The sequence below is a fragment of the Pseudomonas farsensis genome (assembly GCF_014268805.2).
GTDB lineage: Bacteria > Pseudomonadota > Gammaproteobacteria > Pseudomonadales > Pseudomonadaceae > Aquipseudomonas > Aquipseudomonas farsensis.
In genome coordinates this window covers 1-56,255 of record NZ_JABWRF020000001.1, presented here as the reverse complement: position 1 = coordinate 56,255, position 56,255 = coordinate 1, and the positions used below count along the sequence as shown (strand labels likewise).

Below are 56,255 nucleotides of genomic sequence, written 5' to 3'. Positions count from 1 at the left end.
GAGCTGTACCATTACCCGCTCGACGACGCGGCCCACGAAAGCCTGCGTGCAAGCTTCAAGGCGCTGACGCCGGAGTGCACCGAAGCCGTCGAAAACGACGTGCTGATGATCGAGAACCGTGCCATCACGGCCCTGCGCACCTGCGACGACGTTGCCTGGTTCGACTTCCGTGCCTTGTGCGACGGGCCGCGCAGCCAGAACGACTACATCGAGCTGGGCAAGATTTTCCATGCAGTGTTGCTGAGCAATGTCGAGCAGATGGGTGTTGCCACCGACGATATCGCTCGCCGGTTCATCAACATGGTCGATGAGTTCTACGACCGTAACGTCAAGTTGATCATCTCGGCCGAAGTCGAGCTCAAGGACCTCTACACCGGTGGTCGCCTGAGCTTCGAGTTCCAGCGCACGCTCAGCCGTTTGCTCGAGATGCAGTCCCACGAGTTCCTCTCGCGGGCGCACAAACCCTAGCTTGCAGCTGCCCGCCAGGGCAGCTTTCAGGCCTCCTGCATGAACTGCTGGCGGTACTGGTTGGGCGATAGCTCAGTGTGCTGGCGGAACAGCCGGGCAAAGAAACTGGCATCGTCGTAACCCACCTCGTAACTGATGGTCTTGATGCTCTTGCGGCTGCTCGACAGCAGCCCTTTGGCCGTTTCTATGCGCAGGCGTTGCAGGTAGTGCAGGGGCTTGTCGCCGGTGGCGGTCTGGAAGCGGCGCATGAAGTTGCGGATGCTCATGCCGTGGTTGCGCGCCACATCCTCGAAACGGAACTTGTCGGCAAAGTGCTCTTCGAGCCAGTGCTGGATCTGCAGGATGATCAGGTCCTGGTGCAGCTTTTGCCCGCCAAAGCCCATGCGCCCCGGGGTGTAGTTGCGTTGCACTTCGTAGAGGATGTCGCGGGCCACGGCGCGGGCCACGTTGGCGCCGCAGAACCGCTCGATCAGGTAGATGTACAAGTCGCATGCCGAGGTGGTGCCACCTGCGCAGTACAGGTTGTCGGCATCGGTCAGGTGCTTGTCCTGGTTCAGCCGCACCTTGGGGAAGCGCTCCTCGAACTTTGCAAAGAACCGCCAGTAGGTGGTCGCCTCCTTGCCATCGAGCAGGCCCGATTCGGCCAGCCAGAACACACCGCTTGCCTCGGCGCACAATACCGCGCCACGGGCGTGTTGCTCGCGCAGCCAGGGGAGAACCTGCGGGTAGCGTTGCAGCATGGCGTCAAAGTCATCCCAGAATGCCGGGAGGATGATTACGTCGGCGTCGTTCAGGCTGCTGTCGACCGGCAACTGCACATTGCTGAAACTGTCCACAGGCAGGCCGTCGGGGCTCACCAAGGCGATTTCGAACATCGGTTGCAGGCCCAGGCCCAGCTGTTTGCTGTAGCGCAGGCTGGCCAGATGGAAGAAGTCCTTGGCCTGCATCAGTGTCGAAGCGAACACGTTATCAATGGCCAGGATGCAGACGCGCCGCAGCGACGCGGGGGGTTGGTTAAACATCATTGTCATTGTTCTTATAGGGTAGAGTGGTCAATCACCGGCTGGATCGTCTTATGTTTTTCGGTGAGCTGCAAGCTTCCAGCTGCAAGTGGCGAGAAAAAGCTGGCCTGCACGGGCTGACAGGGCCGCTTTGCGGCCCATCGCGGTGGTTCGGCATTCCGAGCAAGCCCGCTCCCACATTTCTATGCAAATCAGTTAGTTAGCGTTTGTCCTGTGGGGGCGGGCAGTGCAGTCATGGCGCCGGGTTCGGCTGCCCCTGGTGAATCGCCTCGATGGCTGCCAGCAGCTCGTCGCTCAGGTTCACGCCCTGGCTGTCGATATTGCTCTGCAACTGCTCAAGCGACGTCGCGCCAATGATGTTGCTGGTTACGAAGGGCTGGCGGGTCACGAACGCCAGGGCCATTTGCGCGGGGTCCAGCCCGTGCTCCCGAGCGAGCTGCACGTAGCGGCTGCACGCTGCCACCGTCTGCGGGTTGGAGTAGCGGGCAAAGCGACTGAACAGCGTCAGCCGGGCGTTTTCCGGGCGTGCTCCACTTTCGTACTTGCCAGACAGCATGCCGAACGCCAGCGGCGAATATGCCAGCAGGCCGCATTGTTCGCGAATGGCGACCTCTGCCAGGCCCACTTCAAAGCTGCGGTTGAGCAGGTTGTAGGGGTTCTGGATCGACACTGCCCGTGGCCAGCCGCGGCTTTCGGCCAGTTGCAAAAACTTCATGGTGCCCCACGGGGTTTCGTTGGACAGGCCGATATGGCGGATCTTGCCGGCGCGGACCTGCTCGTCGAGCACCTCAAGGGTTTCTTCAAGCGGCGTGAACAGGTCATGGGGCAGGTGCTGGTAGCCAAGTTTGCCGAAGAAGTTGGTGCTGCGCTCCGGCCAGTGCAGCTGGTACAGGTCGATACGGTCGGTTTGCAGGCGCTTGAGGCTTTCGTCCAGGGCCGCAACGATGTGCTGGCGGTTGTGCTTGAGCTGGCCATCACGGATGTGGCTGATGCCATTACCAGGCCCCGCCACCTTGCTGGCAAGGACCCACTGGTCGCGATCCCCATGCTCGCGGAACCAGTTGCCGATGATGCGCTCGGTGGCGGCGTAGGTTTCCGGGCGGGGCGGTACCGGGTACATTTCGGCGGTGTCGATGAAATTGATGCCGTGGGCCTTGGCCAGGGCAATCTGCTCGAAGGCCTGCGCCTGGGTGTTCTGTTCGCCCCAGGTCATGGTCCCCAGGCATAGTTCGCTTACGTCTAGATCGGTACGGCCGAGCTTGCGGTATTGCATCGGGAACACACTCCTTGGCAAAGATGCCCATAAAAGCAGGTTGATATTTCTTGTGCAATCTGGATAATTGCCCAGCTCTTCGCGTGGCGGAAGTGATGCACCATCACGGCGGAAGAACCTTTGTCGAACATTGGCGTGCCCGACCCGAGCCCCCAAAAGCGTCTGTGTTCGGCTGCGCGCTTGCCCTTGGCAAGCTGTGCACTATCCAGTAAGATTCGCCGTCTATTTTTCGCTGGGCGGCCTCTGAGGCTTTAGAGAATGAAAACTTTTACTGCTAAACCGGAAACAGTAAAGCGCGAGTGGTTCGTAGTCGACGCCGCTGGTCAGACCCTGGGTCGTCTGGCTACCGAAATCGCTAGCCGCCTGCGTGGCAAACACAAACCAGAATACACCCCTCACGTTGACACCGGCGACTACATCGTCGTCATCAACGCCGAGCAAATCCGTGTAACTGGCGCCAAGACCACCGACAAGATGTACTACTCCCACTCCGGCTTCCCGGGCGGCATCAAGGAAATCAACTTCGAGAAGTTGATCGCCAAGGCCCCTGAGCGTGTCATCGAAACCGCGGTCAAGGGCATGCTGCCTAAGAACCCGCTGGGTCGCGACATGTACCGCAAGCTGAAAGTGTACGCGGGTGCTGCTCACCCACACACTGCTCAGCAGCCTCAAGAACTGAAGATCTAACGGGATAGTTCATTATGTCGGCGACTCAAAATTACGGCACTGGCCGTCGCAAGACCGCAACCGCTCGCGTCTTCCTGCGTCCGGGCACCGGTAACATCTCCATCAACAACCGTTCTCTGGACGTGTTCTTCGGTCGTGAAACAGCGCGCATGGTAGTTCGCCAGCCGCTGGAACTGACCGAAACCGTCGAGAAGTTCGACATCTACATCACCGTTGCTGGTGGTGGTGTCAGCGGTCAAGCCGGTGCGATCCGTCACGGTATCACCCGCGCTCTGATGGAATACGACGAAACCCTGCGTGGCGCTCTGCGTCGTGCTGGCTTCGTAACCCGCGACGCTCGTGAAGTCGAGCGTAAGAAAGTGGGTCTGCGTAAAGCGCGTAAGCGTCCTCAGTACTCCAAGCGTTAATTCGCTTCGGCAGTCCGAAAAAAGCCCGGTTCCTTGGAACCGGGCTTTTTTTATGTCTTGAACTAACCTTGTCAGCAATCCGTGGCCGTGTGTCGCATAGACGCAGATCAAGCAATGCGCAGGTTGTAGCCCTTCAGGGGGGTAATCACCTTGTCACTGTGTGGATTTGTTCCTTACCATTGCGACCAAATTTTAGTGCCACCGATATACCTAAGTAGATGCCTGTTTCAACAGGCCAAGCAAGCTGATGGGAGAGGACTGAATGAGCAATGACGGCGTCAACGCAGGCCGGCGCCGCTTCCTCGTAGCCGCGACATCCGTGGTCGGGGCGGCGGGGGCAGTGGGGGCAGCGGTACCGTTCGTGGGGTCATGGTTTCCCAGTGCCAAGGCGAAAGCTGCCGGCGCACCGGTGAAGGTCAATATCGCCAAGGTCGAGCCAGGGCAGCAGATGGTCGCCGAATGGCGCGGCCAACCTGTATTTATCGTGCGGCGAACGGATGAGATCCTCGCCAATCTGAAAAAGATCGAAGGAGATCTTTCCGACCCGCAATCCAAGGCGTCCGAGCAGCCTGCCTATGTCGACCCTGAGGTGCGCTCGATCAAGCCGCAGATCCTCATTCTGGTTGGCCTGTGCACCCACCTGGGCTGCTCGCCGACCTTCCGCCCTGAAGTCGCGCCAGTGGACCTGGGGCCGAAGTGGGTGGGTGGCTACTTCTGCCCTTGCCACGGTTCGCACTATGACCTGGCCGGCCGCGTCTACAAGTCCCAGCCAGCGCCCTTGAATCTGCCAGTGCCACCGCACTCGTACGAGTCCGACGAAATCGTCGTCATTGGCGTCGACCAGGAGAAGGCATGATGAGCAAGTTCATGGAATGGATCGATGCGCGCTTCCCCGCCACAAAAATGTGGGAAGACCATCTGAGCAAGTATTACGCACCCAAGAACTTCAACTTCCTGTATTTCTTCGGCTCGTTGGCGCTGCTGGTGCTGGTCAACCAGATCGTCACCGGCGTGTGGCTGACCATGAGTTTCACCCCCTCGGCCGAAGAGGCGTTTGCCTCGGTCGAGTACATCATGCGCGACGTCGAATACGGCTGGATCCTGCGCTACCTGCACTCCACCGGCGCTTCGGCGTTCTTCATCGTGGTGTACCTGCACATGTTCCGCGGCCTGCTGTACGGCTCGTACCAGAAGCCGCGCGAGCTGGTCTGGCTGTTCGGCATGCTGATCTACCTGGCGCTGATGGCTGAAGCCTTCATGGGCTATCTGCTGCCGTGGGGCCAGATGTCGTACTGGGGGGCCCAGGTAATCATCTCGCTGTTCGGCGCCATTCCGGTGATCGGCAATGACCTCACCCAGTGGATCCGTGGTGACTACCTGATTTCGGGGATTACCCTGAACCGCTTCTTTGCCTTGCACGTGGTGGCACTGCCCATCGTGATTCTTGGCCTGGTGGTGCTGCACATCCTGGCACTGCACGAAGTCGGCTCGAACAACCCGGACGGCGTGGACATCAAGAAGCACAAGGACGAAAACGGTATTCCGCTGGATGGCATTCCGTTCCACCCGTACTACACCGTGAAAGATATCGTCGGTGTGGTGGTGTTCCTCTTCGTGTTCTGTGCGGTGGTGTTCTTCTTCCCAGAAATGGGCGGGTACTTCCTGGAAAAACCGAACTTCGAACAGGCCAACGCCTTCAAGACGCCCGAGCATATTGCCCCGGTGTGGTACTTCACCCCGTTCTACGCGATCTTGCGCGCGGTGCCTGACAAGTTGTTCGGCGTCATTGCCATGGGCGCTGCGATTGCCGTGCTGTTCGTCCTGCCTTGGCTGGACCGCAGCCCGGTGCGCTCGATGCGCTACAAGGGGTGGTTGAGCAAAGTGTGGCTGCTGGTGTTCTGCGTGTCCTTCGTCATTCTCGGTGTGCTCGGCGTACTGGCGCCAACCCCGGGGCGGACCTTGCTGTCGCAGGTGTGCACGGTGCTGTACTTCGCCTACTTCCTGCTGATGCCGTTCTACACAAGGCTTGAGAAGACCAAACCGGTTCCGGAAAGGGTGACTGGCTGATGAAAAAGTTGATTGCAGTATGTGTGCTGGCATTGATGCCCGCCTTTTCCTTCGCTGCCGAGCATGGCCTGGAGCTGGACAAGGTCGACGTCGACCTGACTGACAAAGCCGCCCTGCAAGATGGTGCGCGGACCTTCGCCAACTATTGCATGGGTTGCCATAGCGCCAAGTTCCAGCGCTATGAGCGGGTTGCCGATGACCTGGGTATCCCCCACGAAGTGATGCTGGAAAACCTGGTGTTCACCGGCGCCAAGATCGGCGACCACATGAAGATCGGCATGCAGCCCAACGACGCCAAGACCTGGTTCGGGGCGGCGCCGCCTGACCTGACCCTGGTTGCCCGTGTGCGCGGCAACGACTGGCTGTACAGCTACCTGCGCAGCTTCTACGAAGACAAGTCGCGCCCGTACGGGGTCAACAACAAGGTGTTCCCGAACGTGGGCATGCCTAACGTGCTGGTGGGGCTGCAGGGTAATCAGGTGATTGGCTGCAAACAGATACAGACCGTGGCCGATGGCAAGAAGCAATACGACCCGCTGACCGGTAGCCCGTTGACCCATGAAGCCTGCGACCAGCTGACCGTGGAGGAGAAATCCGGTACCCTGACCACCGAGCAGTTCGACGAGAAGGTCAAGAACCTGGTGACCTTCCTGGCCTATTCGGCCAACCCGGTCAAACTGGAGAGCCAGCGCATCGGTACCTACGTGTTGCTGTACCTGGCTTTCTTCTTCGTGTTCGCCTACTTGCTCAAGCGCGAATACTGGAAGGACGTGCACTGATCACGCAGTAATTTCTGGTAGTTGAACGCGCCCGCGGTGGCCTGACAACTTTGTCAGGTCACCCCGGGCGCGTTTTCATTTAGAGTTCTGAAGCATCCCGCACGAGGAGGCGCTACATGGGCGTAACCAACAGGTTAGCCTGCTATTCCGACCCCGCTGATCATTACTGCCACCGGGTGCGCCTGGTGCTCGCTGAAAAGGGCGTGGCGGTGCAGATCATCGATGTCGATGCCAGTCGCGTGCCGCCCAAGCTGGCGGAGGTCAACCCTTACGGCAGCGTGCCGACGCTGGTCGATCGTGACCTGGCGTTGTATGAGTCGAGTGTGGTCATGGAGTACCTCGATGAGCGTTACCCGCACCCGCCGCTGATGCCGGTATACCCGGTTGGTCGCGGTAACAGCCGCCTGCTGATGCACCGCATCCAGCGCGACTGGTGTGCGCTCGCCGATACACTGCTCGATACGCGCAGTACTGAAGCTGCACGGGCCAAGGCGCGCAAGGAGCTGCGCGAGAGCCTCACTGGCGTGGCCCCGCTGTTTGCCGAAATGTCCTGCTTCATGAGCGATGAGCAAAGCCTGGTCGATTGCTGTCTACTGCCCATACTCTGGCGTTTGCCGGTCATGGGTATCGAATTGCCGCGGCAAGCCAAGCCGCTGCTGGATTACATGGAGCGACAGTTCGCCCGCGAGCCATTCCAGGCGAGCCTGTCTGCTGTTGAACGTGAAATGCGCAAGGTTTAAGAGGATCTATTAATGAAGTCCAGTCGCCCTTATCTGGTTCGAGCACTGTACGAGTGGATCGTCGACAACGATTGCACGCCGCACATGCTGGTCAACGCTGAATACCCTGACGTACGCGTGCCTGCCGGTTTTGCCAGTGATGGCCAAATCGTTCTGAACGTTTCCCCCAGCGCCGTGCGCAACCTGCACATGGACAACGATGCGGTCAGTTTCGACGGCCGTTTTGGTGGGGTGTCGCACACGCTGTTCGTGCCAACAGCCGCCATCCTGGGCGTTTATGCCCGGGAAAATGGCCAGGGCATGGTCTTTGAGCTGGAACCTGGGGTCGAGTCTGAAGAAGAGCTGCTCGATGAAAGCATCGAGCCTGATGACGACGGCCCGCCGGAGGGCGGCCAGCCGCCGCGCCCAAGTGGGCGTCCAAGCCTGAAAGTGGTGAAGTAATAAAAAAGGCGATCCCTGCGGATCGCCTTTTTTGTGTCTGGCGCTGGCTGGTCAGTCAGTCGATGTACTCGAACAGACGAACGATTTTCTGCACGCCAGAGACGCTCTGCACCACGCTGGTGGCCGCGTTGCCTTCTTGTTGGGTTACCAGGCCCAGCAGGTAGACGATGCCGTTCTCGGTGATCACCTTGACCCGCGAACCCGGGACGTTGGCGTCGGCCAGCATCTGGGTCTTGATCTTGGTGGTCAGCCAGGCGTCGTTGTTGCGCGCCAGAATGGACGAAGGCTGCATGACCTGCAGTTCGTTGTGCACCTTCTTGACCCGCTGCACCTGGCTGGCGGTCTGCTCGGCGAGCGATTTAAGCTCGGCGCGCGGGGTTTGCCCGGCCAGCAGTACCACGCCGTTGTAGCTGCTCACGACAATGTGCGAGCCCTTGTCCAGGTCGGGGTTGGCCTTGGAAATGTTGACCGCTGCCTTGGTCTCGATCAGCGAGTCGTCGATCTTGCTGCCGATGGTGCGCGTGCCGCGGTCATCCTCGATTGGGGAGTCGCGGGCAGAGGTCAATACCGAACTGCAGCCGGAGATGCTGAGGCACAGAGTGACGGCTATCAGGCCGAGGCGCTTGGGGATCATTCTTCACTCCCGAACAGTTGGCTGTCGATCAGGTCGCACAGACAGTGGATCGCCAGCAGGTGGACTTCCTGGATGCGTGCAGTGACCGTGGATGGCACGCGAATCTCGACGTCTTCTGGCAGCAGCAGTGATGCCATGCCGCCACCGTCACGCCCGGTCAATGCTACGACAATCATTTCGCGGTCATGTGCGGCCTGGATCGCTTGAATGATGTTGGCCGAGTTGCCGCTGGTGGAGATCGCCAGCAGTACGTCGCCGGGCTGGCCCAGTGCACGGATCTGCTTGGAGAAAACTTCGTTGTAGCTGTAGTCGTTGGCGATCGAGGTGATCGTGGAGCTGTCGGTGGTCAAGGCAATGGCCGGCAGGCTCGGGCGTTCGCGCTCGAAGCGGTTGAGCAGCTCCGAGGAAAAGTGCTGGGCATCGCCCGCCGAGCCGCCGTTGCCACAGGCGAGCATCTTGCCGTCGCTGAGCAGGGCGTTGACCATGACCAGGCTGGCCTGCTCGATGTGAGGTGCCAGGATGTCCATTGCCTGTTGCTTGGTGTCGATGCTGGCCTGAAACAGCCGGCGAATTCGGGATTGCATGTCCATCTGGTGTGACCTTAAGAGGGGCGGTGGCTGGCGCTACGCGCAACAGTGACCAGCCCGCGAAACATAGAGCAAAAAATTCGGTGAGGGTTCAGCACTCGAAGGCGTTTTTAAGCCAAAGAAGCGGTTGCCCAGCGTGCCCTTGGCCCTGCAGGGCGACAACGTCGAAGCGGCAGGGGTGGGCGGCCCATTCGGGCGTCTGTTGCAGGAAAAGAGTCGCAGCCAGGGCCAGCCGTTTCTGCTTGCGCCCATCGATACTGCCGAGGGCGCCGCCGAAGGCCGCATGTAGCCGGTAGCGGACCTCGGCGAATACTACTGTATCGGCATCGAGCATGACCAGATCAAGCTCGCCGCCCTTGCATCGCCAGTTGCGTGCCAGCAGCCGCAGACCCTGCGCCTGGAGGTACTCCAAGGCTTGGCCTTCGGCTGCATTGCCCGCTTGGGTGGGCGATGCGGGTGGCATCAGCGCGGGGTATCTGGCAGGCGCTTGACCTGGCCGCCAGAGAACTCGGCCCATGGCAGTTGGCGCTCGATACGCTGGTTGGGGTTGACCGTCAGGCTGCCCGACAGGCCTTCGACGCGGTTGTCTGGCAGGGCCTTGAGCTGGCCCAGGCGTGGCGCCAGGCTGTAGGCATCGACGCCCATGGCGTACAGGCGGCCAAGGCTGCCGGCAGCCTGCGGCCACTGCTGCACCACCTGCTTGCGCAGGCTGTTGCTGTTGTCGAGCAGCCACGGGGTTTCGCAGAAGCGGATGCCGTTCATGTCGTTGTACTGGTTGACGTCACCGCTGGCGCTATACAGGTTGGAGGTGGCGTAAACCGGTACGTCGCCTGCGTACTGGAAGTTCAGGGTCGGCTTGATCTGCTGGGCCTGCTGTGGGGTCGAGGCGAGGAAGATGAAGTCGATGTCCTGGCGGCGCGATGGCTGTGCGGCGACGTTGCCACCCACCGCACTTTGCAGGCTCTTGGCCCGGCCTTCGCTCTGGCGCAGTTGGAACAGGTTGGCGATCTGCTGGGCAAGGCCGACCGGCGGGGCAATGCGCTCGGCGGCGAGCAAGGTGCCGCCATTGGCCTGCCAGTCCTGCCGGAAGGCCGCCAGAACACGGTCGCCCCATTCGCCGCTTGGCACCAGTGCCACGGCGCGGACCATGCCGTCGGCGCGGGCGCGGCGAGCCACTTCGCGGGCTTCATCTTCGGCAGCCAGGCCAAACTGGAACAGCTGCGCAGGCGCTTTTTGCCCGGCGTCGGCGTAGTTCAGCGCCAGGGTGGTAATAGGCAGTTGCGGGTAGGCGGCGAGCTTTTTCACCAGTGGCTTTTCCAGCGGGCCGATAACCAGCTGCACGCCTGCGGCCTGGGCCTGGCGGTAGAAGTCGTCGAGCGAGCTGATGCGGGAGCTGTCGAACACCTGCACGGCTGGAGGGTTCTGGCCGTCTTTCTGCGCCTGCAGGTGTGCGGCCATGAAACCGTCACGCAGCGCGCGGGCAACACCGGCCAGCGGGCCTTCTTGAGGCAGCAGCAGGGCGATCTTGGTCAGCGGCTGGCTGGCCAGCTCCTTGAGCTTCACCAGTGCGCTTGGCAGCTGTGCGGCAGCTGGGTGGCCGGCGTTCTGCTTGCTCCAGGTGTCGATGGCGGCCTGTTGCTGCTCCAGGGTGCCGGCGCTTTTCACGGCGAAGGCCAGGCTGGTCCAGCCGCCAAGGGTGGCATTGCTGGTGGGCTGCTGCAGTTGCTCGGCCGGCAGTGCGGCCACCAGTGCCCAGATGGCGTCGTTGTTGGCCTTGGCGGCATCACCGCTGAGCAGTGGGGCGAGCAGTACCCGTTGCTCGGCGGCGGCCAGGGCCTGACCGTCGGCTTCGAGGGCGGCGGCGTGCACGCTGTAGGTGCGCACCTGCTGCTCGGCCGGCAGTTCGCCAGTGCGCTGCAGGCTTGGGTGGGCGAGGGCGGTCAGCGCAGCCTTGGGCTGGTTGCGGCTCATGGCAAGCTCGGCTGCCAAGGTGCTGGCAAAGACCTGTTGGCCCGGCTTGAGCGAGTCCAGCGGGACCTGCTCGAGGATGCGCGCCGAACGCGGGAAGTCCTTTTGCTTGTAGGCCAGGTCGGCGGCGCTCAGGCGCAGCAGTGCTGCGTCCTCGGCGGACTTGCTGGAGGCTGCCTCGTCGAGCAGTTGCTCGATGCTGGCGTCCGGGGTGCGTGGCAGCTCGCCCAGGCTGGATGAGGGCGAGCTGACGCAGGCTGCCAGCAGGGCAGCGAGGCAGAGGGCTGAGAGCAGCCGCAGACAAGCGATCATGTAAAAGTCCTGTTACTCGATCAAGTTGGCCGGCGATTGTACCGAAGCGCCGGCCCCGAGGCGATCTTGCCGACGACGAACCTTCACTATAGGCGGCAACGGCGTGCCTGCCGGCGAACTTCTTTGCGCCCTGTTGCCGGCGCTCGGGCTACAATGGCCGCCTTTGATCGTGAATGCAGGTGCGCGCAGTGACTGATGTTGCAGGGGTTTCGAAAACGGGCAAGTTGTATGTCGTGGCCACGCCCATCGGCAACCTCGACGACATGAGTGCCAGGGCGCTCAAGGTGCTGGCCGATGTCAGCCTGATCGCCGCCGAAGACACCCGTCACTCGGTGCGCCTGCTGCAGCATTTCGGTATCGATACGCCGCTGGCGGCCTGCCATGAGCACAACGAGCGCGACGAAGGCGGGCGTTTCATTACCCGCCTGCTGGCCGGGGATGATGTGGCGTTGGTGTCCGATGCCGGTACGCCACTGATTTCCGATCCGGGCTATCACCTGGTTCGCCAGGCGCGCGCCGCGGGCGTACCGGTGGTGCCTGTGCCTGGTGCCTGCGCCCTTATCGCGGCGCTGTCGGCGGCGGGGCTGCCGTCGGACCGGTTCATTTTCGAAGGCTTCCTGCCCGCCAAGACTGCCGGGCGCAAAGCGCGCCTTGCGCAAGTACGCGAGGAGCCGCGCACGCTGATTTTCTACGAAGCGCCGCATCGCATCCTTGAGTGCCTTGAAGACATGGAGGCGGTGTTTGGCGGTGATCGCCCGGCGCTGCTGGCCCGTGAAATCACCAAAACCTTCGAGACCCTGAAAGGTTTGCCTTTGGCCGAGCTGCGCGCGTTCGTGCAGGGCGACAGCAATCAGCAGCGCGGCGAATGCGTGGTGTTGGTGGCAGGGTGGACGGCGCCAGAAGGTGAGCAGGCGGTCAGTGTCGAGGCGCAGCGCGTGCTCGACCTGCTGTTGGCCGAGTTGCCGCTCAAGCGTGCTGCGGCCTTGGCGGCAGAGATTACCGGTGTGCGCAAAAACCTGCTGTACCAGCTGGCCTTGGATAAACAGAAGCCCGAGTAATGCGGGAGCGAGGTTTTTGACGCATCGCTTGTTCTTCGGCGCGGCTGTCGGTAACCTTGGCGGCGGAGAGTCGATCGGACAGTCGCTGCCGTCTTTTGTTCCGCAAAAGATGGGGGAGGAAAGTCCGGGCTCCGCAGGGCAGAGTGCCAGGTAACGCCTGGGGGGCGCGAGCCTACGGAAAGTGCCACAGAAAATAACCGCCTAAGCACTTCGGTGCCGGTAAGGGTGAAAAGGTGCGGTAAGAGCGCACCGCACGTCTGGCAACAGTTCGTGGCTAGGTAAACCCCACTCGGAGCAAGACCAAATAGGGTTCCATTAGGCGTGGCCCGCGTCGGAACCGGGTAGGTTGCTAGAGGCGTCCAGTGATGGCCGTCGTAGAGGAATGACTGTCCTCGACAAAACCCGGCTTACAGATCGACTCTCCACCTCTTTTTCCTCTGCTCGAATCGGCAGCAGACGGCCCTCGTAATACCGAAAAAATCTTACTCTTAACAAATCACTTTAACTTCACACTCTATCCATCTGAGTGCGCTTGGTTTTTTCCGCCATTTTTCCTTTGTGATAGTTGTTCCACCTTCCTTTGTTGCGCTAAATCGCCGTCCTGTAAGGGTTTTCCTTATGAACGTACCTTGACGGTGTACCGGGCGGATTCCTATAGTGTGCGCAAGTGGCAGAAAGTGGGATGAAGTGGGTTTTCTGGCACAAAAAAGCTAATATTGTGGGGAATCGCAGCCGTGTTTCGCGGAGCCAACGCCGTCAGCCTCGATGCAAAAGGCCGTCTCGCCATGCCGAGCCGGTATCGTGACGAGCTCGATTCGCGTTGCAACAGCCAGCTGATCGTGACCATTGACGCTGTCGATCCCTGCTTGTGTGTCTACCCGCTCGACGAGTGGGAACAGATTGAAGCCAAGTTGCGCGCCTTGCCGTCGTTGCGTGAGGAAAACCGTCGCCTGCAGCGTTTGCTGATTGGCAACGCGGTGGACCTGGAGCTCGACGGCAGTGGTCGTTTCCTGGTGCCGCCCCGCCTGCGTGAGTACGCCAAGCTCGACAAGAAGGCGATGCTGGTGGGGCAACTGAACAAATTTCAGTTGTGGGATGAGGATGCCTGGAACGCGGTTTCGGCAGCTGATCTTGCAGCTATCCAACAACCGGGCGCCATGCCCGACGATTTGCGTGACCTGATCCTGTGACCATAGATAGCGGCTTCAACCACATCACCGTCCTGCTCGACGAAGCCGTCGAGGCATTGGCCCTGCGCGCCGACGGTTGCTATCTGGACGGCACCTTCGGCCGGGGCGGCCACAGTCGGCTGATTCTCAGCAAGCTGGGGCCGCAAGGGCGCTTGCTTGGGTTCGACAAGGACCCACAGGCGATTGCCACAGGGCAAGCGCTGGCGGCCGAAGACGGCCGCTTTGTCATTGTGCAGCGCAGCTTTGCCGAGCTCGGTGACGAGGTGCGCCAGCGGGGGCTGCACGGCAAGGTCAGTGGCGTGCTGCTCGACCTGGGTGTGTCCTCCCCGCAGCTGGACGACCCGGAGCGCGGCTTCAGTTTCCTAAATGACGGCCCGCTGGACATGCGCATGAACCCCGACCAGGGCATCAGCGCTGCCGAGTTCATCGCCACCGCCCCGGCCGAAGAAATCGCCCGTGTGTTCAAGCAATACGGCGAAGAGCGCTTTTCTGGCCGCATGGCCCGCGCTGTCGTGGAGCGCCGCGAAAAGCAGCCGTTCACTCGCACCGCCGACCTTGCCGAAGTGCTCAAGGTTGCCAACCCTGCCTGGGAAAAGGGCAAGAACCCGGCTACCCGTGCGTTCCAGGGTCTGCGTATTCACGTCAACAACGAGCTGGGCGACCTTGAGGCCGGCCTTGAGGCTGCGCTGGATTCGCTCGAAGTGGGCGGTCGCCTGGCGGTGATCAGCTTCCATTCGCTCGAAGACCGCATCGTCAAGCTGTTCATGCGCAAGCTGGTCAAGGGCGAGGCGGACAACCTGCCGCGCAACCTGCCGGTGCAGCACAAGGTGTTCGAGCCAAAAATCAAACTGATCGGCAAGGCGCAGTTCGCCTCGGATGCCGAGCTTAAAGCCAACCCGCGGGCGCGCAGCGCCGTCATGCGTGTGGCGGAGAAGCTTCGGTGAGCCGGCTTTTTGCCAAACCTCTACCAGGCGGAAGCTTCCTGATGCTTCTGCTGTTCGTTGGCGTCCTCGGGTCGGCCATTGCGGTGTCTTATAGTGCCCACTGGAACCGCCAACTGCTCAACACTCTGTACGGCGAACTCAACGAGCGCGACAAGGCCCAGGCCGAGTGGGGCCGACTGATTCTCGAGCAAAGTACCTGGACCGCCTCCAGCCGCATCGAAAGCCTGGCCTCCGAGCAACTGCGCATGCGCGTACCGGCCGCTGACGAAGTGCGGATGGTGGCGCCATGATGAAGCTTGAAGGCGCACTCTACCCCTGGCGCTTCCGGGTGGTGGTCGGCTTGTTGGCAATCATGGTCGGCGCCATCTGCTGGCGCATCATCGACCTGCAGGTGGTCGACCGCGACTTCCTCAAAGGCCAAGGCGATGCCCGCAGCCTGCGCCACATCCCGATTCCTGCGCACCGCGGGCTGATCACTGACCGTAACGGCGAGCCGCTGGCGGTCAGTACCCCGGTGACTACCTTGTGGGCCAACCCCAAGGAAATGCAGGCCTCCAAGGAACGCTGGCCGCAGTTGGCCGCAGCGTTGGGGCAAAACGCCCAGCAACTGACCGAGCGTCTTACCCAGCAGGCTGGCAAAGAGTTTATCTATCTGGTTCGTGGCCTGACTCCTGAGCAGGGCCAGCACGTGCTCGACTTGAAAGTGCCTGGCGTGTACGGCCTGGAAGAATTCCGCCGTTTCTACCCCGCCGGCGATGTCACGGCCCATATGGTCGGCTTTACCGACCTGGACGACCATGGTCGCGAAGGGGTTGAACTGGCCTACGACGAGTGGCTGGCCGGTGTGCCCGGCAAGCGGCAGGTCATCAAGGACCGGCGCGGCAGGCTGATCAAGGACATCCAGGTAACCAAAAACGCCAAGGCCGGAAAGACCTTGGCGTTGTCGATAGACCTGCGCCTGCAATACCTGGCCACCCGCGAGCTGCGCAACGCCATTGCCGAGCAGGACGCCAAGGCCGGTAGCCTGGTGATCATGGACGTCAAGACCGGCGAAGTGCTGGCCATGGTCAACCAGCCCACCTACAACCCGAACAACCGCCGCAGCATGTTCCCGGCGGCCATGCGCAACCGGGCGATCATCGACGTGTTCGAGCCAGGCTCGACGGTCAAGCCGATCTCCATGAGCGCCGCCCTTGAGAGCGGCCGCTGGAAACCGACCGACAAGGTCGAGGTGTATCCGGGCAGCCTGCAGATCGGCCGCTACACCATCAAGGACGTGTCCAAGAGCGAGGGCCCGATCCTCGACCTGACCGGCATCCTGATCAACTCCAGTAACGTCGGCATGAGCAAGATCGCCTTCGATATCGGCGGCGAAGCCATCTACCGGGTCATGGCTCAGGTGGGCCTTGGTCAGTACACCGGCCTGGGCTTCCCGGGCGAGCGCGTTGGCAACCTGCCCAACCACCGCGAGTGGCGCAAAGCCGAGACCGCGACACTTTCGTATGGCTATGGCGTGTCGGTAACCGCCTTGCAACTGGTACACGCCTACGCCGCGCTGGCCAACGACGGCAAGATGGTGCCGCTGTCGATCCTCAAGGTCGACAAGGCGCCGGAAGCCACCCAGGCCATCCCCAAGGAAACCGCCGAGACCGTGCAGGGCATGCTGCAACAGGTGATCGAAGCGCCGCGCGGGGTGTTCCGTGCGCAGGTGCCGTTCTATCACGTGGCCGGTAAGTCCGGTACCGCGCGTAAAGCCACCGTCGGTTCCAAGGGTTACACCGAAAACGCCTACCGCTCGCTGTTTGCAGGCTTCGGCCCGATGAGCGACCCGCGCTACGCCATCGTCGTGGTCATCGACGAGCCGGGCAAGGGTGGCTACTTCGGCGGCCTGGTTTCGGCCCCGGTGTTCAGCAAGGTCATGTCGGGCACCCTGCGTCTGATGAACGTGCCGCCTGACAACCTGCCGCCGCCGTCGACCGAGCAAGCCACCACACTACCCGCCAACGGAGGGCGTGGATAATGACGATGCCACTGAGCAAGCTGTTTGCCCATGCCAGCCGCGACCCGCTGATCCGCGAACTTACGCTGGATAGTCGCCAGGTGCGTCAGGGCGACCTGTTCCTGGCCGTGCCCGGCGCCAAGGTCGATGGCCGCGAGCATATTGCCGACGCGCTGTCCCGTGGTGCTGCTGCCGTCGCCTATGAAGAGCAGGGCGCCCATGTGCTGCCGCTCACCGATGTGCCACTGATTCCGGTCAAGGGCCTGATCGGCCAGCTGTCGCAGATCGCCGGGCGCTTCTATGGCGAGCCCAGCCGGCAGTTGAACCTGGTAGGCGTAACCGGCACCAACGGCAAGACCAGCGTCACCCAGCTGGTGGCCCAGGCGCTCGATGTGCTCGGCCAGCGCTGCGGCTTGATCGGCACCTTGGGCACCGGTTTTTATGGCGAGCTGCAAAGTGGCCGCTTGACCACCCCCGACCCGATTGCCGTACAGGCCACGCTCAACGATCTGAAAAAGGCCGGCGCCAAGGCCGTAGCCATGGAAGTATCGTCACACGCGCTGGAACAGGGCCGTGTGGCTGCGCTGGAATTCGACATCGCGGTGATGACCAACCTGTCGCGCGATCACCTCGATTACCACGGCAGCATGGAGGCCTATGAGGCCGCCAAGGCCCGCCTCTTCGCCTGGCCGAGCCTGAAGTGCCAGGTGGTCAACCTGGATGACGCGTTCGGTCGCCGCCTGGCCAGTGTTTTTGCTCATCGCCCGATTGGCGACCATATCGAGACGCGCCTGCTCAGCTACAGCCTGGAGAACCCGGACGCGTCGTTGTTCTGCCGTGAGGCGCAGTTCAGCGACGATGGCGTGTGCGCCACCCTGGTGACTGCGCAAGGTGAGCGTGCCCTGCGCAGCCAGCTGCTCGGCCGCTTCAACCTGAGCAATATGCTGGCCGCCGTCGCCACCCTGATGGCGCTGGACTATTCGCTGGACGAAATTCTCAAAGTCACCCCGCAGCTGCAGGGCCCGGTTGGCCGTATGCAGCGCCTGGGCGGTGGCGACAAGCCGTTGGTGGTGGTCGATTACGCCCACACCCCCGACGCACTGGAAAAGGTGCTCGAAGCCCTGCGCCCGCACGCCCACGGCAAGTTACTGTGCCTGTTCGGCTGTGGTGGCGACCGCGACAGCGGCAAGCGTCCCTTGATGGCCGAAGTGGCCGAGCGCCTTGCTGATCGCGTAATGGTCACCGATGACAACCCGCGTAGCGAAGACCCGCAGCGCATTTTCGACGATATCCGCCCAGGCTTGCGCCAGCCTGCTGCGGTTGCCTTCGTTGCCGGCCGTGGCGATGCCATCGCGCAACTGATTGCCAGCGCCAGTGCCGACGATGTGATCGTCCTGGCTGGCAAAGGGCATGAGGATTACCAGGAGATCAATGGCCAGCGCCATGACTTCTCCGATCTGGTCGAGGCCGAAAAAGCCCTTGCTGCCTGGAGCGCACCCCATGCTTAAGCCCCTGACGCTCAGCGAGCTGACCACAGCACTGGGTGCCCGCCTGGTAGGCCGCGATGCGCGCTTTACCGGCGTCAGTATCGACAGCCGCAGCGTGGCCGCCGGGCAGCTGTTCGTTGCCCTGGCTGGCCCGCGTTTCGATGGCCATGACTACCTGGCTGATGTGCAGGCCAAGGGCGCTGTTGCAGCGTTGGTCGAGCGCGAAGTCGAAGGCGTCGACTTGCCGCAGTTGCTGGTTGCTGACTGCCGTATCGCCCTGGGGCAACTCGGTGCACTCAACCGCGCAGGCTTCGACAAGCCAGTGGTCGCCATCACCGGCTCCAGCGGCAAGACCACGGTCAAGGAGATGCTCGCCTGCATCCTGCGCACCCGTGGCCCGGTACATGCCACCCGTGGCAACCTCAACAACGACTTGGGCGCACCGCTGACGCTGCTCGAAATCGCCCCCGAGCACAGCGCTGCCGTGATCGAACTGGGTGCCTCGCGCATTGGCGAGATTCGCTACACCGTCGGCCTCACCCTGCCGCAGGTAGTGATCATCAACAACGCCGGTACCGCCCATGTTGGCGAGTTCGGCGGCCCGGAAAAAATCGTCGAGGCCAAGGGCGAAATCCTTGAAGGCCTGGGCGAGGGCGGCACGGCCATCTTGAACCTGGCCGACAAGGCCTTCGAGGTCTGGCGCACGCGTGCGGGCAGCCACCGCATTGTCAGCTTTGCGCTGGACAACCCGCAGGCCGACTTCCACGCCACCGACATTGGCCGTGACGCCCGTGGTTGCCCGTCGTTTACCCTGCACAGCCCAAGTGGCAGTGTGCCGGTGCAGTTGAACCTGCTCGGCACCCATAACGTCAGCAATGCGTTGGCCGCCGCTGCCGCTGCCCATGCCGTTGGTCTGAGCCTGGCTGGTATCGCGGCAGGGCTGGGCGCGGTGCAGCCGGTCAAGGGCCGTACGGTGGCACAGATCGCCCCGAGCGGTGTGCGGGTGATCGATGACAGCTACAACGCAAATCCCACGTCCATGTGCGCGGCTATTGATATACTCGCCGGCTTTTCCGGGCGCACCGTTCTGGTGCTCGGGGACATCGGCGAGCTGGGGCAATGGGCCGAGGAAGGCCATCGCCAGGTTGGCGATTACGCCCGTGGCAAGGTCGATGTGCTGTACGCGGTGGGTACCAACATGGCCCACGCGGTGAGCGCATTCGGTGCCAATGGCCGCCACTTCACTACTCAGGCTGAGCTGATCGACGCTGTTTGCGCCGAAACTGCCAGCGATACCACTATCTTGATCAAGGGTTCGCGCAGCGCTGCGATGGAAAACGTCGTGGCGGCTTTGTGCGGTTCCAGCGGGGAGAAACATTAATGCTGCTGCTGTTGGCTGAGTATCTGCAACAGTTCCACAAGGGCTTTGCGGTCTTCCAGTACCTGTCGCTGCGCGGCATCCTGGGGGTGCTTACCGCACTCTCGCTGTCGCTGTGGCTTGGCCCCTGGATGATCCGTACCCTGCAGATCCGCCAGATCGGTCAGGCCGTGCGTAACGACGGCCCGCAATCGCACCTGTCCAAGTCGGGCACCCCGACCATGGGCGGCGCACTGATTCTTTCGGCCATCGCCATCAGCACCCTGCTGTGGGCCGACCTGTCCAACCGCTATGTGTGGACGGTCCTGATCGTCACCCTGCTGTTCGGCGCCATCGGCTGGGTAGACGACTACCGCAAGGTCATCGAGAAGAACTCCCGTGGCCTGCCGAGCCGCTGGAAGTATTTCTGGCAGTCGGTGTTTGGCCTGGGGGCGGCGATCTTCCTCTACAAGACCGCCCCGACCAGCGTCGAAACCACGCTGATCGTGCCGATGCTCAAAGACCTGACCATCCCGTTGGGTGCAGGCTTCGTGGTGCTGACCTACTTCGTCATCGTCGGCTCCAGCAACGCGGTCAACCTGACCGACGGCCTCGACGGCCTGGCGATCATGCCAACGGTGATGGTCGGCGGCGCGCTGGGCATCTTCTGCTACCTGTCGGGTAACGTGAAGTTCGCCGAATACCTGCTGATCCCGTACGTGCCGGGCTCGGGCGAGCTGATCGTGTTCTGCGGCGCACTGATTGGCGCCGGGCTTGGCTTCCTGTGGTTCAACACCTACCCCGCGCAAGTGTTCATGGGCGACGTCGGTGCCCTGGCGCTGGGCGCTGCGCTCGGCACCATCGCGGTCATCGTGCGCCAGGAAATCGTGCTGTTCATCATGGGCGGGGTGTTCGTGATGGAAACCCTGTCGGTGGTCATCCAGGTGGCTTCGTTCAAGCTCACCGGCAAGCGGGTTTTCCGCATGGCACCGATTCACCACCATTTCGAACTCAAGGGCTGGCCTGAGCCACGTGTGATCGTCCGCTTCTGGATCATCACCGTGATTCTGGTGCTGATCGGCCTTGCCACCCTGAAACTGAGGTAGACGAGCGTGTCACTGATCGCTTCCGACCAATTCCGCATCGTTGTCGGCCTCGGCAAGAGCGGCATGTCCCTGGTTCGCTTCCTGGCGAGCCGGGGCATTGCCTTTGCCGTCGCCGACACCCGCGAGCAGCCGCCGGAACTGGATACCCTGCGCCGTGATTACCCGCAGGTGGAAGTGCGCTGTGGTGAGCTGGACGTCGAGTTCCTCTGCCGCGCCAATGAACTGTATGTGAGCCCGGGCCTGGCGGTGGCCACCCCGGCTCTGCAGCAGGCTGCCGCGCGCGGCGTCAAGCTGTCCGGCGATATCGACCTGTTTGCCCGTTACGCCAAGGCGCCCATCGTTGCCATCAGCGGCTCCAATGCCAAGAGCACCGTCACCACCCTGGTCGGCGACATGGCGGCCAAGGCCGGCAAGCGCGTGGCCGTGGGCGGCAATATCGGCACGCCGGCGCTGGACCTGCTCGATGACAGCGTCGAACTGTATGTGCTCGAGCTTTCCAGCTTCCAGCTCGAAACCACCGACCAGCTCAACGCCGAAGTGGCCACCGTACTGAATATCAGCGAAGACCACATGGACCGCTACAGCGGTCTGCCGGCTTATCACCTGGCCAAGCACCGGATTTTCCGGGGTGCCCGGCAGGTGGTGGTCAATCGCCAGGACGCTCTGAGCCGGCCGCTGCCGGTCGAAGGCATTCCGTGCTTCACCTTTGGCCTCAACGCCCCTGACTTCAAGGCCTTCGGCCTGCGTGAAGTCGACGGGGAGAAATACCTGGCCTTTGAATTCCAGGCGCTGATGCCGGTGCGTGAGCTGAAAATTCGTGGCGCCCACAACCAGAGCAATGCCCTGGCGGCGCTAGCGCTGGGCCATGCTGCCGGCCTTGCTTTCGAGCCCATGCTTGAAGCCCTGCGCGAGTTCAAGGGCCTGGCCCACCGTTGCCAGTGGGTTCGCGAGCATAACGGCGCGGGCTGGTATGACGATTCCAAAGCCACCAACGTGGGTGCGGCCCTGGCTGCCATCGAAGGCCTGGGCGCTGATATCCCGGGTCAGTTGGTGCTGATCGCCGGTGGTGATGGCAAAGGTGCCGACTTCGCTGCCCTGCGTGAGCCTGTGCGTAAGCACTGCCGTGCTGTGGTGCTGTTGGGGCGCGATGCCGAACGTCTGGCCGAAACCCTCGATGGCGCCGTGCCTCTGGTACGCGTACAGACCCTGGCCGAGGCCGTGCAGCGCTGCGCAGAGCTGGCCCAGCCGGGCGATGCCGTGTTGCTGTCGCCGGCCTGCGCCAGCCTCGACATGTTCAAGAACTTCGAAGAACGCGGGCGCCTGTTCGCCCAGGCTGCGGAGGGGCTGGCATGATTTTCGGCATCTTCAAGCCTTACCCGTCGCCGCTGATCAGCGGCCGTGGTGTAGACCTCGACTTCCCGCTGCTGGCCGGTTGCCTGGCGCTGCTCGGCCTGGGCCTGGTGATGATCACCTCGGCGTCCTCGGAAGTGGCTGCGGTGCAGTCCGGCAACCCGCTGTATCACATGTTCCGCCACCTGGTGTACGTGGTGCTCGGCCTTGGCGCCGGGGTAATGACCATGTTCGTGCCGATCGCCACCTGGCAGCGTATGGGCTACCTGATGCTGATCGGCGCTTTCGGCCTGCTGGTGATGGTGTTGATCCCCGGCATCGGCCGCGAAGTGAACGGTTCGATGCGCTGGATCGGCTTTAGCTTCTTCAACGTGCAGCCTTCGGAAATCGCCAAGGTGTTCGTGGTGATCTATCTGGCCGGCTACCTGGTGCGCCGTCAGACCGAGGTGCGCGAGAGCTGGATGGGCTTCTTCAAGCCGTTCATCGTGCTGTTGCCGATGGCTGGCCTGCTGCTGATGGAGCCTGACTTCGGCGCCACCGTGGTCATGATGGGGGCGGCGGCTGCCATGCTGTTCCTGGGGGGCGTCGGGTTGTTCCGCTTCTCGCTGATGGTGGTGCTGGCGGTGGTCTCGGTGGTGGTGCTGGTACAGGCACAGCCTTACCGGATGGCGCGTCTGATCACCTTCACCGACCCCTGGTCGGATCAGTTTGGCTCGGGCTACCAGTTGACCCAGGCGCTGATTGCCTTCGGCCGCGGCGAGTGGCTGGGCGTGGGCCTAGGCAACAGCGTGCAGAAACAGTTCTACCTGCCCGAGGCACACACCGACTTCGTGTTCTCGGTGCTGGCCGAAGAGCTCGGGGTGGTCGGCTCGCTGCTGACCATCGGCCTGTTCGTGTTCGTCACCATTCGTGCGCTGTACATCGGCTTGTGGGCCGAGAAAGCCAAACAGTTCTTTGCCGCCTACATGGCCTTTGGCCTGGCGTTCCTGTGGATCGGCCAGTTCCTGATCAACATCGGCGTGAACGTCGGCCTGCTGCCAACCAAGGGCCTGACCCTGCCGTTCCTCAGCTACGGGGGCAGTTCGCTGGTCATTTGCTGCGCCTGCGTGGGGTTGTTGCTGCGTATCGAGTGGGAAAGCCGCACGCACCTTGGCAGCGAAGAACACGAATTCAAGGAGAGCGATTTTGCCGAGGAGACCAATCATGGCCGCTGATGGCAAGAACGTACTGATCATGGCGGGCGGTACCGGTGGCCACGTGTTCCCGGCCCTGGCCTGCGCCCGTGAGTTCCAGGCGCGCGGCTACACCGTGCACTGGCTTGGCACCCCACGCGGCATCGAAAACGAACTGGTGCCCCAGGCGGGGCTGGCGCTGCACCTGATCCAGGTCACCGGCCTGCGCGGCAAGGGCAAGCTCTCGCTGCTCAAGGCGCCGTTCACGCTGGTCAAGGCCGTGCTGCAAGCCCGGCGTATCGTGCGCGAGCTCAAGCCGGTCTGTGTGGTCGGCTTTGGTGGCTACGTCACCGGCCCCGGCGGCCTGGCTGCGCGGCTGTGCGGCGTGCCGTTGGTGATCCACGAGCAGAACGCCCGCGCCGGCACCACCAACCGCCTGCTGCTGCCGTTCGCTGCCCGGGTATGTGAAGCCTTCCCGGCCACGTTTGCCGCCAGCGAAAAACTGCGCACCACCGGCAACCCGGTCCGCCCGGAGCTGTTCATGGACGCCCAGCGCGCGCCGCTGGCCGAGCGCCGTGCACGCCTGCTGGTGATGGGTGGCAGCCTGGGCGCGGAACCATTGAACAAATTGTTGCCTAAGGCCCTGTCTGAAGTGCCGGCAGCGCTGCGCCCCGAGGTGTTTCACCAGGCTGGCAAGCATCACGCACCGGCTACCGCCGAGCGTTATCAGCAAGCCGGTGTCGAGGCGCAGGTCGAGCCGTTCATCAAGGACATGGCGCACGCCTATGGCTGGGCAGACCTGGTGGTCTGCCGCGCCGGTGCGCTGACTGTCAGTGAACTGGCCGCCGCTGGCTTGCCGTCGATGCTGGTGCCGTTGCCCCACGCCATCGACGACCACCAGACCCACAACGCCCAATACCTGGCTCACGAGGGCGCTGCCTTCCTGATGCCACAAGCGACAACTGGCGCAGCGCAACTCGCTGAACGCCTGAACGAGGTGCTGATGCAACCCGAGAAACTCAACGCCATGGCTGGCACTGCCCGCCGCCTGGCCAAACCTGCTGCAACCAGCACCGTGGTCGATATCTGCCTGGAGGTGGCCCATGGTTGAGAGCCAGAAAGCCATGCCGCAACCCAAGATGGGCCGTATCCGCCGCATCCACTTCGTCGGTATCGGCGGCGTGGGCATGTGCGGTATCGCCGAAGTGCTGCTGAACCTGGGCTATGAAGTGTCAGGTTCCGACCTCAAGGCCTCGCCGGTTACCGAGCGCCTGGAGTCGTTTGGCGCCGAAATCTTCGTCGGCCACCGCGCCGAGAACGCGGCCAGCGCCGATGTGCTGGTGGTGTCGAGCGCGATCAACCCGGCCAACCCGGAAGTCGCCACTGCGCTTGAACGCCGCATCCCAGTGGTGCCGCGTGCCGAGATGCTCGCCGAACTGATGCGCTATCGCCATGGTGTGGCGGTTGCCGGTACCCACGGCAAGACCACCACCACCAGCCTGCTGGCCTCGGTGTTTGCCGCAGGTGGACTGGACCCGACCTTCGTCATCGGTGGCCGCCTGACCGCTGCGGGCACCAATGCCCAGCTGGGCACCAGCCGCTACCTGATTGCCGAAGCCGATGAAAGCGACGCCAGCTTCCTGCACCTGCAGCCGATGGTCGCCGTGGTTACCAACATCGACGCCGACCACATGGCAACCTACGAAGGCGACTTCAACAAGCTGAAGAAAACCTTCGTCGAGTTTCTGCACAACCTGCCGTTCTATGGCCTGGCGGTCATGTGCCTGGACGACCCGGTGGTGCGCGAGATCCTGCCGCAGGTCAAGCGTCCGACGGTCACCTATGGCTTTAGCGAAGAGGCCGACATTCGCGCCATCAACGTGCGCCAGCAGGGCATGCAGACCTACTTCACGGTACTGCGCCGCGACTGCGAGCCGCTTGAGGTGTCGGTGAACATGCCTGGCAACCACAACGTGCTCAATGCGCTGGCGACCATCGCCATCGCCACCGACGAAGGCATCAGCGACGAAGCGATCGTGCAGGGCCTGTCGGGCTTCCAGGGTGTGGGTCGACGTTTCCAGGTGTACGGCGAGCTGCCTGTCGAAGGCGGCAGCGTGATGCTGGTGGACGACTACGGCCACCACCCGACCGAAGTCGCTGCAGTGATCAAGGCCGTGCGTGGCGGCTGGCCGAGCCGGCGCCTGGTGATCGTCTACCAACCGCACCGCTACAGCCGCACCCGCGACCTGTACGACGATTTCGTGCAGGTGCTCGGCGATGCCAACGTGCTGCTGCTGATGGAGGTCTACCCGGCCGGCGAAGAGCCGATCCCGGGCGCCGACAGCCGTCAGCTGTGCCACAGCATCCGCCAGCGCGGCAAGCTCGACCCGATCTACATCGAACGCGGCGCCGAACTTGCGCCGTTGGTGCAACCGCTGCTGCGTGCCGGCGACATCCTGCTTTGCCAGGGCGCCGGTGACGTGGGCGGCCTTGCCCCGCAACTGATGAAAAGCCCGCTGTTTGCAGGCGCCAAGCAGGAGAAGCCGCTGTGACCCAGGCCTACGACAAACTTCACTCCGTCCTCGACGTCAAGGCCTTTGGCCGCGTCGGCGTGCTGTACGGCGGCAAGAGCGCCGAGCGTGAGGTGTCGCTGAAATCGGGTGCTGCAGTGATCGAGGCACTGACCAGCGCCGGTGTCGACGTGGTTGCCATCGATGTCGGCGACGACCTGCTCGAGCGCCTGCAACGCGAGAAAATCGACCGCGCGTTCATCATTCTGCATGGTCGCGGCGGCGAAGACGGCAGCATGCAGGGCCTGCTGGAGTGCCTTGGCATTCCCTATACCGGCAGCGGCATCCTTGCCTCGGCCCTGGCCATGGACAAGCTGCGCACCAAGCAGGTGTGGCAGAGCCTGGGTATTCCGACCCCGCGTCACGCGGTATTGGCCAGCGAGCACGATTGTGTTCAGGCCAGCATGGAACTGGGCTTCCCGTTGATCGTCAAACCCGCCCATGAAGGTTCAAGCATCGGCATGGCCAAGGTGAACAGCGAGCAAGAGCTGATCGCCGCCTGGAAAGACGCCGCCAATTACGATTCGCAAGTGCTGGTCGAGCAATGGATTCACGGCCCGGAGTTCACCATTGCCGTGTTGCGCGGCCAGGTACTGCCGCCAATCGCGCTGGGCACCCCGCATTCGTTCTACGACTACGACGCCAAGTACATCGCCAATGACACCCAGTACCGCATCCCGTGTGGGCTGGACAGTGCCAAGGAACAAGAACTGATCGACCTGACCGCGCGAGCCTGTGATGCCGTTGGCATCGAAGGCTGGGGCCGGCTGGACGTGATGCAGGACGAGCAGGGCCGGTTCTGGCTGCTCGAAGTCAACACCGCACCAGGCATGACTGACCATAGCCTGGTACCGATGGCGGCCCGCGCGGCCGGCCTGGACTTCCAGCAGTTGGTGCTGGCGATCCTGGCCGACAGCGTTGCGACGCGAGGTTAACCAGCCATGCAAGGCGCGATGATACGTCAGCAGCAACCCGTACCCGGCCGTAGCAAGCCGGTGCCGCGTGGTGCCAGCCGACTGGCGGCCGATGAGCCGGTATCGGCGCGCCTGCCAAGGCCTGGCCTGGGTGGCCTCAAGCGCCTGCTGTGGCCGGTGCTGCTGGTGGCGGCAGGCTTTGGCGCTTATGAAGGGGCTGTGCGCCTGATGCCGTACGCCGACCGCCCGATCACCAAGATCGCCGTGCAGGGCGACCTCAGCTACATCAGCCAGCAGGCGGTGCAGCAGCGGATTGCCCCTTACGTGGCGGCGAGCTTCTTCACCGTGGACCTGACGGCCATGCGTGTGGAGCTTGAGCAGATGCCCTGGATCGCCCACGCCGAAGTACGCCGGGTGTGGCCGGACGAGGTGGTGGTGCGCCTTGAAGAACAGTTGCCGGTGGCGCGCTGGGGCGATGAAGCCTTGCTCAACAACCAGGGCCAGGCCTTCACCCCGCGTGAGCTGGCCAACTACGAGCACCTGCCGCAGCTGTTCGGGCCGCAGCGGGCGCAACAGCAAGTCATGCAGCAGTATCAGGTATTGAGCCAGATGCTGCGCCCCATGGGCTTTTCCATCGCGCGCCTTGAGCTGCGCGAGCGGGGCAGCTGGTTCCTGACCACTGGCGCAGGCAGCGCCGGGCCGGGCATCGAGCTGTTGCTGGGGCGCGACCATCTGGTGGAGAAGATGCGCCGTTTCATTGCCATTTACGACAAGACGCTTAAAGACCAGATCACCAATATCGCCCGCATCGATCTGCGTTATTCCAATGGCCTGGCCGTTGGTTGGCGGGAACCGATTGCACCGACGACGGCCCAACCCGCCGTTGCGAAGAATTAGAGAGAGGCAGGACCATGGCAAACGCGCATAGCGGCAAAATGATCGTCGGGCTCGACATTGGCACCTCCAAGGTGGTGGCACTGGTCGGCGAAGTCGGCGAAGACGGCACCCTGGAGATCGTTGGTATCGGTACCCACCCATCGCGCGGCCTGAAGAAGGGCGTGGTGGTGAATATCGAGTCCACCGTGCAGTCGATCCAGCGCGCCGTGGAAGAGGCCCAACTGATGGCCGGCTGCCGCATCCACTCGGCGTTCGTCGGCGTGGCCGGCAACCACATCCGCAGCCTCAACTCCCACGGCATCGTCGCCATCCGCGACCGTGAAGTGAGCATGGCCGACCTTGAGCGCGTACTTGACGCCGCCCAGGCCGTGGCCATCCCGGCTGACCAGCGGGTGCTGCACACCCTGCCGCAGGACTACGTTATCGACAACCAGGAAGGCGTGCGTGAGCCACTGGGCATGTCGGGCGTGCGCCTTGAGGCCAAGGTGCACGTGGTCACCTGCGCGGTCAATGCGGCGCAGAACATCGAAAAATGCGTGCGCCGCTGCGGCCTCGAAATCGACGACATCATTCTCGAGCAACTGGCTTCGGCCTATTCGGTATTGACCGATGACGAGAAAGAACTGGGCGTGTGCATTGTCGACATCGGTGGTGGTACCACCGATATCGCCATCTTCACCGAAGGCGCCATCCGCCACACCGCGGTCATCCCGATTGCCGGCGACCAGGTCACCAACGACATCGCCATGGCCCTGCGCACACCCACGCAGTACGCCGAGGAAATCAAGATTCGCTACGCCTGCGCCCTGGCCAAACTGGCCGGCGCCGGTGAAACCATCAAAGTGCCAAGCGTGGGTGACCGCCCACCGCGCGAGCTGTCCCGCCAGGCCCTGGCCGAAGTGGTAGAGCCGCGTTACGACGAGCTGTTCACCTTGATCCAGGCCGAGCTGCGTCGCAGTGGCTACGAAGACCTGGTCCCGGCCGGCATCGTCCTGACGGGCGGCACCGCCAAGATGGAAGGCGCCGTCGAGCTTGCCGAAGAAATCTTCCACATGCCGGTACGCCTGGGCGTACCACACAGCGTTCGGGGGCTGAGCGACGTGGTGCGCAACCCGATCTATTCCACCGGCGTGGGCTTGCTCACCTACGGCCTGCACAAGCAGTCCGAAGACCTGCCCCTGACCGGCAACAGCAGCAGCAACAGCTATGGCGATGAACCGAAGGCCCCGGTGCTTGAGCGTCTCAAGCGTTGGGTTCAGGGCAACTTCTAAGTTTCAAAGCAGTAGTGGTAGGCGCGACAACTAGAGAACTGTAAGGAGAGGGAAAATGTTCGAGCTCGTAGACAACGTCCCGCAAAGCCCGGTCATCAAGGTGATCGGCGTCGGCGGTGGTGGCGGCAACGCCGTTAACCACATGGTCAAAAGCAACATTGAAGGCGTCGAGTTCATCTGCGCCAACACCGATGCCCAGGCGCTGAAGAATATTGGTGCTCGCACCATTCTGCAGCTGGGTACCGGCGTGACCAAAGGCCTGGGTGCAGGCGCGAATCCAGAAGTCGGTCGTCAGGCCGCGCTGGAAGACCGTGAGCGCATCGCTGAAGTGCTGCAAGGCACCAACATGGTCTTCATCACCACCGGCATGGGTGGCGGTACCGGTACCGGTGCTGCGCCGATCATCGCCGAAGTGGCCAAGGAAATGGGCATCCTCACCGTTGCGGTGGTGACCCGTCCGTTCCCGTTCGAAGGCCGCAAGCGCATGCAGATCGCCGATGAAGGCATCCGTATGCTGGCGGACAGCGTCGACTCGCTGATCACCATCCCCAACGAGAAGCTGCTGACCATCCTGGGCAAGGATGCAAGCCTGCTGTCCGCCTTCGCCAAGGCTGACGACGTGCTGGCCGGTGCCGTGCGCGGTATCTCCGACATCATCAAGCGCCCAGGCATGATCAACGTCGACTTTGCCGACGTGCGCACCGTGATGAGCGAAATGGGCATGGCGATGATGGGGACTGGTTGCGCCAGCGGCCCGAACCGCGCTCGCGAAGCCACCGAAGCGGCAATCCGCAACCCGCTGCTCGAAGACGTCAACCTGCAGGGCGCCCGCGGCATCCTGGTGAACATCACCGCAGGTCCTGACCTGTCGCTGGGTGAGTACTCCGATGTGGGTAGCATCATCGAAGCCTTCGCCTCCGACCACGCGATGGTCAAGGTCGGCACTGTGATCGACCCCGACATGCGCGACGAGCTGCACGTTACCGTTGTGGCCACGGGCCTGGGTGCGCGCATCGAGAAGCCGGTCAAGATCGTCGACAACACCCTGCAGACCGCTCAGCAGGCGTACGAGGCCTCTAACCCGGCCCCGGCTCGCCAGGAGCAGCCAGCAGTCAACTACCGTGACCTCGAGCGCCCGACTGTAATGCGCAACCAGGCCCACGCCGGTGCTGCCGCAGCGGCCAAGCTGAACCCTCAGGATGACCTGGACTACCTGGATATCCCGGCATTCCTGCGTCGTCAGGCCGATTAATGGAATTTATCAGGGGTATAGGGGTGATTGGTATTCAGCAAAGGTCGGGTCTGTTATTATCCCCAGCCTTTGTTGATACCTGTTCGCAATTTGCGCTGAAGCGGCCAATGCCATGATTAAACAACGCACCCTGAAGAATACCATCCGTGCCACAGGTGTCGGTCTGCACTCTGGGGAGAAGGTCTACCTGACCCTCAAGCCTGCGCCTGTGGACACCGGCATCGTCTTCCGTCGCGCCGACCTCGACCCTGTGGTCGAAATTCCGGCGCGCGCGGCCAATGTTGGCGAGACCACCATGTCCACCACGTTGGTCAACGGTGACGTCAAGGTTGATACGGTCGAGCACCTGCTTTCCGCCATGGCGGGCCTGGGCATCGATAACGCCTACGTCGAGCTCTCCGCCTCGGAAGTGCCGATCATGGATGGCAGCGCCGGTCCCTTTGTATTCCTGATCCAATCGGCAGGCCTGGAAGAACAGGACGCTGCCAAGAAGTTCATCCGTATCCTGCGTGAAGTAACAGTGGAGGAGGGCGACAAGCGCGCCACTTTCCTGCCTTTCGAAGGGTTCAAGGTGAGCTTCGAGATCGACTTCGATCACCCGGTCCTCAAGGGCCAGACCCAAAGTGCAGTCGTAGACTTCTCCAGCACCTCGTTCGTCAAGGAAGTCAGCCGCGCCCGCACCTTCGGTTTCATGCGTGACATCGAGTACCTGCGCAAGCACAACCTTGCGCTGGGCGGCAGTGTTGAAAACGCCATCGTCGTCGACGAAACCGGTGTGCTCAACGAAGACGGCCTTCGTTCCGATGACGAATTCGTCAAGCACAAGATTCTCGACGCCATCGGCGATCTTTATCTGCTGGGCAACAGCCTGATTGGCGAGTTCAAGGGCTACAAGTCCGGCCACTCGCTCAACAACCAGCTGCTGCGCAAGCTGATCGCAGAAACCGACGCCTGGGAAGTGGTTACATTCGAAGATGCCAGTACGGCACCGATCTCCTACATGCGCCCTGTTGCGGCTGTGTAAGTTCGAACACTCTCTAGTTGATCAAGGCCACCTTCGGGTGGCCTTTTATTATGTGCGCGCTTCAGCTGAAACGGAAAAAGTCCAGGTAGCTGAAGTCACGGGCGGTGATCACCATTCCAGTGACGTAATCGCCCTGTTCGGCTTTGAACGACACATTTTGATGCGCGCCGTTGATGGGCAGTACCTCGGATTGCCCGAGGAGCTTTTGGCCGGGGCCGTAGAACCTCACCTCGCCTCGCTGGCTAATCCATGTCCAGCTGAACTCCACATTGGAGTACTCCCCTTTGAGTTCAATTGTAACTTCCTGCTCGGGCAGGTTGGCCGCAACGTTGCGGTTCAAGGCCAGGCCCTGACCTTCGAGTTTTCCGTCAACCGAAAGTGTGTGTGTTTGAATGCCCACGTCGTTGGTTGAGGTGGGGGGCAGCGATATGATTAGTGCACCTTGATCGAGCGTCTCGCCGGGTTTGACGATGCCGCCGAGGCTGTCTTCGAAGTCTTCATGCATGTTGGCGGGGTAGATACGGATGTCATCGAACCAAAAGTCGGCGCTTTCTCCACTACCCACGCTGTCACTACCAATTAAGGCCAGCATTTGTGGGCCGTCTTTCGCTACGAAGTCCGTTCTGATCACGTGCCATTCGCGGTCGTATAAGGGGGTCGCGCTCCCCAAAGGGATTTCATCCATACGCCAGGTTATTGACGGGTATTTGGCTTGATCATTGACGCGCCTGACTCTGATGGATACGCGGTATTTCTCGTTGGCAACTAATTGGGTGAGCTTTTTTTCCAGGATCTTTCCTTGTAGGTTACCCATAGGGCGGAAGAACGCATAATAGTTTCCATTCTCTTCGCCCAGGGCGAGTGCTTGGCCATTGGCGCCTTTGACCCAGTCATTCCATGGGTCAGTAGAAGACTCGAATGAGGTGTAATCGCAATATTGGGTCATGAAACTCGCTCCGTAAGGGGGGTACGAGCCCATTCGAGCATTTTGGAGTGGGAGGTAAAACTGGCAAAACTATCAGGTAGGCGAGGGTGACGCTTCAGCCTGTTGACCCAGGCTTGAGGTTGGCATGAGCAGCCAACCTTTCAAGCGCCGCACGCAGCTTCGGGTCACTGATCCCCTCCGCTGAGCCGCGAATCTCCTGCGCTGCACGCTCCGAAAGCGCCGGCCCATGCCCTTCGCGTTTGGCGGGCACCAGCGGCGGCTGCACCTTGAACAGAATGCGCGTGAGGTTGGCGAAGGCGTCCATCTCAAGTAGCTGGCGCTGCAGGCGCTTCTGCTGGTAGCGCAGCCGGGTGGCCCAGTGGCCGTCGGTCACCACCAGCAGCAGAGTGCCTTCTTTCCACGAGGCCACATGGCAGTGCTCGCGGGCAGCCGGTTGCAGCTGGCTCTCCAGCAGGCGCTGCAAGTGCTCCAGGCGTTCAGCCTGGTTGAGCATCAGGCGCAGCGGCCGCGCTTTGCGCAGCAGGGCGGCAGGAGGGCTGGCGGAGGGAGGTTTGTAGGCCATGGGGGTCGCAGCTGGTTACAAGATCGGCAGTCTAACAGATGGGCTGCCGTGTATATCAGGCCTCACCGCCAGGGCTGCCCGGCGGCACTGATGCAAGTCACGGCTGCAACGTTTCATGTGCACATACCTTGAACTTGGGGGAAAAGCCCCTATCTTAGTCAGGCCCCATAAATACGCTGTGCCAGTATCGTGGAAATCCACCACTTTCCTCACCATCGTTTCCGGGTAGAATGCTCGTTCGCATGCGGCCTCTGGGCTGCACGGGCGACTCATGGGGCCGCCCTCCATCCCTACGTGTGGAAGATCCTGCCGATATGTTTGCGCCTTTGTTAAAAAAACTTTTTGGAAGCAAGAACGAGCGTGAAATCAAACGCATGCTCAAGACGGTCAGCGCCGTCAATGCCTTCGAAGAGAAGATGGTGGCCCTCTCGGACGAGCAACTGCGGGGCAAGACCGCAGAGTTCAAAGAGCGCCTGGCCAAAGGCGAAACCCTCGACCAGCTGCTGCCTGAAGCCTTCGCCGTGGCCCGTGAGGCCGGCAAGCGTGTCATGGGCATGCGCCACTTCGACGTCCAGTTGATCGGCGGCATGACCCTGCACGAAGGCATGATCGCAGAAATGCGTACCGGTGAAGGCAAGACCTTGGTCGGTACCCTGGCTGTGTACCTGAACGCGCTGTCCGGCAAAGGTGTGCACGTGGTCACGGTCAACGACTACCTGGCCCGCCGCGACGCCAACTGGATGCGCCCGCTGTACGAATTCCTTGGTCTGAACCTGGGTATCGTCTCGGCCTTCCAGCCGCCTGAAGAAAAACGCGCTGCCTACGCTGCCGACATCACCTACGGCACCAACAACGAATTCGGTTTCGACTACCTGCGCGACAACATGGCGTTCAGCCAGGAAGAGAAGTTCCAGCGCGAGCTGAACTTCGCCGTGATCGACGAAGTGGACTCCATCCTCATCGACGAAGCGCGTACCCCGCTGATCATCTCCGGCCAGGCCGAAGACAGCTCCAAGCTGTACATCGAGATCAACCGCCTGATCCCGCGCCTGACTCAGCACATCGAAGAGGTCGAAGGCCAGGTTACTCAGGAAGGCCACTACACCATCGATGAGAAGAGCCGCCAGGTCGAACTCAACGAAGCCGGTCACCAGTTCATCGAAGACATGCTCACCCAGGCCGGCCTGTTGGCCGAGGGCGAAAGCCTGTATTCGGCGCACAACCTGGGCCTGCTGACCCACGTCTACGCCGGCCTGCGCGCGCACAAGCTGTTCCATCGCAATGTCGAGTACATCGTCCAGGACGGCCAGATCCTGCTGATCGACGAGCACACCGGCCGTACCATGCCGGGCCGTCGTCTGTCCGAAGGCCTGCACCAGGCCATCGAGGCGAAAGAAAACCTGAACATCCAGGCCGAAAGCCAGACCCTGGCGTCGACCACCTTCCAGAACTACTTCCGTCTGTACAACAAGCTGTCCGGCATGACCGGTACCGCCGACACCGAAGCGTTCGAATTCGCCCAGATCTACTCGCTCAACGTGATGGTCATCCCGCCTAACAAGCCGTTGGCGCGCAAGGACTTCAACGACCTGGTGTACCTCACCGCCGATGAGAAGTACGCCGCGATCATCGCCGACATCAAAGAGAGCATGACCCTGGGCCGCCCGGTACTGGTCGGTACTGCGACCATCGAAACCTCCGAGCACATGTCCAACTTGCTCAAGAAGGAAGGCATCGAGCACAAGGTCCTGAACGCCAAGTACCACGAAAAAGAAGCCGAGATCATCGCCCAGGCCGGTGCGCCGGGTGCGCTGACCATCGCCACCAACATGGCAGGCCGTGGTACCGACATTCTGCTGGGTGGTAACTGGGAGGCCGAAGTCGCCGCCCTGGACAACCCGACCCCTGAGCAGATCGCCCAGATCAAGGCCGACTGGCAAAAACGTCACCAGCAAGTGCTGGAGGCCGGTGGCCTGCATGTGATCGCCTCCGAGCGCCACGAATCGCGCCGTATCGACAACCAGCTGCGTGGTCGTGCCGGCCGTCAGGGCGATGCCGGTTCCAGCCGCTTCTACCTGTCGCTCGAAGACAGCCTGATGCGCATCTTCGCCTCTGACCGGGTGAAGAACTTCATGAAGGCCCTGGGCATGCAGTCCGGTGAAGCCATCGAACACCGCATGGTCACCAATGCCATCGAAAAAGCCCAGCGCAAGGTCGAAGGCCGCAACTTCGACATTCGCAAGCAGCTGCTCGAATACGATGACGTGGCCAACGAACAGCGCAAAGTCATCTACCACATGCGCAACAGCCTGCTGGCGGCCGAGAACATTGGCGACACCATCGCCGAGTTCCGCAAGGAAGTGCTCGACGCCACCATCAGCCAGCACATCCCGCCGCAGTCGCTGCCTGAGCAGTGGGACGTGGCCGGCCTCGAGGCTTCGCTGGCCAGCGACTTCGCCATGAAGCTGCCGATCCAGCAGTGGCTCGACGAGGACGATCACCTCTACGAAGAGACCCTGCGCGAGCGCCTGCTGAACGAAATCACCACCGCTTACACCGAGAAGGAAGACCAGGCCGGCATCGACGCCCTGCGTACCTTCGAGAAGCAGATCCTGCTGCGTGTGGTCGATGACCTGTGGAAAGACCACCTGTCGACCATGGACCACCTGCGCCACGGTATTCACCTGCGCGGCTACGCCCAGAAGAACCCCAAGCAGGAGTACAAGCGCGAGTCGTTCACCCTGTTCCAGGAACTGCTCGAGTCGATCAAGCGCGACACCATCCGCGTGCTGTCGCACGTTCAGGTACGCCGCGAAGACCCGGCCGAGGAAGAAGCCCGTCTGCGCCGCGACGCCGAAGAGCTGGCCAGCCGCATGCAGTTCGAGCACGCTCCGGCACCAGGCCTTGAAACCGACGCGCTGGCCGAAGAGGGCGCCGAAGTCGCCGTCGCCGCAGCACCGGTACGCAACGACCTGAAACTGGGCCGTAACGAGCCGTGCTGGTGCGGTTCGGGCAAGAAGTTCAAGCACTGCCACGGCCAGATCGAGTGATCTGAACCCGGTTTGAAACATCCCGGGGCCGAATCGCGGCCCCTTCGCGGCACAAGGCCGCTCCTACAGGGCATTGCAATACACCTGTAGGGGCGGCCTTGTGCCGCGAAAGGGGCGCACAGCGCCCCCCATCCCATATTCTCTAGGAGCGCTTACATGGCTGTTGGTCTTGGTCCCCTGCCCACTCTGCACCCGGTTCCCGGCTTTGAACTCGGCATCGCCTCGGCCGGCATCAAGCGCCCTGGGCGCAAGGACGTGGTTGTCATGCGCTGCGCCGAAGGCTCAAGCGTGGCAGGTGTGTTCACCCTCAACGCCTTCTGCGCCGCCCCGGTGATCCTCAGCAAGCAGCGTGTTCAGGGCACCGTGCGCTACCTGCTGACCAACACCGGCAACGCCAATGCCGGGACCGGCGCTCCGGGCCTGGCCGCCGCCGAGCGCACCTGCGCCAAGCTCGCCGAGCTTGCCGATGTGCCTGCCGAATCGGTATTGCCGTTCTCCACCGGGGTAATCGGTGAGCCGCTGCCGGTCGAAAAAATCGAAGGCGCGCTGCAGGCCGCTCTGGACAACCTGTCCGAGAACCACTGGGCAGAAGCCGCCACCGGCATCATGACCACTGACACGCTGCCCAAGGGCGCCAGCCGTCAGTTCCAGTTCGATGGCAAGACCATCACCGTCACCGGTATCAGCAAAGGCGCGGGCATGATCCGCCCGAACATGGCCACCATGCTCGGCTACATCGCAACCGACGCCAAGGTTGCCCCGGCAGTGCTCAAGGACCTGATGCTCGACGGCGCCAACAAGTCGTTCAACCGCATCACCATCGATGGCGACACCTCGACCAACGACTGCTGCATGCTGATCGCCACCGGCAAGGCCGATGTGCCTGAAGTGACCGAAGCGCGCGGCGAGCTGTTCGATGCGCTGAAAAAAGCAGTGTTTGAAGTGTGCATGGACGTGGCCCAGGCCATCGTCCGTGACGGCGAAGGTGCTACCAAGTTCGTCACCGTGCAGGTCAACGGTGGTGGCAACCACCAGGAATGCCTGGACGTCGGCTACGCCGTGGCCCACTCGCCGCTGATCAAGACCGCACTGTTCGCCTCCGACCCCAACTGGGGCCGTATCCTCGCAGCCGTTGGCCGCGCCGGTGTGCCGCAACTGGATGTCAGCCTGATCGACGTGTTCTTGGGTGATGTCTGCATCGCCAGCAAAGGCGGCCGCAGCCCGAGCTACACCGAAGAGCAAGGCTCCGCGGTCATGGCCCAGGAAGAAATCACCATTCGGATCGAGCTTGGCCGTGGCCAGTGCAGCGAAACCATCTGGACCACCGACCTGTCCCACGAGTACGTGAAGATCAACGCCGAATACCGGACCTGATCTTGCGGCCCGTGCGTGGGCCTGTATCGAAACCATCTACCAGCCGCAGGCCGCAAGGTCCGCGGCTGGGCTTTTTTGGAGTGTAAAGGGTGAAGCGGATTCATGTGGTAGCAGCAGTCATCCGTGGCACCGATGGGCGCATCCTCATTGCCCGTCGCGCCGATACCCAGCATCAGGGCGGGCTGTGGGAGTTTCCCGGTGGCAAGGTCGAGCAGGGCGAGAGCCCTGAGGCGGCCCTGGCCCGTGAGCTGCGCGAAGAACTGGGTATCGAGGTCAGCCATTCGCGGCCGTTGATCAAGGTCAGCCATGACTACCCCGACAAGCAAGTGTTGCTGGACGTGCGCGAGGTCTCAGCCTTCAGCGGCGAGCCCCGCGGCGTCGAGGGCCAGCCGTTGGCCTGGGTGGCGCCGCGTGAGCTGGGCCAGTACGAATTTCCTGAGGCCAACAAGCCGATCGTTGCCGCCGCGCGCTTGCCGGACCAGTACCTGATTACCCCCGATGGCCTCGAAGTGCCGCAGATGCTCAAGGGCATCCAGAAGGCGGTGGCCAGCGGCATCAAGCTGGTGCAACTGCGCGCCCCGGACATGTATGACCCCAAGTACCGCGATGTGGCGGTGGATGCGGTCGGCCTGTGCGCAGGCAAGGCGCAATTGATGCTCAAAGGCCCGCTGGAGTGGTTGGGCGACTTCCCGGCAGCAGGTTGGCACCTCACGGCAGCCCAGTTGCGCAAGTACGCCGCCAAAGGCCGGCCATTCCCACAGGATCGCTGGCTGGCCGCGTCCTGCCATAACGCCGAAGAGCTTGCCCTGGCCGAGCAGATGGGGGTCGATTTCGTCACGCTGTCGCCGGTGCAGGCGACCCAGACTCACCCCGACGCCGCGCCGCTGGGCTGGGATGAGGCGCAGCGCCTGGTCAGTGGCTTCAGCCGCCCGGTGTACCTGCTAGGTGGGGTAGGGCCGGCTGAGCGCGAGCAGGCCTGGGCGGTTGGCGGCCAGGGTGTGGCGGGTATTCGTGCGTTCTGGCCCCAGGCCTGAGTTTCAGGCTTCGGGCTTTGGCGCCGCCTGCCACAGCACTTCAGCCACACCTTGGCGGCGGCCGATGATGCGTGCGGCCACAAACAGCAGGTCGGACAAGCGGTTGATGTAGGCGAGCCCGACCCCTGCCAGTGGCTCCAGCGCATTGAGCTGCTGGCAGCGGCGCTCCGCTGCCCGTGCCACACTGCGGCACACATGGGCCTGGGCAACCAGCGTCGAACCACCGGGCAGAATGAAATTCTTCAGCGGCCCCAGCTCTTCGTTCCAGGTGTCGATCACCTGCTCCAGGCGCTCCACCTCGTGGGCATTCAGCGCTTGATAGCTGGGCATCGCCAGCTCCCCGCCCAGGTCGAACAGCCGGTTCTGGCACGGCGCCAAAACGTTACTCACTTCAGTGATTCCAGCCTCGGCAAGGCCCGCCAGCAGCACGCCGAGCTGGCTGTTGAGCGTGTCCACCTCGCCAATTGCCTCGATGCGCGGGTGGTCCTTGGCCACCCGGCGGCCATCGCCAAGGCCGGTTTCGCCACGGTCACCGGTGCGGGTGTAGATCTTGCTCAGGCGGTTGCCCATGTCATGTCTCCGTACTGGCCGGCGTTGCCGGGCTCAAGGGCAGGCGCAGGGTGAAACAGGTGCCCTGGCCGGGGGTGGAATGCACCTCCATCTGCCCTTTGTGGTTGTTGGTGATGATGAAATACGAAACCGACAGCCCAAGGCCTGTGCCCTGGCCGATTTCCTTGGTGGTAAAGAATGGCTCGAAGGTGCGTTTGCGCACCGCCTCCGGCATGCCCACGCCGTTGTCCTCGACCTGGATTTCCGCCCATGGCGGGTTCAGCCGCGTGCGCAAGGTGATGCGCCCTGGCTCGCACGGCTGCGGGCGTTGGTGGATGGCCTGGGCTGCGTTTTTCAGCAGGTTCAGCAGCACCTGTTCCAGCTCGTTGGCGGTGCACGGCACGGGCCCCAGTTGCGGGTCGAACTGGCGCACGATGGCCTGGCCTTTGAAGTCGAAACCGATGGTCAGGTCGAAGTCGTTGCCGGCAATGTCCACGGCCTGGTCGATCAGCGCCGGCAGGTCGCAGGGCGCCAGTTGGCGGTTGCTGCGCCGGCTGAAACTGAGCATGTGGGTAACGATTTTTGCCGCCCGCGCCCCGGCCTGCTGAATACCATCGAGCAGTTGCGGCACTTCGCGGCTAGTCAGGTACTGGTTGACGCTTTGCAGGTCGATGCCCAGCTCGTCGGCCTGCTCCTGATTGCGCGCAAGCTCCGGTGACAGGCGCCTGCGGATGTTTTGCACGTTGTGCAGAATCGCCCCCAACGGGTTGTTGATCTCATGGGCCATGCCGGCCGCAAGGCCACCCACCGAGAGCATTTTTTCCGACTGCACCATCATTTCTTCCAGTGACAGGCGCTGGGTGATGTCGTCGATGCGGATAACCACACCACGCCCGCCGCCGCCGGTCAGGGGGTAGAAGGTCAGGGCATAATGGCGCAGCTCGTCGCCGCTGGGCCAGGTCACCCGCTCGATCTTGGCCACCCGGTGTTTCTCGACGCTCTCCTTGAGCTGCGGCAAAAATGGCTTGAGTGGCTCGAAGGCGAGGAAGATCGGCTGGTTCAACGCCTCGTCCAGGGGCGTGCCGGAAAGCGCCGTGGCTTCCTGGTTCCACTGGGTGACATACAGTTGCTCGTCGAGGGCAATCAGCGCCGAGGGCATCGAGTCGATGATGCTGTTGAGGTAGTTCTGAAAGCCGGTGAGCTTTTTTTCGATCTTGCTGCGCACCTGGACTTCCAGCTCCAGCTTGCGGTTGGTATGCCGGGTTTCCTCGGCCAGGCCCTGGGCTTGATCGTAGGCGCTCTGGAACTCGTCGCGGGTGCGCTTGAGCTGTTGCTCGCGGGCCTCGATGCGCGAGAGCATGGTGTTGAACGCCTCGGCCAGGCTGCCCAGCTCGTCATCGTTGCCGGGCATGGCACGTAGCGCGTAGCTCTCTTCGCGGGTGACCTGGCGGGTGAGCTCTTCGAGGCGGTTGATCGGCAGGGTGATGAGGCGTTTGATCTGCCGTGCGATGAGCGTCCACAACACCACGCTGAACACCAGGATTGCCAGGCTTGCGGTCAGGGTGCCGGTGTAAAACGCCATCGGCAGCTCACTGCTGGCTACCAGTAGCAGGTGCGCGGGCGGGGCGCCGGCCCGGGGCAGGCGAATCACCTGGGTGCTGCGGAACTCGGTGAGCCGCCATTTATCAATGTTGCGAAAACGCGCCGGCAGGGTTAGCCGCTCCCCGTGCTGCAGTTGCGCCAGCATGCGCCCGTCACCGCCGTAGATGGCCGCTGCGCGTAGCGGCGAATAACTGTCGAGCTCCTCCAGCAGGGCATTGGCCGACGCTGGCGACTCACCTGCGCGGGCTGACAGTTGCGGGTTGGACACCAGCTTGCCGATGGTCTGCAAGGCCTGCGGCGCCATGCTCTCCTGGGTGATCCAGTAGGCTGCGCTGATGAACGCAAGGTTGGCCACCAGCAAAATGGTCACCAGCAGCACCAGCAGGGCGGCCAGCAGTTTTTGCCCGACCGGGAGGTTTTCCAGGCGTTGGCGCAGGGTCATGGGCTGGGCAGCTTCCGTATCGGTTGAATGGGGGCCTCAGGTGCCTGGCAGGCCACGGGCGGTCAGGTTATCGACCAGGCGCTGGTGCAGGTGTTCCAGTTGCGGCAGTACCAGGCCGTGGCGGGCGGCTGTGCGCAGGGCGTGGCCGAGCAGGTAGTGGATTTCAGTGCGCCGGCCTTGGCGCACATCCTGATACATCGAAGAATAGTTGGCGGCGGTGGCAAGGATCACCCGTTGGACATCTTCTTGCAGGTTTTCGGCAGCACCCGGCTGGCCGCAGCGCTGCAGCAGCACCGCTAGCTCGGCGCACAACGCATCCACTTCGGGCAGATGGCCGAGCAGCCCGCCGTTCTGGCAGTCGTGCAGCACCGTCAGCGGGTTGATCGCGCAGTTCAGGGCAAGCTTGCGCCACAGCCTTGAGAGGATATCCAGGCGCCACTCGGCGGGGATGCCGGCCTCTTGCAGGTCGTCGAACCAGGGCGGCGGTGCCGGGTTGGCCGGGTCTCCCAGCCAATTGAAACCTTGGCCGGCAAAGCGCACCTGCCAGTCGCTCTCGCGGAACGCGCCTTCGGTGCTGGAGGCGAAGATGCAGCGCGCATGGGGCGCCTGTTCCGCGACCTCATCCTGGCTGCCCAGGCCGTTTTGCAGCAGCACCAACTCGGCGCCGGCGCTCAGCCTTGGGGCCAGGCGCGCCACCGCTGGGGCTGCGTCGTAGGCCTTGCAGGCCACCAGCAGGCGATGAATGGGGCCGGCGCCGCGGGCGGTTTCGGCCGGGATTGCGTAGTGGCTGCGCTGTTCGCCCTCGATCAAGGTCAGGGTGCCGGTGGCCTGATAGTCGGCCAGGCGCTGTTCGTCACGCAGGATCAGGCGGACCGCCTTGCCCGCGCGGGCCAGGCGGCAGGCCCAAAGGCTGCCCAGGCTACCGGCGCCGAGAATATGCCAGGTGCTGCTCATCTGCGTTTCGCAACCCGTTATAATGTGCGCGCATTTTAACCTTCAACGCTGACGCGCTCCATCTTCAAGCAGAGCGCGCATTATTTTATGGAGAAACCCATGCCTTCGTTCGACGTGGTATCGGAACTGGACAAGCACGAAGTGCAGAACGCGGTGGACAACGCCGTCAAAGAGCTCGACCGCCGTTATGACCTCAAGGGCAAGGGCACCTTCGATTTCAAGGACAAAGAGCAGACCATCCTGCTGACCGCCGAGGCCGAGTTCCAGCTCGAATCCATGATCGAGATCCTGCGCGGTGCGCTGGTCAAGCGCAAGATCGACGTCAAGTGCCTGGAAACCAAGGACCCCTACGCCTCGGGCAAGGAAATGAAGCAAGAGGCCAAGTTCCGCGAAGGCATCGACAAGGAGCTGGCGAAGAAGATCGTCGCCCACATCAAGGATGCCAAGCTCAAGGTCCAGGCCTCCATCCAGGGTGAGCAAGTGCGCGTCACCGGCAAGAAGCGTGACGACCTGCAAGAAGCCATTGCCGCCCTGCGCGCCAAGGAATTCGACATGCCGCTGCAGTTCAACAACTTCCGCGACTGACCTGCCTGCGGCCTTGAACCCATGGGGCGCAGTGCGGTCCATCAGGGTTCGGGGCCGCTGGGTTGCAAGCGGCCCGGCATCTGGAGATGACTATGGATTTGAACGCAGAGGTTGACCAGCTGGTACGCCAGTCGCAAGCCTGGATTCCGATGATCATGGAGTACGGCAGCCGGGTGCTGCTGGCGCTGCTGACCCTGGCCATCGGCTGGTGGGTGATCAACAAGCTCAGTGCGCGCCTTGGCAAGCTGGTCGGGCTGCGCAACGCCGACCTGGCGCTGCAAGGTTTCATCAGCACCCTGGCCAACATCATCCTGAAGATCCTGCTGTTCGTCAGCGTGGCTTCGATGATTGGCGTCGAGACCACCTCGTTCGTCGCGGCCATCGGTGCCGCCGGCCTGGCCATCGGCCTGGCCTTGCAGGGCAGCCTTGCCAATTTTGCCGGGGGGGTACTGATCCTGATGTTCCGCCCGTTCCGCATCGGTGACTGGATCGAAGCGCAAGGGGTCAGTGGCACCGTGGACAGCATCCAGATCTTCCATACCGTGTTGCGTACTGGCGACAACAAGACAGTGATCATGCCTAACGGCAGCCTGTCCAACGGCATCATCACCAACACCAACCGCCAGCCAACGCGCAAGGTGGTGTTCGATGTGGGCGTGGACTACGAGGCTGACCTGCAGAAAGCGCGTAACGTGCTGCTGGAACTGGCGCAGGACCCGCGGGTACTGGCAGACCCAGCCCCGCAGGCCGTTGTAGCCACCTTGGGCGACAGCTCGATCACCGTGTCGCTGCGCCTGTGGACGAAAACCAGCGACTACTGGGACGTGATCTTCATGCTCAACGAGCATGCCCGCGACCGGCTCAAGGCCGAGGGCATTGATATTCCGTTTCCGCAGCGTGTGATCCGCGTGGTGCAGGAGACGGCTACGCCGTAACTCGCCGCAGCACTGAACGCGGGGCAACCCCGTTCCTTACACATCGTAGGGGCGGGCTTGCCCCGCGCTGTTTTTAGGCGCTTACATTTGCTCACAGCAAAACACTGCCATTTCTGGCATATAGCCTACCAGCCCATCTGCCTGTACCCGATGCCACCATGAAACCACTTCTGTACATAACGCCGCTGCGCGCCTTGTTGTTCGGCCTGACCCTGGCCCTGTTCGAGCTGCTCACCTACCTTGCCAGCGATGCGGTCATGCCGGCGATGCCGGTGGTGGTCGGCGACCTCAATGCCAGCCCTGAATTCATCCCCCATGCCTTGAACCTGTACTTGCTGGGCGGGGTGGTGCTGCAGTGGCTGATCGGGCCGCTGGCCGACCGCTATGGCCGACGCCCGTTGCTGCTGACCGGCTGTGTGGTGTTCGGTGTGGCATGCCTGGCCACCTTCTGGGTGCATGACATCGGGCTGTTCAACCTGCTGCGCCTGGTACAGGGCATCGGCCTTGGCTTTGTGGTGACCGTCAGCTACCCGGCGCTCAACGAGGCGTATACCGAGGCCGATGCGGTGCGCATGATGGCGCTGTTGGCCAATATCGCGCTGCTGTCGCCGCTGCTCGGCCCGCTGGTGGGCACCTTGATGCTGCAATGGCTCGACTGGCGCTGGCTGTTCGTTGCCTTCGCGGTGGGCGCGGTGGTGTGCTGGGGGCTGCTGTACCGCTTGATGCCCGAAACCTTGGGTGTGGAGCGCCGCGACGGCACGCGCCTGGCGTTCACCCCGATCCACTTGCTGCCGTTGTTGGCCGGCTACGGCCAGTTACTGGCCAACCGGCGCTTTGTGGCCGGCAGTGCGGCGCTGGGCCTGGTGGGGCTGCCGCTGATTGGCTGGATTGGCCTGTCGCCGGTGTTGCTGATCCATGACGAGGGCTTGAGCACGATGGAATATGCCCTGTGGCAGTTGCCGGTATTTGCCGGGCTGATCATGGGCAACCTGATCATCAACCGGATTGCCGACCGTTATCCGCTGCCCGCACTTGTACGGGGCGCTTTGTGGCCCTACTTGGCCGGGTTGGGGCTGTTGGTGTTGGCTACCTGGTGCTGGCCGACGGTGACCAGCGTGGTGGCCGGCATGTCGCTGTATGCCATGGGCCTTGGGGTGGCTAACGCGGTGTTGTACCGCATGACGCTGTTCGCCAGCGAGCAGAGCAAGGGGTTGGTGTCGGCAATGCTTGGCATGATCACCATCGCCCTGCTGGGGCTGGGCGGGGTAGTGCTGGCAATGCTCGGGGCTGGCGCCAGCTTGTTGCACTTTGCCGTAGGCGCCGGTGTGGCGGGTGCGCTGGCGCTGTGGCCGCTGTGGTTCGTGGTGGGCGGCAGGGCTGCCAAACGCGTAGTGGTGCAGTGAGGCCACCGCTAGTCACGAACTGGGCAAGCCTGGCCCAGGAGGCGATTACATAGTTTTGTACAACCCTTTGCGGGCCTCATCGCAGGCTGTCGCCAGCTCCTGCAGGAACCGGGCAAGGCCTCAATTTTGCGGCTGTGCGCGGTCTCTGTGGGAGCTGGCGACAGCCTGCGATGAGGCCGGCAGGCCAAGCTGAGTTGCCTGATCTGATGCTATCGCGGTAGATCTACCCATCAAGCCTCGGAAGGCTGCTTGTCAACCGGTGCATCAGGCTTGCCCCGGCCCGCTTCCTGGCGCCAGTGCAGGGCTATCAGGATCAGCGTCGGCACCCCGAGCATGGCGGTGATCAGGAAGAAGTTGTGGTAGCCGAACTTCTCCACCATCACCCCGGAATACCCGCCAATCAATCGCGGCAACAGCAGCATGATCGAGCTGAGCAACGCATACTGCGTGGCCGAGAACTTGAGGTTGGTCAGGCTCGACAGGTAGGCCACGAAGGCCGAGGTGGCCAACCCTGAACTGAGGTTGTCCAGCGAGATGGTGACCACCAGCATTTCGATGTTCGGGCCCATGTCAGCCAGCATCACGAACAGAATATTGGTAGCCGCCGATGCCGCCCCGCCGATGAACAGAATCGGCAAAATACCGAAGCGCACGATCAGCAAACCGCCAACCCCCGCACCGAGCAGGGTCATGATCAAGCCAAAGATCTTGCTGACGCTGGCGATCTGGTCCTTGGTAAAGCCCATGTCGATGTAGAACACGTTGGCCATCACGCCCATCACCGTGTCCGACATCCGATAGGTGGCGATCAGCCCGAGCAGCAGCAGCGCCTGCCAGCGGTAGCGCACGATGAAATCGTTGATCGGTGTGAGCACCGGCGCCAGCCCGCGACGGCCCATGGACGACAGGCACGCCCAGGTCAGCAAGGCGTAGAGAATCAGCCGCATGAAGGCGCGGTCGTCGAGCAGCAGGTCAAGCAGGGTGGCATCACCGAATGCGACGCTGCCCCAGTCTGTGTTGAACATCTGAGTAAAGCTTGCCGGCACCGATACCAGCAGGATGATCAGCACGAACACCGACACCAACTGATGCATCAGCCCGTAGCGCGCCGCCGACAGCTGCGTACGCAGCGGCACCGGTGGCTCGCGCATGATCAGCGTGGTGAACAGCGCTGGCAGCATCAAGATGCCGAACAGCACGTAGGTGCCGGTCCAGGCCTTGTGCAGGTAGCTGAAGCCGGTCGAACCGAACCATTCGGCGAAGAACAGCGCGCCTGCGGTGGCCAACAGGGCAGCAACCCGGTAGCCGGCCATGTAGCTGGCCGCCAGCGCGGCCTGGCGCTGGTCGTCGGCGATTTCCAGGCGGTAGGCGTCGACGGCGATGTCCTGGGTTGCCGAGGCAAAGGCCACCAGCACCGCCAGCGCGATCAGCCACGACAGATGCTGCTGCGGGTCGCAAAAGCCCATGCCGACCAGGCCTACCACCACCAGCACCTGCGACAGCAGCAGCCAGGAGCGGCGCCGGCCCATGCCGCCCAGCAGCGGCAGGCGCCATTGGTCGAGCAATGGCGACCACACCCACTTGAAGGCGTAGGCAAGGCCTATCAGGCTTGCGTAACCAATGGTTTCACGGGCCACGCCAGCTTCGCGCAGCCATACCGAAAGGGTGGAGAACACCAGCATGTAAGGCATGCCGGCGGCGAAACCGAGCAGCAGGAGTACCAGGGTTGACGGGCTGGCATAGGCAGCGAGCGCAGCGCGCCAGGTTTTACGGGGCATGGGCCAACATCTGCCTCAGGTTAGCGAAAACAAAGCGCGCACTCTAACCGCTGTGCTCCATCGGACGCCAGCCATGGCGTGCCATATCCACACGATTATTGGCTACATTCACGCCTTCTGCGCGCAGCCGCGCCCGCTGTTCGTCGCCAGACGGCGTGCCCAGCGCCAGGCTCAGCCGGCCTCCCGCGCCGAGCACGCGGTGCCAGGGCAGGCGGGTGTCGCCCGGCAACTGCCCCAGGGTGCGCCCAACCCAGCGTGCGGCGCGGCCAAGGCCGGCCAGTTCAGCCAATTGGCCATAGCTGACCACCTTGCCTGAAGGCACTTGGCCCAGCACCGAATACAGCGCCATCCGTCGGGCTTGGGCGTCTTCCGGCGGCGGTGGATAAAGCTCGGACATCAACGAATCCCTGGCCTGCGGATAAAACCAGACAGGCGGTTGCGGTAAATGAGAGCGGAACTCATCGCCCTGAGCTGGGTCTGTCCTTGCTCAGGGCCTGGCAGGCGAATAATGCCCGGCTTTATTCCCCGAATCGAATCCGTACTCTGCTTATGCCCTCAAGAACCCTGCTGTGCCTGATTGCTGCGACACTTTGCGCCCCTGCGCTCGCCGACACCGTCTGGATGAAGAACGGTGACAAGCTGAGCGGCAAGATCAAGGTTTTCGACGGCGGCAAGCTGCTGCTCGAAACGCCCTACGGTGGCGCCATTGCGCTGGACTGGAAACAGGTCCAGACCCTGGAGAGCGACCAGGAGCTGCTGGTCAAGCAGGATGCCTACAGCGGCGAGAAAGCCAAGTCGCTCAAGGCGGCGGAGCCCGGCAAGGTCACGCTGGCCAATGGTGAAGCGCCCAAGACCGTGGAGCTCGCAAGCATCGAGCAGATCATGAAGCCGCGCCCGCTGGTCGAGGACTTCATGTGGAAAGGCAACGTCGATGTGGCGCTGGATTACAAGCGTGCCGAAAACGACACCGACGACTACGACGTCGGCTTCAAGACCAAGGCCCGTCATGGCCGCTGGCGGCACAACGCCGAAGCCGAATACAACCGCGAGACCAAGGACGACATCACCACCACCAATAACTGGGCGGCGGAGTACGCGCTGGACCGCTTCCTGACAGAGAAGTGGTTCTGGCAGGGCAGGCTGGAATACAAGCGTGACCAGATCGAAGATCTGGCTCGTCAGCGCACCGTGGGTACCGGCCCTGGTTACCAGTTCTGGGATGACGAACTGGGCGCGTTCTCGTTGAGTTCGCTGATCAACCGCAGCGACTACGAGTACCGTGACGGCGGCAAGGACAACTTCTATGCCGCGTCCTTGAAATGGGACTACAACCGCTACCTGATCGGCAAGAAGGTCGAGTTCTTCACCAACGGCGAAGTGGGCCGACCGTTCGGTGGCGTTGCCGATTACACCCTCGATGCCGAGTTGGGCTTGCGGTACAAGGTGACCGACTGGGCGTCGCTGAACCTCAAGGCCGAGAAAAACCTGATTGAGGGCACCAGCGACAGCGACCTGTCCAAAACCCGCTATACCGCAGGTTTCGGCGTCGCCTGGTAGGGCGGGTTGCGGGGCAAAACCTCAGTCTTGGGACTGTGCGCGGTTTTTTAGGCAAATCGCTTTTGATTGTGTAGGAGCGGCCTTGTGTCGCGAAAGGGCTGCGCAGCGGCCCCAGAATCTTGGCCTCACGCGCAATCGCCGGGGCTGCTGCGCAGCCCTTTCGCGAAACAAGGCCGCTCCTACTCAGACTGCGCACCGCCCCATCTGGATAGATAGCCCCCGCTGACGATCCTGTTTATCTTGTCAGCCATCGTGCCATTGCCAGGAACCTAGCCCCCATGAGTACCAAAGCCCTTCGCCCCGCCCGGGAACTGCTGCTCAAGGAATACCGCGGGGTGTTGTCCACCCATTCCAAGTCGATGCCCGGCTACCCGTTTGGCTCGGTGGTGCCGTACTGCCTCGACGCCGACGGCCACCCGGTGCTGCTCATCAGCCGCATCGCCCAGCACACCCACAACCTGCTCAAAGACCCGAAGTGCTCGCTACTGGTGGGTGAACGCGACGCCGACGACGTGCAAGCTGTCGGGCGCCTGACGTTGATGGCCCAAGCGCACAAGCTCGCCGAACCTGAGGCAATAGACGCTGCTGCTGCACGCTACTACCGCTTTTTCCCGGAGTCCGCCAACTACCACAAGGCCCACGATTTCGATTTCTGGGTATTGCAGCCTGTGCGCCACCGCTATATTGGCGGCTTCGGCGCCATCCACTGGCTCGATCAGGTGACCCTGGCCAACCCGTTCGCCGGGGCGTCCGAAGCCAGCATGATCGAGCACATGAACAGCGATCACGCCAACGCTATCGCCCACTACGTCGAGCTTGCCGGGCTGCCGCGCAGCGCCCCCGCACAGCTGGTGGGTATCGACAGCGAGGGCATGCACCTGCGTATCGGCCAAGGTATTCACTGGCTAGCCTTCCCCGAACCCTGCAATACGCCGACACAAGTGCGCGAAGCCCTTGTGCTGCTTGCCCGCGCGCAGCAGTGGCCGGCCGCTCAGGTGGGTGAGGGTTGAAAAAGCGCGAACACGCATCCATGTGATGGTCTTACAGGAAGGTTATCTTCCGTCGAGGAACCCTTGATGCGTGCTTTTCTACTGCTGTTACTGATTTTTCCAGTGCTTGAGCTGTTCGTCTTTGTGCGGGTCAGCTCGGCCATCGGCTTCTTCCCGGCGCTGCTGTTGATCATCGCCGGCTCCGCACTTGGCGTGCTGGTCATGCGCGTGGCCGGGTTTGCCACGGCCCTGCGTGCCCGCGAGAGCCTGCAGCGCGGCGAGTTGCCTGCCGAAGAAATGTTCCAGGGCCTGATGCTGGCGGTCGGTGGCGGCCTGCTGCTTATACCCGGCTTCATCAGCGACGTGCTGGGCCTGCTGTGCCTGCTGCCGTTCACCCGCAAACTGGTTGCCAACCGGCTGCGCCGCCGCGCCGAAGAACAGGCCATGCGCCAGCGTGCGTTCCAGGACGACCCGTTCCAGGCCCAGCCGCGTGACTCGGGTCAGCGCCCCAATGTGATCGAAGGCGAGTACGAGCGCCGCGACAAGTAAACGCTGCGCGCCGTTCTGTGTGCTAAAAAAATTTTCTGTAGCAAACCTTGTAATCGGAAGCGGCGGCCTCATGTATGTGGTCACCGCAAGGTTTCTGGTGTTTTCACCAGTCATTACACAGGTGGTTCGCCGCAAGCGGGCCACCCCGGCAACGCCGGACTGCATTAACCCGCCGGTGTCGACACCGGCCGATGAAAACCACTATTTGGGAGAGATCGACAATGAAGCTTCGTCCTCTGCATGACCGCGTCGTTATCCGTCGCAGCGAAGAAGAATCGAAAACCGCTGGCGGTATCGTTCTGCCAGGTTCGGCCGCTGAAAAGCCAAACCGCGGTGAAGTCGTCGCCGTCGGCACCGGTCGCATCCTGGACAACGGCGAAGTCCGTGCGCTGGCCGTTAAAGTCGGTGACAAAGTGGTCTTTGGCCCTTACTCGGGCAGCAACACCGTGAAAGTCGATGGCGAAGACCTGCTGGTCATGGCCGAAAACGAAATCCTCGCCGTTGTTGAAGGCTGATTTCCCCGACTTCCCGTTACTCCAAAGAATTCCAAGGATTAAACGATCATGGCTGCTAAAGACGTAAAATTCGGCGACTCCGCTCGCAAGAAAATGCTGGTTGGTGTGAACGTACTGGCTGACGCCGTTAAAGCGACCCTCGGCCCGAAAGGCCGTAACGTGGTCCTGGCCAAGAGCTTCGGCGCCCCGACCATCACCAAGGACGGCGTTTCCGTCGCCAAGGAAATCGAACTCAAAGACGCCTTCGAGAACATGGGCGCCCAGCTGGTCAAGGAAGTTGCTTCCAAGGCCAACGACGCTGCCGGTGACGGCACCACCACCGCCACTGTTCTGGCTCAGTCCATCGTCAACGAAGGCCTGAAAGCCGTCGCTGCCGGCATGAACCCGATGGACCTCAAGCGCGGTATCGACAAAGCCACCGCTGCTGTGGTTGCCGAGCTGAAGAACCTCGCCAAGCCATGCACCGACTCCAAGGCCATCGCCCAGGTCGGTACCATCTCTGCCAACTCCGACAGCTCCATCGGTGAAATCATCGCCGAAGCCATGGAAAAAGTGGGCAAAGAAGGCGTCATCACCGTTGAAGAAGGCTCGGGCCTGGAAAACGAACTGTCCGTCGTAGAAGGCATGCAGTTCGACCGTGGCTACCTGTCGCCGTACTTCGTCAACAAGCCAGACACCATGGTTGCCGAGCTCGAAAGCCCGCTGCTGCTGCTGGTCGACAAGAAAATCTCCAACATCCGTGAGCTGCTGCCTGTTCTGGAAGCCGTTGCCAAGGCCGGCCGTCCTCTGCTGATCGTTGCCGAAGACGTCGAAGGCGAAGCGCTGGCTACCCTGGTAGTCAACAACATGCGCGGTATCGTCAAGGTTGCAGCGGTCAAGGCACCAGGCTTCGGCGACCGTCGCAAGGCCATGCTGCAGGACATCGCTGTCCTGACCGGCGGCCAGGTCATCTCCGAAGAAATCGGCCTGTCCCTGGAAACCGCTACCCTGGAGCACCTGGGCAACGCCAAGCGCGTCACCCTGTCCAAGGAAAACACCATCATCATCGACGGTGCTGGCAGCGAAGACGACATCCAGGGTCGCGTCAAGCAGATCCGTGCACAGATCGAAGAGACCTCTTCGGACTACGACCGTGAGAAGCTGCAAGAGCGTCTGGCCAAGCTGGCTGGCGGTGTTGCCGTGATCAAGGTCGGTGCTGGCACCGAAGTTGAAATGAAAGAGAAGAAAGCCCGCGTTGAAGACGCCCTGCACGCTACCCGTGCAGCCGTCGAAGAAGGCGTGGTACCTGGCGGTGGTGTTGCCCTGGTGCGCGCCCTGTCGGCCATCGTTGACCTCAAAGGTGACAACGAAGACCAGAACGTCGGTATCGCCCTGCTGCGTCGCGCTGTCGAATCGCCGCTGCGCCAGATCACTGCCAACGCCGGCGACGAGCCAAGCGTTGTCGCTGACAAGGTCAAGCAAGGTTCGGGCAACTACGGCTACAACGCCGCTACCGGCGAATACGGCGACATGATCGAGATGGGCATCCTGGACCCAGCCAAAGTCACCCGTTCGGCTCTGCAAGCTGCAGCTTCGATTGGTGGCCTGATGATCACCACCGAAGCCATGGTTGCCGACCTGCCGGAAGACAAGGCAGCTGGCGGCATGCCAGACATGGGCGGCATGGGTGGCATGGGCGGCATGATGTAAGCCAGCCTTACCCCCAGCTGTAACAAAGAGCCCCGCCTAGTGCGGGGCTTTTTTTATTGGTCTTTGTTCAGCGGCTTTGGGCAAGGCCGGCGCCTGTTCTGCCGGGGGCGTGCGCCATGGCCGGGCGATACAGCACCAGGTAATAGCAGCTCAGTGCGATCGTCCAGCAGAACACGGCTGTCCAGATGTTGTGCGACAGAAAATGCGCCCCTTGCATCATGCGCCCCAGCGACAGCAGCGAGCCTGCGGCGAACGCCAGCACCAGTGCCGCACGGGCAGCGCGGGGCTTGCGATCACGCAGCACGAAGAACAGCGCGAACAGGCAGAAACCGGTTGCAGCATGCCCGCCGGGCCAGCACAGGCCAGGTTTGTCGGTAGCCGGGCGCACGTCGAGCAGCTTGCTGTAGGTTTCCTTGCCGCCAAATTCGGTCAGGCTCCACGGGCACTGTACTTGGGTCAGTTGCTTGAGGGGGGTGACGAACGCGGTGGACAGGCCCAGTGCCAACACCAGGTAGCCCAGCTCCCGACGCCAGCCATACAGGCCTTTGAACACGAAGCTTGCGGCAAACCCGACGATCGACAGCAGGCCGAACAGGATCACGCCCTGTTTGACCCGATCATGCAGAATGTTCTCCAGCACATAGCTGTGCCGGCCAATGAACTGGCCGGCGCTCTGGTCGAAGAACAAGTCGGCCACATTCATGTCCAGCGAGGTCATCTCAAGCAGCAACAACGCCACCACAGTGGCCAGAGGGATGCCCAGATACAGCCACAGGTTCAGTGGGCGAGGGCGGAGGGTTTGCGCCATGGCGGCTCCAGAAAGCATAAAAAAGGGCGTGCATTGTCAGCCGGCCGCTATTCTGTGTGCGTGAAGGATCAGTGAAAAATCCGTCAACTTCGCAGATATCCATCCAGGGCTGGCACAGCCCCGGCATTGGCCTTAAGCTGCGCCTGCCGCGCCCTGCGAAGTGCCGCACAGGAGACCCCGATGCGCATTCTTTTGGTTGAAGACAACCGCGATATTCTCGCCAACCTTGCCGACTACCTCGGCATGAAAGGCTACACCGTTGATTGCGCCCAGGATGGCCTGTCGGGCTTGCACCTGGCCGCCACCGAACACTACGACCTGATCGTGCTCGACATCATGCTGCCCGGAATCGACGGCTATACGCTGTGCAAACGCCTGCGTGAAGACGCCCGCCGCGACACCCCGGTGATCATGCTCACCGCCCGCGACCAGTTGGACGACCGCTTGCAGGGCTTCCGTTCCGGCGCTGACGATTACCTGCTCAAACCCTTTGCGCTGTCCGAACTTGCCGCGCGCATCGAAGCAGTATTGCGCCGTGCCCAGGGCGGCGGGCGGCGTACGCTGCAGGTTGCCGACCTTGACTACGACCTCGACACCCTCGAAGTGACCCGCCAGGGCAAGCTGCTCAAGCTCAACCCGGTCGGCCTCAAGCTGCTCGCCGTATTGATGCAGAAAAGCCCCCACGTGCTGCGCCGCGAGGTGCTCGAAGAGGCGTTGTGGGGTGATGACTGCCCTGACAGCGACAGCCTGCGCAGCCATGTGCACCAGTTGCGCCAAGTGATCGACAAACCGTTCGAAAAGCCCCTGCTGCATACCGTCCATGGCGTCGGCTATCGCCTCGCCGAGGGCCGCGATGGAGTTTAAGCAGAGCCTTGCCCAGCGCATCATCATCGCCTTTGCGTTGATGAGCGCGCTGGTGGCCGGGGCCTTCGCCTTTGGCATTGTCGCAACCGTACACCTTGTCGAAGAGCGTCTTATCTCGTCGGTGCTGGGCGGCGACCTGCAGCGCCTGCTGCGCATGGACAGCGTCAGCGACTGGAGCCACCGCCCGCGCCCGGACCAACTGTTCTACTTCAGCGGCGGGCGTGACGAGTTCGAGCTGCCCAAGGACCTGCGCCACCTCGACGCAGGCTTCCATGAAGTATTCCGCGACCAGCTCTCGTACCACGCCATGGTCGAGGTGGTCGACGGGCGTCGCTACGTGCTGCTGCAAGACCAGAGCGACTTCGAGGAGCGCGAACGGCTGCTGTTTGCAGTGGTGGTGGTGGGCTTCGTCCTCAGCCTGGCCCTGGCGACCTTGCTCGGTTGGTTGTTGGCGCGGCGGGTGATGGCACCGGTGATTCGCCTGGCGCGCCAAGTGCGCCATCGCGACCAGTTGCTTGGCCTGGCGCCGCCGTTGGCGCCCGACTACGCAGCCGACGAAGTGGGCCAGCTGGCGGTTGCCTTCGACGACACCCTCGGCCGCCTGCGTGATGCCCTGAACCGTGAGCGGCTGTTTACCAGCGACGTCAGCCACGAGCTGCGCACGCCACTGATGGTGCTGGCCACCTCGTGCGAGTTGCTGATCGAGAACCCCACCCTCGACACCCGTTCACGCAACCAGGTGGAGCGCATCGCGCGTGCTACCGAAGAAATGCGCGAGCTGGTCAAGACCTTCCTGATGCTTGCCCGCGCCCAGCGCGACCAGGGGGCGGTGGCTTCGCAGGCGACGCTGCGCGAAGTGGCTGACGACCTGATCGGCGTATGGCGCGACACCATCGAGCAGAAGGGCCTGGCGCTGCATTACGACGGGCGCGTCAGTGCCAGTTCGGTGTTGTACAACGCCACGTTCTTGCAGTCGGTGATGGGCAACTTGCTGCGCAATGCCGCGCATTACACCGACAGCGGCTATATCCGCCTGAGCCTGCAAAGCAATGGCTTCAGCGTCGAGGACAGTGGCGTGGGCATCCCCGAGGAGCAGCGCGAGGCGATGTTCCGGCCGTTCGTGCGCGGTGACGAGCGCCGTGGCGAGGGCCTGGGGCTTGGGCTGTCGCTGGTGCAGCGCATCTGTGATGACCAGGGCTGGCGAGTGACCCTGACCACCACCTTGCCCCATGGCTGCCGGTTCCAGGTCGACCTTAGCCAAGGCAGCCTGGTGCTCGACGACAGCGATGATCGTGAGCTCCAGTAAGCCTGGGGCTGCACAGCAGCCCCAGGCTTCAACCATTCATCTGAATGGCTGACGGATTTTTCACATCGGCATGACCAGTTTCCAACGCTTGGGTGCTTAAGGTTGGCGCATTGGATTCAGGAGATGCCCATGCGTAGCCCCATCAAACTCGCGTTTTCGGAAAAGTACGACCAGGCCCACGCCCGCGACTATTTCATCAAACACCAGGATGGCCTGGCCCGCCGCCTGTCCCACCAACGCGACTTGCAACTGGCCCGGCGCGCCCTGGCCCTGGCCGGCGAGCCAGGTCTGGTGCTGGACCTGCCGTCCGGCGCCGGGCGTTTCTGGCCCATGCTGGCCGAGAAGCCCAACCGTGTGATTATTGGCGCCGACAACTCGGCCGCGATGATCGAGACAGCCTGTGCGGCACAACCGCCAGAGGTGGTCGCACGGGTACGCCCCTTGCAAACATCTGCCTTCGCCATCGACCTGCCCGACAATGCCGTGGACAGCATTTTCTGCATGCGCTTGTTCCACCATATTGGCGACGCTGCGCATCGCATGAAGATTCTCTCGGAGTTTCAGCGTGTTAGCCGTGATAGCGTGATCGTTTCGCTGTGGGTCGATGGTAATTTCAAGGCGTGGCGCCGGCGCAAGCTGGAGGCCCGGCGCAGCACCAAACAAGAGCCAGGCAGTTACCAGAACCGTTTCGTGTTACCCGCCGACACAGTAGAGCAAGAATTTGTGTCAGCCGGTTTCAGAATTCAGGAACGCCTGGACTTCCTGCCGTTCTATGCCATGTGGCGAGTCTATGTATTACGCAAGGGGTAGAAACCGATGGCCGCGGCCCAGAGTCGATCAAAGCAGTTCGAGTATTACTGGCAACAGCAGGGTGAATGGGTAGAAGAACCCAACCAGCGCCGTGGTGGCGAAAGCGGTGTGCAGCGCCTGTGCGACGTCACGGGCCAGGTGCTGTATGCCAAGCGCCAGGTCGGGCATATCTACCGCAGCTTTTTGCACCCCTTTGGCCGCCCCACTGTGCTGCGTGAACTGGATGCCCTGCAAAGCTTCGAGCAGCTCGGCGTGCGGGTGCCGCGTATCGTTTTTGCGGGCGCCGAGCGCGACGATGCCGACCACCAGTGGTATGCCTTGCTGGTCAGTGAGGCGCTCGACGGCTTTGTCGACCTTGACACCTGGTTTGCCGAAGGCGCGCGCGAACGCTACCCGCAGCTCGTGCATGAGCGCATGCTCAAGGACCTGGCCGAGAACCTTGCGCGCATGCACCTGGGCCACTGGCAGCATGGCTGCCTGTATGGCAAGCATGTGTTCGTCAAGGTGATCGGCGAAGGTGAGCAGGCTCAGGTCGAAGTGGCGTTGTTGGACCTTGAGAAGTGCCGTCGGCGCATCAGTTGCCAGCGGGCGGCCTATAACGACTTGCGCCAATTGCGCCGCCATTCGTCGTTCGACGACGCGCAGTGGCAGACCTTGCTCTACTTTTACCAGATGGCGTTTGGCAGCGCGGTCAAAGGGTTAGAGCAATGAAACTAGAAATCGCTCGAGGTTTGTTTCTGGTCGGGGCGCTGGCCGTCACGACGGTAGCCTTTGCTGCCTGGGAACAGCCTGGGCTTACGGTGTTCAGCAAGGCCGACATCACCGGTGAATGCGCGATGCCCCGGTTGGCCAAGGTCGAGCAGGTCCGGTCCGAACCTGACCACGACCTGCTGTTGTTCCTCTTCGGCATGCGGCAAGGCCTGCGGCCGTTCGGTTGACCCGAGGGCCTCATCGCAGGCTGGCGCCAGCCACGCAGGC

General features: G+C 62.4%; 55 protein-coding genes and 1 other RNA gene (1 of these 56 running past the window's edge). 42 read left to right on the top strand and 14 right to left on the bottom strand.

Annotated elements, in window-relative coordinates; all coding sequences use genetic code 11:
• Nucleotides 1-468 carry the end of a cell division protein ZapE gene (gene zapE, locus HU719_RS00280; protein ID WP_186518769.1) on the top strand. It extends 627 nt beyond the left edge of the window, so the window shows 468 of its 1,095 coding nt (coding positions 628-1,095); its start codon lies off the left edge, out of view; its stop codon occupies nt 466-468.
• A 26-nt stretch (nt 469-494) separates the two neighbouring features.
• Here zapE and HU719_RS00275 read toward each other — a convergent pair whose 3' ends face one another.
• Nucleotides 495-1,391, bottom strand: coding sequence for a GlxA family transcriptional regulator (locus HU719_RS00275; RefSeq protein WP_186535842.1), 897 nt, complete (start codon nt 1,389-1,391; stop codon nt 495-497).
• 331 nt (nt 1,392-1,722) lie between these two features.
• Entirely contained in the window at nt 1,723-2,763 is a 1,041-nt protein-coding gene (locus HU719_RS00270; RefSeq protein WP_186535820.1) for an NADP(H)-dependent aldo-keto reductase, read from the bottom strand.
• Nucleotides 2,764-3,021: 258 nt separating this feature from the next.
• Here HU719_RS00270 and rplM point away from each other — a divergent pair, with 258 nt between their 5' ends.
• From rplM to HU719_RS00235, 7 genes are all read left to right on the top strand, one after another.
• Nucleotides 3,022-3,450: a 50S ribosomal protein L13 gene (gene rplM / locus HU719_RS00265; protein ID WP_186518765.1), complete on the top strand. Its 429-nt coding sequence runs from the start codon at nt 3,022-3,024 to the stop codon at nt 3,448-3,450.
• A 14-nt stretch (nt 3,451-3,464) separates the two neighbouring features.
• A complete protein-coding gene (gene rpsI, locus HU719_RS00260) occupies nt 3,465-3,857 on the top strand; it encodes a 30S ribosomal protein S9 (protein WP_186518763.1) in 393 nt (130 codons plus the stop codon).
• A 262-nt stretch (nt 3,858-4,119) separates the two neighbouring features.
• Nucleotides 4,120-4,713 carry a ubiquinol-cytochrome c reductase iron-sulfur subunit gene (petA, locus tag HU719_RS00255; RefSeq protein WP_186518761.1) on the top strand — a complete coding sequence of 198 codons (594 nt, stop codon included), beginning with the start codon at nt 4,120-4,122 and terminating at the stop codon, nt 4,711-4,713.
• A complete protein-coding gene (locus HU719_RS00250) occupies nt 4,713-5,924 on the top strand; it encodes a cytochrome b (RefSeq protein ID WP_186518821.1) in 1,212 nt (403 codons plus the stop codon). The genes petA and HU719_RS00250 overlap by 1 nt, the downstream gene beginning before the upstream one ends.
• On the top strand, nt 5,924-6,703 hold the full coding sequence (locus tag HU719_RS00245; protein ID WP_186518759.1) for a cytochrome c1: 780 nt from the start codon (nt 5,924-5,926) through the stop codon (nt 6,701-6,703). The genes HU719_RS00250 and HU719_RS00245 overlap by 1 nt, the downstream gene beginning before the upstream one ends.
• A gap of 116 nt (nt 6,704-6,819) precedes the next feature.
• The gene (locus tag HU719_RS00240; protein WP_186535821.1) at nt 6,820-7,443 is read left to right on the top strand and encodes a glutathione S-transferase N-terminal domain-containing protein; all 624 of its coding nucleotides are present in this window, start codon (nt 6,820-6,822) and stop codon (nt 7,441-7,443) included.
• 12 nt (nt 7,444-7,455) lie between these two features.
• Complete coding sequence (locus HU719_RS00235; protein WP_186535822.1) at nt 7,456-7,884, top strand: ClpXP protease specificity-enhancing factor; 429 nt, start codon at nt 7,456-7,458, stop codon at nt 7,882-7,884.
• Between the two features lie 55 nt (nt 7,885-7,939).
• On the opposite strand, the gene HU719_RS00230 is transcribed toward HU719_RS00235, so the two are convergent.
• The 4 genes from HU719_RS00230 to HU719_RS00215 form a co-directional block, all read right to left on the bottom strand.
• A complete protein-coding gene (locus tag HU719_RS00230) occupies nt 7,940-8,518 on the bottom strand; it encodes a BON domain-containing protein (protein ID WP_186518752.1) in 579 nt (192 codons plus the stop codon).
• Nucleotides 8,515-9,108, bottom strand: coding sequence for a phosphoheptose isomerase (locus tag HU719_RS00225; protein WP_186518750.1), 594 nt, complete (start codon nt 9,106-9,108; stop codon nt 8,515-8,517). Before HU719_RS00225 ends, HU719_RS00230 begins: the two co-directional genes overlap by 4 nt.
• 88 nt (nt 9,109-9,196) lie before the next feature.
• Complete coding sequence (locus HU719_RS00220) at nt 9,197-9,568, bottom strand: YraN family protein (RefSeq protein WP_186518748.1); 372 nt, start codon at nt 9,566-9,568, stop codon at nt 9,197-9,199.
• Entirely contained in the window at nt 9,568-11,385 is a 1,818-nt protein-coding gene (locus tag HU719_RS00215) for a penicillin-binding protein activator (protein ID WP_186535824.1), read from the bottom strand. Before HU719_RS00215 ends, HU719_RS00220 begins: the two co-directional genes overlap by 1 nt.
• A 173-nt stretch (nt 11,386-11,558) precedes the next feature.
• On the opposite strand from HU719_RS00215, the gene rsmI reads away from it, so the two are divergent.
• The 18 genes from rsmI (at nt 11,559) to lpxC (ending at nt 30,976) form a co-directional block, all read left to right on the top strand.
• Entirely contained in the window at nt 11,559-12,443 is an 885-nt protein-coding gene (gene rsmI / locus HU719_RS00210) for a 16S rRNA (cytidine(1402)-2'-O)-methyltransferase (protein ID WP_186518744.1), read from the top strand.
• 66 nt (nt 12,444-12,509) lie between these two features.
• Nucleotides 12,510-12,869: RNase P RNA component class A (gene rnpB, locus HU719_RS00205), an RNA gene on the top strand.
• Between the two features lie 308 nt (nt 12,870-13,177).
• A complete protein-coding gene (gene mraZ / locus HU719_RS00200; RefSeq protein ID WP_186518742.1) occupies nt 13,178-13,633 on the top strand; it encodes a division/cell wall cluster transcriptional repressor MraZ in 456 nt (151 codons plus the stop codon).
• Complete coding sequence (rsmH, locus tag HU719_RS00195; protein ID WP_437179633.1) at nt 13,630-14,577, top strand: 16S rRNA (cytosine(1402)-N(4))-methyltransferase RsmH; 948 nt, start codon at nt 13,630-13,632, stop codon at nt 14,575-14,577. The genes mraZ and rsmH overlap by 4 nt, the downstream gene beginning before the upstream one ends.
• A complete protein-coding gene (ftsL, locus tag HU719_RS00190) occupies nt 14,574-14,867 on the top strand; it encodes a cell division protein FtsL (RefSeq protein WP_186518740.1) in 294 nt (97 codons plus the stop codon). Before rsmH ends, ftsL begins: the two co-directional genes overlap by 4 nt.
• Nucleotides 14,867-16,597, top strand: coding sequence for a peptidoglycan D,D-transpeptidase FtsI family protein (locus HU719_RS00185; protein WP_186518817.1), 1,731 nt, complete (start codon nt 14,867-14,869; stop codon nt 16,595-16,597). Before ftsL ends, HU719_RS00185 begins: the two co-directional genes overlap by 1 nt.
• On the top strand, nt 16,597-18,084 hold the full coding sequence (gene murE, locus HU719_RS00180) for a UDP-N-acetylmuramoyl-L-alanyl-D-glutamate--2,6-diaminopimelate ligase (RefSeq protein WP_186535826.1): 1,488 nt from the start codon (nt 16,597-16,599) through the stop codon (nt 18,082-18,084). Before HU719_RS00185 ends, murE begins: the two co-directional genes overlap by 1 nt.
• A complete protein-coding gene (locus HU719_RS00175) occupies nt 18,077-19,444 on the top strand; it encodes a UDP-N-acetylmuramoyl-tripeptide--D-alanyl-D-alanine ligase (protein WP_186518736.1) in 1,368 nt (455 codons plus the stop codon). The genes murE and HU719_RS00175 overlap by 8 nt, the downstream gene beginning before the upstream one ends.
• Nucleotides 19,444-20,526, top strand: a complete 1,083-nt coding sequence (gene mraY, locus HU719_RS00170) for a phospho-N-acetylmuramoyl-pentapeptide-transferase (RefSeq protein WP_186518734.1) — start codon at nt 19,444-19,446, stop codon at nt 20,524-20,526. Before HU719_RS00175 ends, mraY begins: the two co-directional genes overlap by 1 nt.
• Before the next feature lie 6 nt (nt 20,527-20,532).
• Nucleotides 20,533-21,879, top strand: a complete 1,347-nt coding sequence (gene murD / locus HU719_RS00165; protein WP_186518732.1) for a UDP-N-acetylmuramoyl-L-alanine--D-glutamate ligase — start codon at nt 20,533-20,535, stop codon at nt 21,877-21,879.
• A complete protein-coding gene (ftsW, locus tag HU719_RS00160) occupies nt 21,876-23,090 on the top strand; it encodes a putative lipid II flippase FtsW (protein ID WP_189659867.1) in 1,215 nt (404 codons plus the stop codon). The genes murD and ftsW overlap by 4 nt, the downstream gene beginning before the upstream one ends.
• Nucleotides 23,080-24,159 (top strand): undecaprenyldiphospho-muramoylpentapeptide beta-N-acetylglucosaminyltransferase, encoded by a 1,080-nt coding sequence (gene murG / locus HU719_RS00155; protein WP_186518730.1) that lies wholly within the window; start codon nt 23,080-23,082, stop codon nt 24,157-24,159. Before ftsW ends, murG begins: the two co-directional genes overlap by 11 nt.
• On the top strand, nt 24,152-25,600 hold the full coding sequence (murC, locus tag HU719_RS00150; protein WP_186518727.1) for a UDP-N-acetylmuramate--L-alanine ligase: 1,449 nt from the start codon (nt 24,152-24,154) through the stop codon (nt 25,598-25,600). The genes murG and murC overlap by 8 nt, the downstream gene beginning before the upstream one ends.
• Nucleotides 25,597-26,553 carry a D-alanine--D-alanine ligase gene (locus HU719_RS00145; protein ID WP_186535827.1) on the top strand — a complete coding sequence of 319 codons (957 nt, stop codon included), beginning with the start codon at nt 25,597-25,599 and terminating at the stop codon, nt 26,551-26,553. Before murC ends, HU719_RS00145 begins: the two co-directional genes overlap by 4 nt.
• A 6-nt stretch (nt 26,554-26,559) precedes the next feature.
• Nucleotides 26,560-27,429, top strand: a complete 870-nt coding sequence (locus tag HU719_RS00140; RefSeq protein ID WP_186518723.1) for a cell division protein FtsQ/DivIB — start codon at nt 26,560-26,562, stop codon at nt 27,427-27,429.
• Nucleotides 27,430-27,443: 14 nt separating this feature from the next.
• The gene (gene ftsA, locus HU719_RS00135) at nt 27,444-28,700 is read left to right on the top strand and encodes a cell division protein FtsA (protein ID WP_186518722.1); all 1,257 of its coding nucleotides are present in this window, start codon (nt 27,444-27,446) and stop codon (nt 28,698-28,700) included.
• Between the two features lie 55 nt (nt 28,701-28,755).
• Nucleotides 28,756-29,952, top strand: coding sequence for a cell division protein FtsZ (gene ftsZ / locus HU719_RS00130; protein ID WP_186518720.1), 1,197 nt, complete (start codon nt 28,756-28,758; stop codon nt 29,950-29,952).
• Between the two features lie 112 nt (nt 29,953-30,064).
• Complete coding sequence (lpxC, locus tag HU719_RS00125; protein WP_186518717.1) at nt 30,065-30,976, top strand: UDP-3-O-acyl-N-acetylglucosamine deacetylase; 912 nt, start codon at nt 30,065-30,067, stop codon at nt 30,974-30,976.
• Nucleotides 30,977-31,037: 61 nt separating this feature from the next.
• Here lpxC and HU719_RS00120 read toward each other — a convergent pair whose 3' ends face one another.
• Together HU719_RS00120 and HU719_RS00115 are read right to left on the bottom strand one after the other, a co-directional pair.
• The gene (locus HU719_RS00120) at nt 31,038-31,922 is read right to left on the bottom strand and encodes a hypothetical protein (protein WP_186535828.1); all 885 of its coding nucleotides are present in this window, start codon (nt 31,920-31,922) and stop codon (nt 31,038-31,040) included.
• A 94-nt stretch (nt 31,923-32,016) separates the two neighbouring features.
• The gene (locus HU719_RS00115; RefSeq protein ID WP_186518713.1) at nt 32,017-32,484 is read right to left on the bottom strand and encodes a DUF721 domain-containing protein; all 468 of its coding nucleotides are present in this window, start codon (nt 32,482-32,484) and stop codon (nt 32,017-32,019) included.
• A 314-nt stretch (nt 32,485-32,798) separates the two neighbouring features.
• On the opposite strand from HU719_RS00115, the gene secA reads away from it, so the two are divergent.
• The 3 genes from secA to HU719_RS00100 all read left to right on the top strand — a co-directional run bounded on the left by secA (nt 32,799) and on the right by HU719_RS00100 (nt 37,942).
• Nucleotides 32,799-35,534: a preprotein translocase subunit SecA gene (gene secA, locus HU719_RS00110; protein WP_186535829.1), complete on the top strand. Its 2,736-nt coding sequence runs from the start codon at nt 32,799-32,801 to the stop codon at nt 35,532-35,534.
• A 156-nt stretch (nt 35,535-35,690) separates the two neighbouring features.
• On the top strand, nt 35,691-36,908 hold the full coding sequence (gene argJ / locus HU719_RS00105) for a bifunctional glutamate N-acetyltransferase/amino-acid acetyltransferase ArgJ (RefSeq protein ID WP_186518709.1): 1,218 nt from the start codon (nt 35,691-35,693) through the stop codon (nt 36,906-36,908).
• Between the two features lie 89 nt (nt 36,909-36,997).
• Entirely contained in the window at nt 36,998-37,942 is a 945-nt protein-coding gene (locus tag HU719_RS00100; protein WP_186535830.1) for a Nudix family hydrolase, read from the top strand.
• 3 nt (nt 37,943-37,945) lie between these two features.
• Here HU719_RS00100 and HU719_RS00095 read toward each other — a convergent pair whose 3' ends face one another.
• The 3 genes from HU719_RS00095 to HU719_RS00085 are packed head-to-tail and all read right to left on the bottom strand — an operon-like array spanning nt 37,946 to nt 41,489.
• Nucleotides 37,946-38,512, bottom strand: a complete 567-nt coding sequence (locus HU719_RS00095) for a cob(I)yrinic acid a,c-diamide adenosyltransferase (protein ID WP_186535831.1) — start codon at nt 38,510-38,512, stop codon at nt 37,946-37,948.
• A gap of 1 nt (nt 38,513) precedes the next feature.
• Nucleotides 38,514-40,535 (bottom strand): sensor histidine kinase, encoded by a 2,022-nt coding sequence (locus HU719_RS00090; protein ID WP_186535832.1) that lies wholly within the window; start codon nt 40,533-40,535, stop codon nt 38,514-38,516.
• A 36-nt stretch (nt 40,536-40,571) separates the two neighbouring features.
• Nucleotides 40,572-41,489, bottom strand: coding sequence for a putative 2-dehydropantoate 2-reductase (locus tag HU719_RS00085; RefSeq protein WP_186535834.1), 918 nt, complete (start codon nt 41,487-41,489; stop codon nt 40,572-40,574).
• 99 nt (nt 41,490-41,588) lie between these two features.
• Here HU719_RS00085 and HU719_RS00080 point away from each other — a divergent pair, with 99 nt between their 5' ends.
• From HU719_RS00080 to HU719_RS00070, 3 genes are all read left to right on the top strand, one after another.
• Complete coding sequence (locus HU719_RS00080) at nt 41,589-42,074, top strand: YajQ family cyclic di-GMP-binding protein (protein ID WP_186518699.1); 486 nt, start codon at nt 41,589-41,591, stop codon at nt 42,072-42,074.
• A gap of 92 nt (nt 42,075-42,166) precedes the next feature.
• Nucleotides 42,167-43,009, top strand: a complete 843-nt coding sequence (locus HU719_RS00075; protein ID WP_186518697.1) for a mechanosensitive ion channel family protein — start codon at nt 42,167-42,169, stop codon at nt 43,007-43,009.
• A 158-nt stretch (nt 43,010-43,167) separates the two neighbouring features.
• Complete coding sequence (locus HU719_RS00070) at nt 43,168-44,412, top strand: MFS transporter (RefSeq protein WP_186535836.1); 1,245 nt, start codon at nt 43,168-43,170, stop codon at nt 44,410-44,412.
• 230 nt (nt 44,413-44,642) lie between these two features.
• Here HU719_RS00070 and HU719_RS00065 read toward each other — a convergent pair whose 3' ends face one another.
• Nucleotides 44,643-46,190 (bottom strand): AmpG family muropeptide MFS transporter, encoded by a 1,548-nt coding sequence (locus HU719_RS00065; RefSeq protein WP_186535838.1) that lies wholly within the window; start codon nt 46,188-46,190, stop codon nt 44,643-44,645.
• A 43-nt stretch (nt 46,191-46,233) separates the two neighbouring features.
• Complete coding sequence (locus tag HU719_RS00060; RefSeq protein ID WP_186535840.1) at nt 46,234-46,587, bottom strand: MGMT family protein; 354 nt, start codon at nt 46,585-46,587, stop codon at nt 46,234-46,236.
• Nucleotides 46,588-46,739: 152 nt separating this feature from the next.
• On the opposite strand from HU719_RS00060, the gene HU719_RS00055 reads away from it, so the two are divergent.
• From HU719_RS00055 to groL, 5 genes are all read left to right on the top strand, one after another.
• Nucleotides 46,740-47,747 (top strand): DUF481 domain-containing protein, encoded by a 1,008-nt coding sequence (locus HU719_RS00055; protein ID WP_186519962.1) that lies wholly within the window; start codon nt 46,740-46,742, stop codon nt 47,745-47,747.
• 278 nt (nt 47,748-48,025) lie between these two features.
• The gene (locus tag HU719_RS00050; RefSeq protein ID WP_186535841.1) at nt 48,026-48,757 is read left to right on the top strand and encodes a HugZ family pyridoxamine 5'-phosphate oxidase; all 732 of its coding nucleotides are present in this window, start codon (nt 48,026-48,028) and stop codon (nt 48,755-48,757) included.
• 66 nt (nt 48,758-48,823) lie between these two features.
• The gene (locus tag HU719_RS00045; RefSeq protein ID WP_186519964.1) at nt 48,824-49,285 is read left to right on the top strand and encodes an FxsA family protein; all 462 of its coding nucleotides are present in this window, start codon (nt 48,824-48,826) and stop codon (nt 49,283-49,285) included.
• 221 nt (nt 49,286-49,506) lie between these two features.
• Nucleotides 49,507-49,800, top strand: coding sequence for a co-chaperone GroES (locus HU719_RS00040; RefSeq protein ID WP_016488938.1), 294 nt, complete (start codon nt 49,507-49,509; stop codon nt 49,798-49,800).
• A 48-nt stretch (nt 49,801-49,848) separates the two neighbouring features.
• Nucleotides 49,849-51,489 carry a chaperonin GroEL gene (gene groL, locus HU719_RS00035; protein ID WP_186519966.1) on the top strand — a complete coding sequence of 547 codons (1,641 nt, stop codon included), beginning with the start codon at nt 49,849-49,851 and terminating at the stop codon, nt 51,487-51,489.
• Nucleotides 51,490-51,556: 67 nt separating this feature from the next.
• Here groL and HU719_RS00030 read toward each other — a convergent pair whose 3' ends face one another.
• On the bottom strand, nt 51,557-52,297 hold the full coding sequence (locus HU719_RS00030; RefSeq protein WP_186519967.1) for a phosphatase PAP2 family protein: 741 nt from the start codon (nt 52,295-52,297) through the stop codon (nt 51,557-51,559).
• Nucleotides 52,298-52,477: 180 nt separating this feature from the next.
• Between HU719_RS00030 and colR the strand changes: the two genes are divergently transcribed.
• From colR to HU719_RS00005, 5 genes are all read left to right on the top strand, one after another.
• A complete protein-coding gene (gene colR, locus HU719_RS00025) occupies nt 52,478-53,161 on the top strand; it encodes a two-component system response regulator ColR (protein ID WP_186519968.1) in 684 nt (227 codons plus the stop codon).
• Nucleotides 53,151-54,467: a sensor histidine kinase gene (locus HU719_RS00020; protein WP_186519969.1), complete on the top strand. Its 1,317-nt coding sequence runs from the start codon at nt 53,151-53,153 to the stop codon at nt 54,465-54,467. Before colR ends, HU719_RS00020 begins: the two co-directional genes overlap by 11 nt.
• 129 nt (nt 54,468-54,596) lie before the next feature.
• The gene (locus HU719_RS00015) at nt 54,597-55,277 is read left to right on the top strand and encodes a class I SAM-dependent methyltransferase (protein WP_186519970.1); all 681 of its coding nucleotides are present in this window, start codon (nt 54,597-54,599) and stop codon (nt 55,275-55,277) included.
• A 6-nt stretch (nt 55,278-55,283) separates the two neighbouring features.
• Nucleotides 55,284-55,988, top strand: a complete 705-nt coding sequence (locus tag HU719_RS00010) for a lipopolysaccharide kinase InaA family protein (RefSeq protein ID WP_186519971.1) — start codon at nt 55,284-55,286, stop codon at nt 55,986-55,988.
• A complete protein-coding gene (locus tag HU719_RS00005) occupies nt 55,985-56,215 on the top strand; it encodes a hypothetical protein (protein WP_186519972.1) in 231 nt (76 codons plus the stop codon). The genes HU719_RS00010 and HU719_RS00005 overlap by 4 nt, the downstream gene beginning before the upstream one ends.
• The last annotated feature ends 40 nt before the right edge of the window (nt 56,216-56,255 follow it).

Bases quoted from the DNA above. Each gene is read 5' to 3' on its own strand.
- HU719_RS00050 (WP_186535841.1), top strand. From the start codon at position 48,026: ATGAGTACCAAAGCCCTTCGCCCCGCCCGGGAACTGCTGCTCAAGGAA.
- HU719_RS00245 (WP_186518759.1), top strand. From the start codon at position 5,924: ATGAAAAAGTTGATTGCAGTATGTGTGCTGGCATTGATGCCCGCCTTT.
- HU719_RS00185 (WP_186518817.1), top strand. From the start codon at position 14,867: ATGAAGCTTGAAGGCGCACTCTACCCCTGGCGCTTCCGGGTGGTGGTC.
- HU719_RS00070 (WP_186535836.1), top strand. From the start codon at position 43,168: ATGAAACCACTTCTGTACATAACGCCGCTGCGCGCCTTGTTGTTCGGC.
- HU719_RS00020 (WP_186519969.1), top strand. From the start codon at position 53,151: ATGGAGTTTAAGCAGAGCCTTGCCCAGCGCATCATCATCGCCTTTGCG.
- rsmI (WP_186518744.1), top strand. From the start codon at position 11,559: ATGCAGGTGCGCGCAGTGACTGATGTTGCAGGGGTTTCGAAAACGGGC.
- HU719_RS00215 (WP_186535824.1), bottom strand. From the start codon at position 11,385: ATGATCGCTTGTCTGCGGCTGCTCTCAGCCCTCTGCCTCGCTGCCCTG.
- lpxC (WP_186518717.1), top strand. From the start codon at position 30,065: ATGATTAAACAACGCACCCTGAAGAATACCATCCGTGCCACAGGTGTC.
- HU719_RS00045 (WP_186519964.1), top strand. From the start codon at position 48,824: ATGCGTGCTTTTCTACTGCTGTTACTGATTTTTCCAGTGCTTGAGCTG.
- rpsI (WP_186518763.1), top strand. From the start codon at position 3,465: ATGTCGGCGACTCAAAATTACGGCACTGGCCGTCGCAAGACCGCAACC.
- colR (WP_186519968.1), top strand. From the start codon at position 52,478: ATGCGCATTCTTTTGGTTGAAGACAACCGCGATATTCTCGCCAACCTT.
- HU719_RS00120 (WP_186535828.1), bottom strand. From the start codon at position 31,922: ATGACCCAATATTGCGATTACACCTCATTCGAGTCTTCTACTGACCCA.
- rplM (WP_186518765.1), top strand. From the start codon at position 3,022: ATGAAAACTTTTACTGCTAAACCGGAAACAGTAAAGCGCGAGTGGTTC.
- murG (WP_186518730.1), top strand. From the start codon at position 23,080: ATGGCCGCTGATGGCAAGAACGTACTGATCATGGCGGGCGGTACCGGT.
- HU719_RS00115 (WP_186518713.1), bottom strand. From the start codon at position 32,484: ATGGCCTACAAACCTCCCTCCGCCAGCCCTCCTGCCGCCCTGCTGCGC.
- HU719_RS00085 (WP_186535834.1), bottom strand. From the start codon at position 41,489: ATGAGCAGCACCTGGCATATTCTCGGCGCCGGTAGCCTGGGCAGCCTT.
- HU719_RS00225 (WP_186518750.1), bottom strand. From the start codon at position 9,108: ATGGACATGCAATCCCGAATTCGCCGGCTGTTTCAGGCCAGCATCGAC.
- murC (WP_186518727.1), top strand. From the start codon at position 24,152: ATGGTTGAGAGCCAGAAAGCCATGCCGCAACCCAAGATGGGCCGTATC.
- secA (WP_186535829.1), top strand. From the start codon at position 32,799: ATGTTTGCGCCTTTGTTAAAAAAACTTTTTGGAAGCAAGAACGAGCGT.
- HU719_RS00060 (WP_186535840.1), bottom strand. From the start codon at position 46,587: ATGTCCGAGCTTTATCCACCGCCGCCGGAAGACGCCCAAGCCCGACGG.
- ftsZ (WP_186518720.1), top strand. From the start codon at position 28,756: ATGTTCGAGCTCGTAGACAACGTCCCGCAAAGCCCGGTCATCAAGGTG.
- HU719_RS00095 (WP_186535831.1), bottom strand. From the start codon at position 38,512: ATGGGCAACCGCCTGAGCAAGATCTACACCCGCACCGGTGACCGTGGC.
- HU719_RS00140 (WP_186518723.1), top strand. From the start codon at position 26,560: ATGCAAGGCGCGATGATACGTCAGCAGCAACCCGTACCCGGCCGTAGC.
- petA (WP_186518761.1), top strand. From the start codon at position 4,120: ATGAGCAATGACGGCGTCAACGCAGGCCGGCGCCGCTTCCTCGTAGCC.
- HU719_RS00080 (WP_186518699.1), top strand. From the start codon at position 41,589: ATGCCTTCGTTCGACGTGGTATCGGAACTGGACAAGCACGAAGTGCAG.
- HU719_RS00250 (WP_186518821.1), top strand. From the start codon at position 4,713: ATGAGCAAGTTCATGGAATGGATCGATGCGCGCTTCCCCGCCACAAAA.
- murE (WP_186535826.1), top strand. From the start codon at position 16,597: ATGACGATGCCACTGAGCAAGCTGTTTGCCCATGCCAGCCGCGACCCG.
- HU719_RS00030 (WP_186519967.1), bottom strand. From the start codon at position 52,297: ATGGCGCAAACCCTCCGCCCTCGCCCACTGAACCTGTGGCTGTATCTG.
- HU719_RS00075 (WP_186518697.1), top strand. From the start codon at position 42,167: ATGGATTTGAACGCAGAGGTTGACCAGCTGGTACGCCAGTCGCAAGCC.
- HU719_RS00005 (WP_186519972.1), top strand. From the start codon at position 55,985: ATGAAACTAGAAATCGCTCGAGGTTTGTTTCTGGTCGGGGCGCTGGCC.
- argJ (WP_186518709.1), top strand. From the start codon at position 35,691: ATGGCTGTTGGTCTTGGTCCCCTGCCCACTCTGCACCCGGTTCCCGGC.
- HU719_RS00270 (WP_186535820.1), bottom strand. From the start codon at position 2,763: ATGCAATACCGCAAGCTCGGCCGTACCGATCTAGACGTAAGCGAACTA.
- ftsW (WP_189659867.1), top strand. From the start codon at position 21,876: ATGATTTTCGGCATCTTCAAGCCTTACCCGTCGCCGCTGATCAGCGGC.
- ftsA (WP_186518722.1), top strand. From the start codon at position 27,444: ATGGCAAACGCGCATAGCGGCAAAATGATCGTCGGGCTCGACATTGGC.
- HU719_RS00010 (WP_186519971.1), top strand. From the start codon at position 55,284: ATGGCCGCGGCCCAGAGTCGATCAAAGCAGTTCGAGTATTACTGGCAA.
- HU719_RS00065 (WP_186535838.1), bottom strand. From the start codon at position 46,190: ATGCCCCGTAAAACCTGGCGCGCTGCGCTCGCTGCCTATGCCAGCCCG.
- HU719_RS00015 (WP_186519970.1), top strand. From the start codon at position 54,597: ATGCGTAGCCCCATCAAACTCGCGTTTTCGGAAAAGTACGACCAGGCC.
- HU719_RS00055 (WP_186519962.1), top strand. From the start codon at position 46,740: ATGCCCTCAAGAACCCTGCTGTGCCTGATTGCTGCGACACTTTGCGCC.
- mraY (WP_186518734.1), top strand. From the start codon at position 19,444: ATGCTGCTGCTGTTGGCTGAGTATCTGCAACAGTTCCACAAGGGCTTT.
- HU719_RS00235 (WP_186535822.1), top strand. From the start codon at position 7,456: ATGAAGTCCAGTCGCCCTTATCTGGTTCGAGCACTGTACGAGTGGATC.
- groL (WP_186519966.1), top strand. From the start codon at position 49,849: ATGGCTGCTAAAGACGTAAAATTCGGCGACTCCGCTCGCAAGAAAATG.
- HU719_RS00040 (WP_016488938.1), top strand. From the start codon at position 49,507: ATGAAGCTTCGTCCTCTGCATGACCGCGTCGTTATCCGTCGCAGCGAA.
- HU719_RS00220 (WP_186518748.1), bottom strand. From the start codon at position 9,568: ATGCCACCCGCATCGCCCACCCAAGCGGGCAATGCAGCCGAAGGCCAA.
- HU719_RS00240 (WP_186535821.1), top strand. From the start codon at position 6,820: ATGGGCGTAACCAACAGGTTAGCCTGCTATTCCGACCCCGCTGATCAT.
- HU719_RS00230 (WP_186518752.1), bottom strand. From the start codon at position 8,518: ATGATCCCCAAGCGCCTCGGCCTGATAGCCGTCACTCTGTGCCTCAGC.
- HU719_RS00175 (WP_186518736.1), top strand. From the start codon at position 18,077: ATGCTTAAGCCCCTGACGCTCAGCGAGCTGACCACAGCACTGGGTGCC.
- HU719_RS00090 (WP_186535832.1), bottom strand. From the start codon at position 40,535: ATGACCCTGCGCCAACGCCTGGAAAACCTCCCGGTCGGGCAAAAACTG.